This is a genomic window from Proteus sp. fly-1013, from assembly GCF_040140245.1.
GTDB lineage: Bacteria > Pseudomonadota > Gammaproteobacteria > Enterobacterales > Enterobacteriaceae > Proteus > Proteus mirabilis_B.
Genome location: NZ_JBEEWD010000011.1, coordinates 1 through 57,671 on the forward strand (window position 1 = coordinate 1; position 57,671 = coordinate 57,671).

Sequence of the window (57,671 nt, forward strand, 5' to 3'; positions counted from 1 at the left end):
GTTCGTTTAGTGATTGGTTTCATTACACTCTCCAATTTCAGATTGGAAAAGTGTCAACCTTATTCAGGACGGGTCATGGCAAAGAAAAAGGGCGCTAATATTGCGCCCTTTTTTAATCACTAGATTTTATCAACTACAGATTAATGACGAGTATAGATGATTTTCTTACTGTCATTTTCGCAAGTTCCGACAACTTTACCATCGGCTTGTGCAACTTGGTCGTTTTCAACGACAGTTAAAGTAAAGTTAGCGGCTGGCACACCATTATTAACGATTTTTTGTTGAATAGATTCAACGACTTCATCACATCCCGCATTCGCGGCTAAAGGTGCAAACGCAACCAGAGTGGCGATTACTGCAAATACATATTTTTTCATATCATTCTCTCCTTGTTTTATGGAGTAAAACATCACTGTTTTACACGACTTTCTTACGGATTAACAGGGCGGCCAGTATTACTGTCTAAACAACGACGCGTTTCAGGCTCCCAATATGCGTAGACATTCGCACTTTTCAGACAAGCATCTCGCTCATCAATGGCTTTATCTACTTTATTAAATTCAATTTTTTCTCGCTGATTAACTTGGGTACGAAGCTCGCGCTTTTGATCCCAGTCTTCTTTCATTTGTCGAGCTTGTTCTTTATCTAAGACATTGTCATAGCCATCGCCATTAATGGTTACATTAGTTGAAGCGGCAACAGAAGAAAAAGAAGACACTGATAAACCAAGAAATAAGGAGAACACCATGGTTCTGATGACTTGTTTCTTAGTTAGTGTGTTTATCATGGTTGCTATCCTCTAAAGTTATGTAGCTATTGCTCTCAATGACTATTATATCTTAATAATTATAACTGATGCCTTAATAAAAAATGAGTTTTCAGTGCGTTTAGTTTTGACGATGAACACTTAATCCTGCAAATGACTGACTCACCGGCATCATTTCTAATGTATTGATATTCACATGAGCAGGTAAGGTTGCTGTCCAATATACCGCCTCTGCTACATCTTCAGGCGTTAATGCATTTGCATTGGCATAGGTTTGTTCAACTTTATCACTATCACCTTTAAAACGAACTAATGAGAATTCTGTACCCCCAACAAGACCCGGTTCAATATCGGTTACACGGACTTTTTTACCTTGGAGATCAGCGCGTAATCCTAAACTAAATTGTTTAACAAACGCTTTAGTGGCACCATAAACATTACCGCCCATATAAGGCCAAGAAGCGGCTGTTGAGCTGATATTAATAACATGACCTTTATTTCTTTCAACCATAAAAGGAAGAATAGCGCGGGTAACATGAACCAGACCTTTATTATTTGTCTCGATCATCGTATCCCAGTCATCAAGGTTAGCTTTATCGGCGGTATTTAAACCTAAGGCTAAGCCTGCATTATTGACTAACACATCAATTTCACGCCATTTTTCAGGTAGTTGAGTGTAAATTTCACTGACTGCTTTTTTATCTGTAACATCTAACTGTAACGGATAAAATTGTTCACCCAGCTCTTTATGTAAGTTATTAAGTTTATCCAAACGACGAGCTGTACCAATAACTTTGTGTCCATGGCTGATAAAATGACGAGCAATGGCTTCACCAAAGCCAGCGGAAGCACCCGTGATAAAAATAATCATTTAATTACCCTCGATAGTTATAATAATTGAAAGTAAAAGGCTATCACTAAAAAGAGTCAAGTTTAAAAATTGGCTTTGTGATAAATCAGGCTAAAAACCAGATGCTTTTCCTATATGAAAGATTTTTATCTTTAATAGTAACCTGTATTTTTGTTTTTAACTGATAGAACAAGAGGTAGTTATTTCGTTGTTTTCTATTAAAAACAAGGAAGGTAAAAATCAAGCTTAGTATCACGGTAAAAGAAATAAACTCAGTAAGACCATAGTGATAATAACAATGATGCTACTAATTACAGCAATCGCCAGTGTGGGTGATAAAAGAAAACAGAAGTAACACAAAATAAAAGTCACAACGATATGAATTAAATCGCTAAATGACTTATATAAAATCACGATGGTTTTTTTTAATTGAGAGAGAAACGATTTGTTCATGTCACACCAAAATAAATGCAGATTATCTTATTGCGACTCGTTGCTAGACTGAGTCAAAAAAATATAAACTCAGTCTAGCAGAATAAGAAAAGAACGGTTATTTTTTACCAACTTGGTGACCAATAACGCCACCTAAGACACCGCCACCAATGGTGCCTAATGCGCTACCATCAGTTAAAATAGCGCCACCGATAGCACCTGCACCGGCTCCAATTGCTGTATTACGGTCGCGTTTTGTCATGCTAGAACAGCCCGCAAGTGAAAAAAGCAGAACAGAAGCGACACACATTGTTCCAATCTTTTTAAACGTGATATTCATTTTTATAAACTCCAATATAAAGGACAATGTAAAAATAAACCTATCGAATTTATACTAGGATCGGAATATTCGGGAACAACGGGGAGAAAACTCTTAAAATGAGTGATTACTCATAACATACATTTTAAATGCATTTAATCAAAATAAATTTTATTATCTATATTATTATTTGATGCTCAGAAGAAAAGCATCAATGTATTATGTCATTTATATGAGTTAACGTAACAATATGATATTGATAAATAAACTAAAAACACTCTCTTCACAATTTGCATCGGGTTATTTTGGTGTTGTATTAGGGATGATTGGTACGGGAATGGCATGGCGCTATGCAGCAAAAGAGCATAACTATCCGCCTTATATCGGTGAAATATTTATTGGTGTAGGTTGCTTGGTTTGGTTAACACTTACGCTATTTTTACTGAGTAAATGGCTATTTCATCGACAAGCCATTCTTGATGAAATTAAACATCCGGTTGCCAGTGGATTTACTAGTTTATTTCCGGCAACGACAGTCTTAGTCTCGATAGGGCTAAGCCCATATTTACCATTATTTTCTCTGATACTGTTTAGTATTGGAGCAATTGCTCAACTTGGGTATTCCAGTTGGTTGATTGGTTATCAATGGAAGGGCGAATACCCAAAAATGGCGACGACACCGGTCTTATATTTACCCACAGTTGCGAACAATTTTATTTGTACCATGGCATGTGGTGCATTGGGTTTTAATGATCTGGGGGTTTTATTTTTTGGCGCTGGCGTATTTTCTTGGTTAAGTCTAGAACCCGCTATTTTAAAAAGAATACGTAGTGAGGGATTAATGGATGAGAAATCACGGCTATCATTTGGTATTCAATTAGCACCCGCTTTAGTTGCTTGTAGTGCTTATTTGGCAATCAATGACAATCACATCGATTTCTTCGCTAAAATGTTATTAGGTTATGGGCTTTTACAACTTCTATTTATGGTGAGATTAATTCCTTGGTTTGTTAAACAGCCGTTTTCATTACCTTTTTGGAGTTTCTCTTTTGGTGTATCTGCGTTAGCAAAAGCCTCATTAAATATGAGTATGACATCCAATAGTCATTTTATGCAGTTACTCTCAACAGCACTATTTATCTTCGCTAATTTAATTATCTTATTACTGATTTGGCATTCATTATTATGGGTTTTTAAAGGACTAAAACAATTATGTTGTCCATCTAAAGCACTCTAATGAACATAGAAAAAAAGAGAGCCTAAACAAAATTATTTAGGCTCTCTTTACTTTAAGTCGAAAGATAATTTAATAAAATATCAAAATACTGCAATAGGTGAGAATTAAATTCTAATCGGCTTTCTGCTTAAAATAGCCACCGTATTACCAATAAACATGGCTGAGTAATATAAAGGAACATAAATCAAACCAAGTGCAATCATCATAATACCAATAGATAACATCAATGCCACAGTGGGATCTGGTGATGTTAATTCTAAAAACCCTTTATCTAATCCGGTTAAAAATACCTTTTCTTGTAATTTTGCATATAACCATGATCCACCAACAAGAACTGCACCAAACCAAAAACTTAGCCAACATAACGCCGAAGTAAAAGACATCATATTATTTTTCATTATTTGTTTTCCTTGTCAAATAAAGCACACAATGAGTTATGGTTTTTATAAAGATAAGCTTTTAAATTATAGCGATAAATTAAAATAGATAAATACACATATAGGTAAATGACGACATTAATATTTAAAGAATGCGATATTATTAATTATCTATTTATTTTTAAATTTCTTATTACATATATCCACACATAAAGAAATATCGTTAATAACAATCACTTTTGAAGATAATTCAGGATGGTTATTAAGAAAAGCATCTAAACGTTTATCATATTGCTTTGAAAAGCGAAGAAGTTCCCACGTATTCACTAACGTTTCTTTAGGTAATTGACGTTTAATTCTATTTATAAATAGGCGTTTTATTAAATAATTAACACGTTTCCAATAAGGAATGTCTATCCTAAAAATAATCGTACAGTCATTAAGAAAGGGTAATAAACGTTTGTCATAAGCACCTTCAACGATCCATTTATCTGTTTCTTTAATAGCATTAACTTGAGATGTTATAAAATCCTCACTATTTTTATGGAATTCATCCCCAGTCATATCCCAATAAATGGCATCAAACGGATATACAGGTAAAGACAACGTGGTTGCAAGTTGCTTAGATAATGTCGTTTTTCCTGCTCCAGAAGGGCCCATAATACAAATCTTCATTTCTTTTTCAATAAGTTGCTTTAAGATAAGAATAGTATAAAAGAAAATAGAGCTAATAACGATGAAAAGAAAGTTAATTAAAAGAAATAAACGTTGGCTGATGGAAAAATATCATCTTTCACAACAACTATTTGCACCACTATCGGTTATTTTAAAAGAGAATGAATTAGAGTCACAAGCAAATCGATATTACCGCTTATGGCGGCGTGGTTTAATCAAAGAAGATTGGAGCCATGCTACTTTTGATACTGGTGTTGCAACAGTACCTCAACTACGAGTTGATGGACGTGTTATTTATCACGAGAGAGTTTTTAACAAAGAATTAGTGCCATTAGAATACCAAGATCAATGGAAAGCATTTTGAAATTTAAAAAGCCAGCAGAGTCAGAATAAAGCTAATTTATTGTTCATTATTAATGGCTTAAAAAATAAAAGGGTGAAAAAATAGGTTTTGGTTAAATATGGATAAAATAAAACAGCAAGACCACCAGCAACAGCAAGCTTTCGCTGATGACATACAAAAGGGCATTGCTTTAAAGCGAGATTTACTAGTATTAAGGGAATTACTTTTATCCTATAAATACAATGGAATGACTCAAGATATAATGCGAGATTGTTTAAACCAATTACGAGCTATTGAGGATGAAGACACTATTTTAGACTTACTCGATTTTGTCGAAGGTTTTTGTTCCTTAGATTGGAAAATATATCCCTGAAAACTGAAAAAAATTACTGGTAGATGTTCAAAAAATTCCCGCTTCTATCCTCGAAAATGCATTAAATATTCTTAACTTTGATAAGGCTGAGTCATTTTTTTATTCTCTAACTTTATCGGAAGCCGCATTGAGAGCTTGCGCGAAACGTGTGATTTCATCTTCGCTAAATTGGCTAATAAAGTAGTCTTTAATGACACCTTGATAGATGATCCACATCTCTTTTCTTAATGCTTTACCTTTTTCTGTGATGGTTGCAAATGCTGCACGGCGATCATCATCAGAACGAGTGCGTATCACGAGTTGTTCTTTTTCCAATCTATCGATCATTCGCGTTAAATTATAACGCTCAATAACGACAACATCTGCAAGCTCATGCATACGTCGAGTTCCATTGACGCCGCTTTCTAAACCCCAAAGTATGTCATACCACGCATAAACAGGTAATTTGGCTTCAGCCAATTTTGCCTCAATCTTTCTAATAATAAGCTTATGAGCTTTAACAAAAGAAAACCAGAGATCAGGTTGTTTATTGTTCATCTTATTGTTTTTCCAATTAAGGGAGTTATTTGCAATTGCAATTATAAAAGGATGGCGTTATTTTTTCCATGGTTATGGTTGTCATAATTTTAGTAAATGTATGAGTTGCTATAATTAGATGTGATTTTTTGAATTATATTTTTTGATCTGATAAATAAAATAGCCTATTGCCAGTGGAATAATAAATGGAATAATTAGGATAATATAAAATATTACTCCACCTCTAGCACCTGGGCTATTAATATATTCATTAAAGGTATATTTTGAAAAATAGTGGAGCAGTATATTATCACTGCATCTTTTAGCAAATGGAAATAACGGAGCACAAAGGCAAGCGTAAACAATAATTAAAATAAATTTATCTCCATGATCACTTAATACATAAATTAAAGGGATAAAAATAAAGAGGCTAAGTAGTAGCTTTCCTAAAAAATCCCAACTTTTAACAAAAAGACGAATAGGGTGATTTTTTCTTTTTATCAATATGTTATGGCGTGTTATTTTTTCTTTGGTATAATTTTTACCACTTCTACTCATTGAATTTCCCTGTAAAAGAAAATAAAACAGTCGTTAATTTATCTCTTATTATAAACATAATGTACATATATTTTTATATATTAATGAGTTAAATATACAGGCTAGTAGAAACAGATAAAACATCATTAAAAAACCCGCCAGCAGAAAACATAGCTGACGGGTATTTTTCAGAAAATTAGAATGCTTGACGGAAAATTTCAATGATCTCTTTTTCATTACCTTTACGAGGATTAGAGAATGCATTACCGTCTTTAAGTGCCATTTCTGCCATATATGGGAAATCAGACTCTTTCACACCTAATTCACCCAAATGTTGCGGAATACCAATATCCGCAGATAGGCGAGCGATAGCAGCAATAGCGCGTTCTGCTGCATCCATCACTGATAACCCTGTGATATTTTCACCCATAAATTCAGCAATATCTGCAAATTTTTCTGGATTAGCAATCAGGTTATAACGCAGTACATGTGGTAATAGCACCGCATTAGCTACGCCATGAGGCATATCATATAAACCACCTAATTGGTGAGCCATTGCATGAACGTAACCAAGGTTAGCGTTATTAAATGCCATTCCTGCTAAAAGTGAAGCATAAGCCATATTTTCACGGGCTTTCAGATTTGTCCCCAAGGCTACGGCTTGACGCAAGTTACGAGAAATTAAACGGATTGCTTGAATAGCTGAAGCATCAGTGACAGGGTTAGCATCTTTAGAAATATAAGCTTCAACTGCGTGAGTTAATGCATCCATACCGGTTGCAGCAGTCAGTCCTGCTGGTTTGCCGATCATTAACAGTGGATCGTTAATAGAAACAGAAGGGAGATTACGCCAGCTTACAATAACAAATTTAACTTTAGTTTTGGTATTAGTCAGAACACAGTGGCGAGTGACTTCACTGGCTGTACCCGCAGTTGTATTCACTGCAATAATTGGTGGAAGTGGATTTGTTAGTGTTTCAATACCTGCATAATTATAAAGATCGCCTTCATGAGTTGCTGCAATACCGATACCTTTACCGCAGTCATGTGGGCTACCGCCACCTACTGTAATTATCATGTCGCACTGTTCTTTGCGGAACATTGCAAGACCTTCAAGCACATTAGTGTCTTTTGGATTAGGTTCAGTACCGTCAAATACGACAACATCAATACCCGCTTCTTTTAGATAACCTATAGTTTTATCTACAGCGCCATCTTTTATCGCTCGTAGACCTTTATCCGTTACCAGCAGGGCTTTTTTACCACCCAATAATTTGCAACGTTCGCCAACAACAGAGATAGCACCTGGACCAAAAAAGTTAACATTCGGTACCAAGTAATCAAACATACGATAGCTCATGATAAACCTTCCAATATCAGATTATTATTCAGATAAATTAAAGTATTAGAGCATTCTCACCCCATTGGTTATTAAGTCAAGGTAGTAACCAATCAATAAGGTGAATCGATTCATTTAACTTTGGTTCATTTGATATAAGTCAACGGGATATGCTTTCTTTAAAGGGCGAAAGGTTGAGCCAATCTTTATTGGAGATCTTCGATATATTAGCAAAAAAAGGAATATAGGACGCAATATTGGGAATTTTAAGCTATTACAAAGTGATTCGAGGTAGAAAGTAAAAGGAGGGGGAAACGATAAAATAAAACACCCGCAAGCAGGTGTTTTACCATGTAATGTCAGGTAGCTACGATTTATTCGTCGAAGTACCAATATCCTTGATTGATAAATTCTGTTAATTCTGCAACAAAGGCTGAGTTCATAAGAGCTTCACCAAGTTCATCAGCTCCAACTTCCGTAAATTGGCACAGTGCATTTGCTCCCTTCGTTTCTTTGGTAGCCCAAATCTCTGTATTCACAAAGAAATTATCCTCAATGCGTAGGACTCGCAGTCCGCTCAATCGGATCAGTTTTTCACCATAATTCAGTGCATTCAATACTTCTTCTGGCTGATATGGCGGTTCAGCGGGAGCGATATCCAACTCATGACGTGGCGTAGTTGCAAAACGACCTAACCATTGTTCAAAATCACCGGGCTTGTTGATCATTTCAATCATCATGGTACGCAGGCGTTCAACTTCATGAGCTTCCATTCTTCCTGCATTGTCGCGTACAGTCAGGTTAGGATCGCTATAATTTATCCCGCCCAGATCTTGCTCCAGTGCGTAGTCTGCAAAACTACTCAGCAAATCACGGCCATTAGGTCCGCGAAAGCCGACAGAATAGTTCATGGTATCTTCAAAGGTGAAACCATCATGAGGGAATCCCGGTGGAATATACAGAATATCTCCCGGCGCCATTTCCACATCAATAATTGGCTCAAACGGATCAACATGCAGTAATGCAGGATGCGGGCAGAATTGACGCATTGGCAGGGCATCACCTACACGCCAGCGACGACGTCCCATTCCTTGAATGATAAAAACATCATAGTTATCAATATGTGGCCCAACACCACCTCCAGGTACTGAATAGGAGATCATCAGATCATCAAGACGCCATTCAGGCAATACACGGAACGGTTTCACTAACTCAGCTGACGGCATATGCCAATGGTTAACAGCTTGTACCAGCAGTGACCATCCTTCTTCGCCTAATTCGCTGAAGTCTTCAAACGGACCGTGACTCGCCTGCCATTTATTGCCAGTTAAGCTGACAAGGCGGCTGTCGATTTCTGGCTCCATCGCCAAACCAGCCAGTTCATCTGGTGTGATAGGATCGACAAAATTAGGAAATGCATTTTTCAATACAACAGGTTTTTTTTGCCAGTATTTTTCTAAAAATTCAGGCCAGTTAAGATTCAGTTTGTTAACCATGTGACCACATCTGTGTAAATAAATAAGTGGGTAATTATAGAAGTAATACACGGCAATATTTTTGTTTGGCGTCAAATGCCAGTCAATAACATGGATAGGAATATGACAATATAAAGGGAGATTGGGTAGGGGATTTTACTTTTTCATGGAGACTTTAGTGCTTATCTATTTTGTTTTTTTAGGGGATATTTTTATATCAAAATAGCTATTTCTCATTTCATTTTCCTTATGGATTTTTATGCTATCAGATTTTCTTAAAACCTTTAGTAAAATAAGGTGTTCTCTGTTCCATGGTTCATTTTTTATAAAAATAGCCCCTTAATGTGGGGCTATTCATTGATAGTAATATGACCAGGATATGCGATTGTATCATTTTCATATACAAAATTTAATTATGTCAGTATCAGCATATCAACAGGGAAAGACTATTGTTATCAGGATAACAAACATGGCTTACATTTTATTTAAATGTAAATCATGTGATTACATGACTGTTACTACGATGAATTCAATCTGAGTAAATATATAAGGAAAAGTCAGTTATGAAATTAACCAGTTCATTAATAAATGGTCAGCAAAATGATTTTTCTTGTCTTCCGCCTGATAGAGGATCAAGAAGAAAAACAAATAACATTATGAAAAGTATTATTTCTATGCAAAATTCTTCGGATGTACTGCATAAGAGTAGTTGTTTAAAGAACAGAAGTGCAGATGTAATAAAATCATTTTTAAAAAAAACAATAGCAGCTCAGAGCTATAATGAAATGTTTTCTAAAGGCGATGATTTTAAAAAATTAGGCATCGCTCTACCAGATTCATTAGCACGGAAATCTTCATTTTCCTCACTACAGCACCTGAATGAAGTATCTAAAAACTATTTAACAAAAATAAAAGAAAAAACCACAAATTTAACCTCACAGGAAAAAGTTTTGCTAAGTAAGGTGGTAGATGCAAAAATACATTTCAGGCATCAAAGTAATTCATATTTAGTAAATTCCGCTGGAACACTTAATATTGTGTCGTTAAATAAGTTGCAATCTGATGGTATTAGCACTGCACAAAATACATATCTACAAGATATACAACATTTAAGCAATCAGGATTTTGTTTTTTTTGGTGTTGAATTTTCAGGTAATAAGGCTCAACTCCCTCTTAATACCCGTCATTCAACTGTAGATTTTGGAGGCAATGCTTATATAGTTGATAATCAGTTTCCTCATGGATATCTGACATTGACTGATCATATGGATAACACTATACCGCCTGCATATCTGTACGAACATAAGGAATTCATAGATCAATTTACTGAGGTAAGAAAGGAAGTTTACCGCAACGTTCATGGGGATAAAGGTATAAGAGATATTCCTATCTTTAATTCTACAGACATGAAGCTTGGACTGGGGTTACACCTCATAGATTTCCTTAGAAAGAGTAATGATACAGAGTTTAAAAGATTTGCTCTGAATGAAAATCTAGATGGTGAAAATTTAGACAGAATTCTAAATTTTGTATTTCAACCAGAGTTCCATGTCCCGAGAATGGTTAGCTCGAATAATTTTAAAGAAGTAAAATTACGAGAAATAAGTGCGAAGGATGCGGTTAAAGCATCTAATTTTGAAGCTCTTTCGTTACATATAAGAAACAAGGATGATGCATGTAAAGTCATGAGACTTGCTATAGAACACGCCAAAAAAGATATTGTCGATTTTTTATTCTCAAAATTCAGTTTTACTGAAGAGGATGTGGAAAATATGTCACCTTCTCAGGATATTGAGTTCTTACTAAGTGATTACTCTGCGGATGAAAAAATTCTGAAAGATTTTTTGGAACGGGGATTAGTGAAACCGAACAAAATATTCAGGAGAGTTAATTCTGGTAATACAATGTTAGATAATGCAATAAAATACAATAAAAGAGAAATGGTTGATATATTACTTGAACATGGAGCTATTAGTGGAAAAGAAATCAAGAACCGCAAATAAGTAAAAAACATCTACAAAGGCTGGTAATTGTTTATCAAATAAAATTACCAGTCTAAGTTCGTTTGTAACAAAAGCATTGGCGAATAAGCCTTAAGTTAGGAATGAACCAACATAATCAACCAGCCTAAAACAGAGATTCCAGTGCCTATCCATATTTAGATATCAAGGTTCGCATAATGTATATTATGTTAAATGAAGTGTATGACCAACAACTTGATAATACGGAGCCTTTTCCTAGTATGTAGCACTGATATCTTTAAGCCCTATTAATACTCATTAACTATTGTGAGTATTAACAAAGAATCAAACTACTTTTAATGATTAAGATACTCATTAAATATATGTGCGCCTAGGATACGGATCACTTCTGAACGTTCATCTAAAGAAGAATCCCCTTTTCTAACATAAATACTAATAAATACAGGCTCATGATTATTTGACCAGACCATCGATGTTATTCCTCTGATCCCATAATCACTTGCGCCTGATCTATCTGCAATTTCCCATCCTTTAGGTAGAGAGGCTCTAAGCATATTGTCCGCAACTTTATTATTTATCATCCATTTTTTTAATTGAGCTTTGGATGCATTACTGAGTACATCTCCAGTCAAAATATTCTTTATACTCAGGCTCATCGCATTCGGAGTCGTTGTATCACGTAAATCATCCACGGGATTAATAGTGAGTTCTGGCTCATAACGATCAGAACGAGTCACCGTATCACCTATCGACCTCATAAATGCTGTAAGCCCTTCTGGTCCTCCACCGGATAAAATAGCAAAATTTGCCCCAGTGTTATCACTGTATTCATTTGCGGCTTCGCAGGCTTTTTCTAAGGTAAATGGCTTGTTTATATAATTCTTAGCAACTGGTGAATATGTCACGATATTCTTTTCAGTGACTACCATAGAGTGATTTAACGAAATTTTTTTGGCATCAACTTTTGCTAGGACATTAGCGCAGGCAATTGATTTTACTGTGCTATCTAATGGGAAGCGCTGATCTCCATTTATAGAAACAGAGCTATTATCTGAATATAAAATTGATAAACCTACTTTCCAGCCTTCTTTTTCATATTGCTTAACTTGATCATGTAGATTTAGCGCAAAAGCAGAAGATACAATCGGCATACATAAAACTAATGTGGCGAGTGTTTTAAATCGTAATCTCATAAAAACCTTAACTCTTTAAATATACAGGGATTATTTTTATCGCGATTATATTTTCTTTTGCATAATTAACAAATGATCATAACTTTTAGTAGCATATAGAAAAACTTATGGCTCCAATTAAACGGTCGAGTTAGCTTATTAGCATTTATCGCGACATATGTGTTTTCAAATACACTATCAAAAACTAAATTGAGTGAGTCAAAATTATTTTGTTTAAAGTCTGTGATAGCAAAATTGTTTATTCTTTTTTATGGTCTGATTTCCATGCTCGATAATGAGCTATCATTAAAAGAATAAGTTTCAAATGTGTATTATAAGCACTGAAACAAAGAATGTTTATTTAAGTGTGATCGTGTTATCACCTTACTAGTCGGATTCGTTTAATTCTATTATAAATGCTCTAAAAACTGCAAAAACCACGCCAGTGTCAGTTCTTTCCTATATTCGCTCTAATTACCCTGCTTTACGCTAACATTATATTTAATGTGAAAATAAATATTTGTAAACGGAAATTAAGTATTTTTATTTATACTATGCGAGGATGAATATGAGAATTGTACTTTCTTTAATATTGAGTTCAACACTATTGCTCTCTGGTTGTTCTGCCTTCCTTTTTAGCCTAGGCAGCAATCCAGAAATGACACTGAGTAATATTAAATTGATGGAAAATACAACAAAACTGCGAGTGCCAGCTATACCACCAGGAACAAAAGATGGTGAATATTTACGTTATTATCCTGGGGGACAAATTAAATATAAATCATGGGTAACTAAAGGCTGTTATGATCGTTACGTTAATGCTTATTATGAAAATGGTAAGCTACAAATGATCATACCACTGAAGAATTGTGAAGTTAACGGTGTGGTAAAAAGTTACCAGACTAACGGCAATATATACAGTGAAATTGCTATGCGTAACGGCTTACCGCATGGCGCTTTCAAGTATTATCATAATACACCTAAAAATAATGTTAATTTGCAGGGATATATAGAGAATAAAGCTCTTATTGGTGTCATAACTCAATATGATGAAAACGGAAAAGTGATTAATAAAGGTCAAGTGTTAGATGGTAAGGTTAAAATCTTAAAATAACCTGATGTGAATTACCGGCTTTTGTTATTTATGAAAGCCGGGTTTTATTTTATTTTTCAAATACGTTTTATCTCTTTTCTATATTAAAGTATTGAGCCAACGCTTTATAACCTTTCTCGCTGATAGTCACTTCTCTATATCCTTGGTGTCGTGTTAACCACGCTTGCGCTTCTGCGTAATTAAGAAAAACTGCACCAATTTGCCCGCCTAAATGAAAACGACGCTCACTCCAATCTAAACATGGGCAGCAAATATTACGAGGATGCTTTGCTTGAAATTTAATTCCCATATTTTCAAATCGCTCAAGACCTAGCGCTGTAATCGCACGACCGTCCTCTGTTATCCATTTTTGCTGACAAAGTGAATGGTAAATATCGACAGCAACCTCACCTGCTAAATGATTATAACAAGTTCGTGCCTTCCTTAAGTTTTTGGGTGTTGTGATTTTAGCTTGCGAAATATGGTCGGTTGAAAAGCTCATTAAATTTTCAATCACGTTGGCAATTTCATCGTTAGCTAATCGGAAATAACGGTATTTACCTTGGGATATGACAGAAATAAGGCGACTACTGAGTAGTTTTGATAAATGACTACTTGCGGTAGAGGCAGAAATATCAGCCACAATACCCAGCTCAGTGGCTGTCCACGCCCTTCCATCCATTAATGCACAGAGTATTTTGACTCTGGAAATATCAGATATTGCTGCACCCACAGCGGCTATTGCTGACTCTACAGTATGTTGATATTCCGATTTCATCTCTGATTTAGCCATTTAAAAATTAAGCCCTTTGATAGCATGTCATTAATGGGGAAATAACGTTATTGTAGCAAGTTATCAAGCTTATTTAATTACAGACTTTCTGCATCAAATGAATATTCACGCGCCAAAGAAGCAATGCTAATTTTGTAAAAATCGAAAATAGACTCTCGACCTTCTTGTTGCGCACTTTTATGTGAAATATTTTTCTTCCATTGCAAAACAGCTTCTTCATTTTCCCACCAAGAAAGTGATAATAATTTTCCTTCGGTTGATAAACTTTGAAACCGCTCTATTGAAATAAATCCCTCAACATCTGTTAGTAATGGCTTTAAATCAGCCGCTAAAGATAAATAACGATCCTGTTTTCCTGATTTAATTTTGACTTCAAATATCACGGCAATCATTAGTGCTCTCCTTTAATTGGGTGATAATGAGTGTATTGATAAAAAAGGTAAAACACTTCGATAATCATTGAAATGAGCGCAATTATCTATTTTAAAAGCAAACTTAGTGTATTTATTCGCCCATTATTCCAATCAAAATGCATTAAACGCCCTGTTTTATCGAAAAAATACCATTGATTAAATTCACTTCGGTATTGAGGTGCTAAGTTTGTTGGCCATTTAAGTTCAAAGGTGCAGTGATTTTGATTGTTATATAAACGAAACACCGTTAGCTCATCTTCTTGCCAATAAATTAACGTGGCTGTTCTTTTTATTAAATGAAGTGAATGTTGTTCTTCAATAGATTGAGTATTAGGTAGTTGTAAACGTTGCGTATAGTGAGCGTTAGCGGAGGTTAATACGCACTTATCATGCTTTACGCCATAGTATGAGTTAGATATAAGATCATATTTTAATCCCTCATTTAAATGATGAGGTAGGCTTTCTCGTTGAGTTAACCGACGTTCAGGTAAAACATATGACCAGCGCTCTTTCGGTTCACTATTAATTAGCCAATGTTCATCGTCATTGTGGCGAAGGATCTCGATAACATCGCCATTCAAAGCATCTACATTCCAAACAATTTTAAAGTCACTTTTAGTATCAACAACCTGTACCGTATTATTAATGGCAATAGTCCAAAAAATACCATCAAAAATACGAGTAAAAACAGTGCATTTCAATGTACCAAGTTCTTGAATGGACTGCGTTGTGATTGCTAATGAATTAATTTGGAAATAATCGCCTCTTGGTGCTAATAATAAAGCGCTTTGGTGATTTTCTGCGATAACAATATGATACGTTGGCGTTAAATTATGCCAAAGTTTTTCCCCTGCTGTATCGGTTAATAACACCCCAGATTCACCCAGCGCGATAAGATATCGGTGATCATTTAAGGCAACCACATCATAAATAGCGTAAAGCCCTTGTTCTGGAATAGCCGCCGAAATAAAGTGATTTTGTGCATCTAAGGCATAACGCTTAGCCTCTGGAATATCACTATAAGGCATATCTGTTTTTAATAGTTTATTGGTACTTTTATGAATAAGTTGGCTAATTTCTTTTTTTTCTAGCACAGAATTCGCACTATATTGATCAACAATAATGGGTCGAATAAGTTGATTAATTAATTGTTCTGTTAATTTAGTCTGCTTAGGTAGTGCTAATAGTTCTCTGACTAAAATGGCGCGTTGAATAGTTGCAAGTGGATCGTTACATACTTTTTTAATATCATCTTGATATAAATGAAAAGTGTCAGGTAATAAAAATATTGATTTTACAAGACTACGCAGGCTTAATTCTCCACCAGCTTGATAGGCAATTTCTAACCAATGTTTGGCTTTATTACGACTTATTTCATTGTTTAATTGCCAGATAATATCGATAGCTTGTAAATAATCTTCACAGTCAACCAGATATTCAGCCCACTCTTCACGCATTTTATCTGCAATATCAGGATGTTTTTCTTGTAACTGTAATACGACGTAGGAAAAAGCATTGTGTAGGCGAGCATAAATAACAGCAGAATCAATATCGCCCGCTAAGCAATATAAACGAATAATACGATCAGGTCGCATTCCCCACATCCGTGCCAGTTCCGCCGCGTGTTGATAGCGTTGAAAGCTTTCTAAATAACTCAGTGCTTCTTCTTTTTCTTGTAACAATTCAGCGAGAACAAACAGTGCTTCTTCATTACAACCAGCTTTATCCAGTTTTATAAACTGTTGACGATAAAGTTGTTTTAAATAATTTTGCAGTTCATCTCCAAAATAAAGACTTTTATGCCCTTGTTGATTGGCTGATATTTCCAGTTTATTTCGCCCTTTTAATCTCCCTAAATAAGGTGAAGGCGTTGTTTCTTGATTTTCTTGATATTGACTAAGCGGAATACCATGACGCAACGCTTGATCGACATTACCATCTTCAAACATTTTCATCATTTTATTAATATAATCCGCTTGTTGCTTACTCATCATAGAGGCTAATCCGCTTTTAATTGAAAGCTTATTTAGCCAATGCTGCCACGGTGATAATTGAGATATCGTTTTAGATGAAGAGTGTATAGTTTCACGATTTTGGGGCGTCAGAAATTTATTAATGATTTTCTGAGTCAGTGATAATGACGCTTTTGCATGAGGTGCTTGTGTTTGAGATGACGACGAAGCGTTTTCAAATACAGTTTTTATAAATTGCTTTTGTTGATCTGCCGCCGGTGGAATATTGTCACCAATAATTGTTCTAATATTTTTCTCTTCTGACAATGCTTGAGGTTTTATCTCATATAGACTGGCGTAGTTATCAGTTTCTTCAAAATGAATCTCTTTAATATCAAGATAATCAGCAAGTGATAGAGGTTCAGCTTGTGAAAATAGAAGCGTTGTTACAACACCACTACGAACTAAAGCAAGATCTGCATAAGGCAGTTTTTTTATCTCATCATTATCTAGAGGTGCTGTGCTATAAAGGCGACCGTAACGAATTAAAGGCCATCCCTCAATGGATGAGCAATCCACCGTTTTATTTTCAGTAAAACAGAGAACATCCCCTTGTTCGAATCGATAAATACGACAATTAGCTTGCCAATATTTTATTAAATAAGTCAGCCGTTGAGTCTCGTTAAACCAGTCATTCGGTAGCCATAAACCTTCAATTTGACGATATCCCAATAACATTGGATGACGAATATAATCGTTATGCATTTTGGGTGTCACCTTCTTGTTCAATGGTATACAGATTTAGGCGTAATTGTTTTTGGTATACATCATAAACAACGACTTGAGCGTGATCCGTTAATGCAGCAAACAGGCCTTTAGATGGGCTAAATGAGTAACGCGTAAACGGATTATCTGCACGATATAAGATTTCTATCTCGCCTTTTGAATAACTGGCAATGTTTCGTTTGTTAGGGCTGATCATCAAAATATTTAAGGTGGTTAAATCTTTTTCTATAGAGCCATCGAGTGTTGGATAAAAAAGCCCTATTCCTTGCCATCCTTGTGGTAAATCTATTTGATAGCCATAAACCTCATCAATTTCCATATTATAAACATGCCAACTTTGTCGATTAGTGCTTAGTGAGATAGCACAAGATATTGATTTAGAGCCATTGGTATATTTATGGTGATAGGCAAATAATACAGCTCTTTGATAGGAAATAAATTGAGTAAAATAGAGTCGATGTTGGTATTTCTTTTGAGAAAAGTTTGCACCCGTGACCATTTGGACCAATTCACTACTGTCATTGAGATAAATATACACAAGTAAGTTGTCTGCTATTTTCTCTATGCCAAGGACTTTCTCTTCAACGATTTTAAAGCCGTTTTTTTCTTCAGCATAAACATTGGATGAGAAAGCGACTAGCCGTCTTGCTCTATCATGAACAAATAAGCTGGAATATTCCTTATTCGATAAATAAGCACTGGCAAGAGTATTACCCCGTCCAATACCTGCTGAAAACTCTTCATCCGAAGGTCGAGGTATATAAGAGAGTTTGGGTAATTGCCAAAAGTAGAGGCCATTGTTATTGGAAAGTAATGCGCCCATCTTTTTTCCGTGACACTGTAACGCTAAAATAGCATGACCATCAGGATATATTTGGTATACAAACGGCTTTTTAAGCGGGCTGTCTTGATTCGATCTATTGAGCGGTGGAATTTTAATAACCACTAACCCAGGTTTACCTAATAAAGTGACCCCCACCGCGCTACCATGAAATGAGATAACGGGTGAAAACATCAGTGATATTTTGTGTTCATGTTGATGCGTATTTTGCGCTGACGACGGTCTTAATTGCCCTTTTAATATTTGTGAACTTAGTGCTCTAGGCGGTGTTGGCAAGACGATATGGCGTTGAAAATGAGGCGTGCGAATTTTGACATCAATCGTTTTATTGAAACAATCATCTGCCGTTAATTCGATATGATGGCTTGATGCAATCTGTTTCAGTATAAGTTGTTTCAATATAGGTTGTTGATGAGCGCCCGTAACTAACCAAATCTCACCGTTTTGCACATCAAGATCTTCTGCAATAACGTTTTGCCAATGCGCTATATTTTCTTTTAAAACAGGCGAATAAGTTCGGCGTGTCAATAATTCGCGTAGATCATTTATGGTGTTTAACGGCATTAATGGAATGATTGATTGCAACGTTCCCCACATTAATGTGCAACCCGCTTTTTCTGCCCGTTGCGCCAATATAATAAGCATTGCAATATGCACTAAGCGACATTCACCCAGTTGCGAAATACCGGTATCAAAAAGCACAGTGATCTGATTTAAAGATTGTTGAGATTTATAGTTTGGTGCCAAAAAGAGATGTTCTGCATTAATGGCACGCCTCATAAATTCATCAGGTACTTCATCAGCCATTAACCATTCACTAAGTAACAGGTTTTGATAATTCCCTTTACGCTGTATTTGCCCTATACCATCTTGTTCAGGTAAACCACCGAGTTGTTTTCCCTGTACAGGACCTAATACACGACTCAGACGTTGTAATAGATCAGAAAAGGCAGGAATTAATTCGGGATCTAACCAGCTAAGCCAAGTTTGCCAAGGTTGTAGCGCTTCGGGTAACGATGTAGGTTGTGTTGTGGGTAATGACATGATGATAAACCGATCCTTGTATCACACTATATTTCACTCAAAACACAATTGGGTGAGTGTATCCCGTAGCGTTGGTGTTAACGTCCACTGATTATCTAAAGGGATCACCGTTTGAGGTGATGGTAAAAGTAATAGTGGTTGGCGCTTAAAATGCTGCACTAAGGCTTGCTCCACCAGCCCATTAGGTAATAAAAGCTGTTGATGTATAGGAAGCCATAATTTTGCTGTTTGAGTAGATGGTGCAATCAGCGTTATATTTTCAGCCCAAGGTAAATCAGCCTTTTTCCCTAACACAATAAGCCGATGTTGACTGGTGATCACCTTTAACCGTTGTTGCTGAACATCAGGCAAATGAATAATGCGCTCAATAAGCTGTTTAGCCGTTATACCTGTTGCAAATACCCCTTGTGGTTTAGGGGGCGTTGCATTAGGTTGCCAAGTCAGTGGGAATGTTAGGCTCATAATAAGTGACTAAACTGTATCGCTAACTGTGTGCGTAATATAGCAAGCTCTTCACTTAACATCTCTGTCGAGAAGTTAGCATCTATTTCTCGTAACGTCAGTTCAATATCCGCTTTAGATACAGGCTCTGCATTGAGAACATCTGTTGCTCTTTCAATTAAGCGATTCATACGAGATTGAGGTTGTAATGTCGCCTCTTCTACGGAACTGAATAGTCGAGAATTCATTGAAAGTGAGAGTTCTTGTCGTAAGATTTCGCGTCCTTGTTGCTGAGTATCTTCAGTAGGCAGTACGTACAGTAAAGGCCAGAGATCTTGCTCTGTCGCAATCTCTCGATTATTAAGAACAGTCGCAGCAGCAATAAGACGCTGAACACGAACAATACGTCTATCTGAAAGCGTGATCCCTGCATTTCTTAATGAGCGCACGGCATTAGCAAGTAACGGTCTAACTTGTGTTAAATCGACATTTTTAACCGCAAGGTGTAATTCATCCAATTGAGCAATATCGAGTTGAGCTGAAAGTTGAGTCAGGCTTGAAGCCCATCCGCCTTCGAGCATAGCTTCTAATTGGTGATCGGGTACAGGATCAATAAAAAGATGAATAAGAAAGCGATCAGAGAATGCAGCAAGGTTCGGATCATCAGGCAAGCTATTAGCAGCACCAATACACACTTTTAATGGGCTAATAATATCGGTATGTCCACGCTTAAATCGACGCTCATTTAAAATACCCAATAAGGTATTTAAAATTGCAGTCGAACCCAGAAAAACTTCATCAAGAAAAACAATATCTGCTTCAGGTAACATTCCTGTGATATCGGTTTCGACTTTACCTTCTTTTAGTTTTTTGAGATCAACGGCACCAAATAACTCTGAAGGTTCGGTAAAACGCCCCAAAAGGTATTCAAAATAACGCCCGCCCAATGTTTGAGAAACTCTGCGGACAACGGCACTTTTCGCTGTACCTGGAGCGCCGATAACAAGCAAATGTTCATGAGCAACTGCGGCTAAAACAACCAGTTCAGCAAGTTGCTCGCGTCCAATCATACCTTGTGTTGAGTGTTGTATTGCTTTGCGAATATTGTCGATAATTCCATTTATATTTGATGTCATATGTTTACGCACAAATTAAGAGTTTAACGGCGAGATACCTGCATTATGTAAGTTTTTATTTTCTGACTCAACTCCTCAATCAATGGAAAGTATTAATTTTATTAACGCTCTTTTCTTCTTTCGGTCGCAATATCAAATGCCAAACTTCTTAAATTAGGTGAATGATTTATTAATGCGCGATGTGTTGATGCTTGGCTAATAAAGGCAAAGCTTTCGCCCCAAGGATGTTGATAGCGATCACGTACAATAGGCGCACGCCAATATTGTAATAACCCCTCTAAAGGAAGGTGGTCGTCACCGACTGTTAATGTTTGAGCTGCTAATTGCGGAAACTCACGTTTAATATCTTTGGCTTGTAAATACCAGCGATCTCTACCATAAATGGCGGCTTTTAACGTGATATTGTTATCACTCAAATACCATACTTGTGGCACAGTTTGTTCATCTGCGTTAATTCCTGAAACCGCATCAGTAAAGCGTTTAGCACATTGTAGGTTCTGTGCCAATGCCTCTCTTACTCGTTGATTCTGTGCTGAACTGATAGATGTTTTATAAGGGCCTAAGCGATAATGCTCCCAACATGCTTCATCATAGATATCAAAATCACCTAACGTTCTGCCGTAGCTATCTATTACCACAGGATCAGGTGGCAATAATTGGTATACAAAAGGACAGCCACAAACATCATCAGAGGAAAACCCATGAAGATAGCGGCTTCCTGCGTAATAACCCGTTTCCATCATGGATAATGCTTGAAATGTACCGTGCCAAGGTGGACCAAAAGCGTACCATTTAGCCACTAATGCTCTATTTTCTGGCGTGGTATGGCGTAACCAATAGCGTATTGCGAGATTAGATGCAGATTGTGCAATAAAAATAAAAGGCTGGTTCTCACCAAAAATAGTTTTCAGTCGATTAACTTCTCTATCAATAGCATCCACCAGCAATCGATGATCAGCTCGCCAGTCATGGGCAAGGAAAAACAGATCTTGCCCTTCGCGATAACCTAATGCTGTTTCAAGCACATCTTTAAGCTCTTGAGTGACAAGTGTGCTCACTAAATAAGGAACAATCGAAAATGCGTGCAATTGCTCGGTGGCTAATACGCGAGGTGAATATTGAGCGTTGGGATGTTCATATTCATAATCACTTTTTGTAAAAACACTACGATGATCACCCCAAATAAAGGCCTGCTTTTGTCTATCAAAAAGCTTAGTCCCTAAAATTCCCGGTAAATAAATAATAGGAAGATTCGGGACTTTATCATCAAGTTTCGCTTTACGAATTTGAGCCGCAATAAGCTGAGCACGTATTAATGACCATCCTCTATTAAGTGGCATATTTTTAGCGTCCTTTTAATGGAATAAGCGTGATCGGCACATTTTCGCTACCAAGATGCGTTTTTTCGGCTTCAGTAACAGGAAAATGAGCGCGATCGTAAACCTCAAACAGCTGGCAAGGTTCATTTTGGTGATGATAAAGACGAATACCCTCTGCTTTAGGGCTACTTTTCGACAACATAAAACGATGACAACTATTGGTGCTTATTGGACCAACAGGCTCTCCCTGCCGAGTGATAAATTGATAATAAATCGGCGAGTCATTTTTTTGTTCAATATGACATGCCTGAACAGGACCACGGAAAGGATGTGTAATACAGATAAAATCATCAGGGATATGTTCTGATAATTTATCGGTGTTAGATCCAGCCCAAGGTAAAATAATGGAAGACTGGAAATGACAGCGAGGACACTGCCCATTTTCTAAGTGAGATTGTGCAATTAACCCACTACGTTTCACTAACAAGGTGTGACACTCTGGGCAATAAGAGTTTGCGCTGTCTGTATCAAACACATTCCCCACATAAACATAGCGCATACCTTCATTTAAGGCTTGCTGACGAGCTTGTTCAAGAAAAGGAATCGATGTGCGTTCAACGTGGCGATATTGGTAATCAGGATGGAAACGAACATAGTGCAACGGAATATCTGCATCGAGATACTTAAGCATCCAATCCGTGACTTTCTTCGCTTCTTCCAGTGAGTCATTACGTCCTGTCATACATAAGTTAGAGACTTCAAGGTGCGGGCTATTTGTCGATTTACGCGCATCATAAACTTGTTTAATACCATCAAGAACAGACTGTAATCGCCCTCCTGTATGTTTACGATAAAAACTATCTTGCATTGATTTTAATGAAATACTAAAGATATCCATTACACCTAGTAATTCATCAATCCCTTTCTCGCTGATATAAAACGCACTTTTATAGAGATTTTTTAAGCCATGTTCGCGGGCGAGTTTCGCCGTATCCATAACAAATTCATGCCAAACAATCGGATCGTTATAAGTCCACGATAAAACACGGATATTATGTTTTAACGCATAATTGACCACATCTTCAGGACTGTAATAAGCGACGTTACTATCTTGCACATAACGAGCTTGGCTTGTACTCCAGTTTTGGCAAAAATCACAACGTAACATACAGCCAATATTACCTAACGATAAAATACGTTCACCGGGTGCATAATGGTAAACCGCTTCGGTTTCTATCGATTCTTGTGTCATAGGCACCGATTTACCGTAGTTTAGCGTCACTAAACTGCCATTCTCATTGCGTCTTAACTTACAAGTACCTGTACGACCTAAGTTAATTTTACATGCTCGCGGGCAAAGCTCACACTGAATGCGATCGTTTGAAATAGGATGCCATAGGCGTGCAGGATGCCCTGTTTGTTGCCATTGCTTCATTCTTGCCATGTGTCATTCCTTTTTATCATTACAATGATGGTTATTTTCACAAAAAGGCAAAACGGTTTTTTGTCGGGTTCCTGTTTGCCAACATTCCAATACATGACGCAGTTTCCAGTAAAAAGGATTTCCCTTTGCTGGGGTGTTGATTAAATAGTGGCATTCGCCTTGCGGGGTTAAATGAGCGATCAATTTAAAACCGGGACCAAAGGTATAAGGCTTGGTTTTAATGGTGTCGCTATTACCTATCTGGGATTGCGTTAAGAAATCAGCATTCTGCCTTGTGGCATGAATGGTTTCTCGATTACCGCCTTGATAAGGATAACGACCCGTTAATAGACGATTAAGCCACAATGGTTTTTTGATACTATGCTGAAATTCAACGTAAGGACGTTCCATTTTCTGACTGGCAATTAATGCGCTGGCATAGGTTTCACGAATTAATGTAGAAATCGCATCTTGTTCAAACTGCCAATCTTGAAGATGGTGTTGCAGAATATTGAGAATACTCCAGCGACAACTTGGCCAGAAATCCGTATACAGTGCGCGTGATCCTCTTTTTAGCACCTTTCCTAAGACTCTATCTGTAAGATGCTGTATCCATACATCAAAAAGCCGTGATGCATTGAGTTGCTGAGTATCACAATCCCATTGAGAAAGCATTTTATCTTCAGGTATATAAGGTAATAAAAAAGCGAGCGCTTTTTGAGCAAACAGATCTTTTTTATCATCTTGCATCTGACGAAAAGTTTCAAAAGTATGCTTTTGAGTTTGCTGAATAAGTTGTTCAATACGTAAAGCCCTTGTTGGTGGATGCCAACGATTAGATAACGCCGGTTTCCCATCCAAGAGCGAGGTACTGTATTGATTAGCGTAAAGGACATACCCGCGCTCAGGATTGTATTCGGCGGGTAAATCATCGAAAGGAACATAACCTTGCCACTGATGTAATGGCTCCGTCAAACTGAGCACTAAGCTGCCTAATTCACTATGGCGCTTAGGAATATATCCCATACTTTGTAAGCCAATATCACCGTGAATATCGGCATATCCCACCATCATCGGGGAATTTTTCACATGTCTTAAGGCTTCTCTAAATGATGTCCAGTTATGGCATTTTGCGAGCTGATAAAAAGTAATATCGCCACTTGGATTATCTAATGCCGGCCAGCGTAAAAATAAACCATAGCCCGCTTTTTCAGACATTAATCGACCTTGTGAATAATCATAAGTCACAAAGATATGTTGACGTTTTGAGGTTAAGCCAATGGTGTGAGTCCTTTTTGTTAATGGCTCCCATCCCTGTGTGGTTTCAACCATCTCGTTTTCTAAATCAATGCGCCCCCAATATAAATCTTGGTTATCCGCCATAATGCCGACCATTCCCCAAGCTGCATGAGTATTGCGTCCCACAATAATGCCCGGTGAACCGGGAAAATGTGACCCCATCACACTTAAGCCTTCTTTACTCTCTAAACGGCATAACAGATTAAAACTTGGGTTAACATGCCCCATATGGGGATCGGCAGCTAACATCGGTTTGCCAGACTCAGTAAGCGAACCATTGATAGCAATTACGTTAGAGCCGGTATCTGGCGATGCTAAACCTAAATGTTGTAAGCCTTTTAATCCCTCTTTAAACGCCGCAATGATCTCAGGATAATATTCACCCTGTTCATCTAAAGGAAATGGTGGGATTTGCTCTCCTTCAAGGCTAAAGGTAGATAAAAGTTGCTGATGTTGAGATGGTGTCAGTCGATTAGCTAAACGAGTGTGAAATAATTCATATTGCCATGCTGAATTAATAAAATATTTCAGTTGCCCTAACAGATAGCTGTCTGTTGTGGTAAATAATTCGGGCTTGTAACGTAGTAATAAACACTCTATTGGGCGAATTTTTAGATCTTTTATAGCTTGGTTAATACCTGCAATATACGCGGTAATATGTTGAAATTGAGTCGCTTGCCAGCTATCTGGCGATGCATTTTTATCGTCAAGCTCTGCCATTTTTGCGAGTTCAACCAAGCCTAGCCGACGTTGGAAAATATCTGTTCTAAGCGCACCGTTTCCCATCACTTCACTTAAGCGACCGCTCGCGACTCGACGTGATAAATCAAGTTGCCACAAACGTAAATAGGCTGCGCCATAACCTTGCCCATAAAAAACCGCATTATCTGTATCACCTTTGATACTTAGCAGTTGCTCTGTTTCTAGTGACAATGTCACGTTACCCCATTGCGAAGTGAGCGTCCTTGGCTTCATTTGGACTCCTTATTCATCAATGTGTATTGGTTAGCAATACTTTGGGCATAATCCTTAAAGTCATTTAATGGTTCACCTGCTGTCCATCCTAATAGCTGTTCTGCTTTAGAAGATGAATAGGTATAAGTGCTTCCATCCATAATACGTAGTGCTTCACAAGAAAGTGGCATGGAGAAACCGAGCAAGGCGAGCTTATCCATCAACCATGCTAAAGGTCGTAAACTACTGCGATTTTTTATCGGTAATGGTGCAGTTTTTTGTATTTCGCTGAGTAGTGTGAAAATTTCAGGCATAGAGAAAACATCACCAGTAAACAGCACTGTTTCTTGAGGTTTATCTAAGGCAAGTAAGCGCAATAAGCCATCACATAATTTCTCTACATGGCAGAGTTGAAAAGTACTGTTTGTACTGACTTGAAACGGAATTTTTTTATTGAAAAAAGCAGATAACGTTTGTGCTAAAACGCTATTGTCACCTTGACCAAATACACCGCCACAAATTGCAATTTTAATCGGCATTCCTTGTTGCTGGTGGCGTTCGACTAATACGTGGGCAACTTGCTTTGTTTCTTCATAATAACTGCGAAAATAGCCATTATGGCGATGAGTTTCATCAAGCAATACCCCTTGCGTTTCGCCTAATGCAGCTGTGGTACTGGTATATAAAATCTGAGGAATTTGCGCTCTTTTGGCTTCATTTAGCAAATTCAATGTGCCAGTGACATTGGTTTGATACATCTTTTGATGTTCAGAACGACTAGGTGCAATTCCCACTCGATAATCAGCAGCTAAATGAATAATAATATCTTGTCCAATAAGTGCTTCACGGTATGTATCAGGTTGGAGTAAATCTCCTTTTATCACTTTTACATCCGCTGGCAATACAGGGCGATTAGGATGAATTTTATGGGGATCACGACACAATACCGTTAATTCATCGCCAAGCTCTGCAAGCTTAGGTAATAAATAAGAGCCTATAAATCCATTTGCACCAGTGATAAATATTTTCCGTTTATTCAATGTGATTACCCTTCCTGATTAATAAAAAACACCAGTGTGGCTAACATAAAAAAGCCATCATGCGTTGCAGTCATTGGGCGAGAATGCATCGAGCCAATTGGACAATAGCGAGTGAAGCTATATTGTTGTGGTGAAATTGACGAAAGTGAGCCGTGATAGCCCAATGTTTGTAAGCGTGCAAACCACTGCTTTTGAGCTAACTGCAAATGATGCGCTACAGAACCGACGATCAATTGAAAACCAAAATTAAGCCAATATTGAGGTGTAAATTGAGTGTGGTAAGTGATCCCCCAACCTGAATTTGCATCATAAAGTGTGGGTTTTTCATTATTGAGTAAGTCACGAGACAATGAATATTCGTGTACTTGTGCCATTTGTTGAAGCTTTACTGTTTCTGGCAATGGGGATAATGAAGGTAATGCAATAGAAAGTTGCTGATAAAGCTGTTGAGCGCAGTTTTCATTCTCTAATAAGATAAAACGCGGTGAGCTACAAACTTGCTGTCTAAATAAACAAACATCTTTTAAAACAAGGGAAATATCAGGCAATGAATGACCTAAAATAGCCATTGCACTTATTTTTGGTCCTAACTCAATTAATTTGATTTGTGCTGGCACTACCTTGCGATAATGCTGAATAAGCGCATCACTCCCCGCCAATAAAATAGCTTCAACTCCGTTAAGAACAAGCTCATCATTTTGATTTTCACTCGACCAATCAAGAATTTCACACTCATTTTCATTTAGACCTAAATAAGCACGTAAAAGATAAAGCCATTGAGTGGATAATCGCGCTTTTATTCGGATAGGACTACCAATTAAATAGCCCGCAAGTAGTGCTTCTAATGTACCTAGGGGATCTTTTTCTGATACCACAATTAATAGTTTATTCGGTGCTCGCCAGCATTTGCCCCCCAATTCATTAGCCACTTTTTGCGCTAATATGTCGCTATAAGCCCACTGTGTTAAACGGTTAAGGCAGAATGCTTGCGTCAAGGGATCATCAGAGAATAGCCAATTCTCATTAAGGCAGTGTATTAAACACTGTTTAATGTTTGCTAAACGAACGTGTATTGCTTCTGTCATTTTACCTGCGCCGCACAAGTGCCCTCTGGTGAAGTCGCTCTGCCGATATAGTGAATATAGGGTAATGGATGACCACAAGCGCATTGTGTGCCCCATAAACCTAAGTCTTGGGTTAATAGGCGCTGAGAAGCTAATGAATCAAAAAAAGGATTTTCAAGTTGGATAAAGCCTACTTTCCTTTCTGGTGCTCGATCACCTGTTTCATCAATAATGGCAAAACGAGAGTAAGCAGGAATGTGGAAATGACCTTCACTGCAACTAATGTAGTGTAAAGGATGCTCTGTCATGCCATAAATATCACGAATATCGACATTGGGAGCATGTAAGGTTTCTTTTAATCCTTGAATAATATCTGGGCGTTCAAGTTGTTTTGTCATCCCTTTCCATCCACCACCGGTTAGCCCTTTAATCGGTGATAACAGAGTGAATGCATCAGGACGACTTAAGCATAAATGTTCAAAGAAAAGGGTTAGCCCAAGAATGTAGATAGGCGCAGGATCATTCGCCCAACGTTGCAATGTAGACCATGCTAATTTTGTATCAAACTGACCGTGTTCTGACACAGTAAAAACCAGCTCTTTAATGGGAGCACATTGGGTAAATTTTAAGAAAGCTGTCGCAAAACCAGCATGATCGCCAGATTGAGGATCAGGAGACAACATTAGAAAACGAGCGGGAGTGGTTGATATTAAGCCGTTGTGATAGAAAATCTGCGTCATTGCAGTTTCAATGCGCTTTAGGCTGACATCATCAAAGAAAACTTGTGTCTTTCCTTGTTGCCCTGTTCCTGAACTGTTTAGCCAAATACCGTTACGATGTGTGGGGGTGGCTAAATCCATAGTTTTAAATAAATTAACTGGAATAACTGGTTGAGGCATTTTTTGCCATAATGATTGATAGTTAGCATTATTTTGGCGATGCCAGTTATCAGCTTCATTCATAGATGCAGTAAAAAGTGCATCATCAAAACTATCAACAGCATAAGGTTGGGCAAGATTAACTAAATTATCCATCTCATAACGCTGTTCTTCAGACATGTTGTATCCTTACATTGATAAGGGCTATACCAACATAGTCATCAATTATTCTTACTTATTGAATGTAATTATTCTTAAAACAGGAAGGATGTGATTAGATTTCACCATTCTTATGTTTTATATCACATTGTTTTATCTAGATTGAATAATCGCAATCTGACAAATGGGTGTTTCTGCTTAAAAGTAAAGAAAACACCTTAAAAATAAAGGTGTTCTCTTTGATGATTATTATGTGTAGTTCACTATTTTGCGTGAACGTAGCAGAGCTTATCCATTAACTTTTTACGAACGTCATTTGCAATAAAACTGGCATTAAGAGCATCGATATTGCATTGCTGAAAGTCTTTTTCGCTCCAACCAAAAGTATCATGTAATAACTGATATTCTTTATTTAACGAAGTATTGGCAACTGTTCGTGCATCAGTATTAATATTTAATTTAATACCCTGCTTTTTTAGCTGATTAACGGGGTGTTGGTCTATTTGATCATAGATATTGCAGATAATATTACAACTTGGGCAAACCTCTAATAATATATTTTGAGATTTAAGCCTGTTAATGACTTTATTATCTTCAATACTTCTAACACCATGACCAATTCGAGTAACATGCAGTTTATCCAATGTTTCAGTAACGCTTTCAGCGCCTTTCGCTTCCCCTGCATGAGCAATTAAATTCCCTCCTGATTTTTTAACATAATCAAAAGCAGCAATATGATTATCTAAAGAAAAACGCGCTTCATCAGCCGCTAAATCAAGTGCAACAACACCTTTATTCAGATATTCGACAACTAATTTGGCGGTTTGTAGACTCTCTAACGCACTAAAATGACGCAATGTGCATAAGATCAATCCTGCTTTAATATCATATTTTTGAGATGCTTCATTCATTGCTGAAATAACAACTTCAACAACGTCTTTATCTGTTAAGCCCTGTTTTGTGTGTAATAACGGGGCAAATCGGATTTCAGCATAAATAACATTGTCTGCTTTCAACTGATAAAAGAGATCGTCAACGGCTAATGTAATTGCTGATTTAGTCTGCAAAATATCAATTTGTGGCGTGACTTTACTTAAAAAATCGCCCAAATCAAAACAGGGTTTATGAGCAACAAATTGCTGATTAAACTTATCAAAGCTTATTGTTGGATCTAGCTGTTTAATATAAAAATAGCTTAAACAAGTATCTAAATGCACATGAAGCTCGACTTTAGGTAATAAGCTGGGATTGAATGTCATTAATATAGTCTCTAAATATTAGGAATATCATGATAGTAATCACCTCCACCAGCCTAAAAAAGGACATATGTCCTTTTTTGAAAAGTATGCTATTTTCGATAATAAATTGAAGCTTTATCGCAAAAGGAAAATAAAAGTGAAAATAGTTAATGATGAAAAAAAACGTAACGCTTTTATTTTAATGCATCAACTTGATACTTATTTATCTGATGTATTGTTGTCTTCTATGCGATTAATGGAAGTGAAAACGGGAGAATATTTAATAACGCAAAATAGCCAAGCAACACATTTATACTGTCTAGTGGAAGGAAAATTACAGATTGAACGCTATGAAATAAACGGTGAGCATGTGGTTTTTTCTTTTGAACAAGCTTTCTGTGTTATTGGTGATTTAGAACTGTTTTCAGCTAAAGATGAAATGGTGTTTAGCACCGTACAAGCCTTAGTTCCTTGCTATTTATTAGCGTTACCTCTTTCCATTGTCAGACAAAAAGCATTGCAAGATGCTAATTTTCTCACCTTTATTTGCCAGCAATTAAGCCAAAAACTTTATCAAACGTCATTAAAACACGCTCAATCACCCTATTCTTCAGAATTTAAATTACGCCGATATATATTTTTTAAAGCACAACAAGAAGGACTCTCTTTTCAATTAGAAAAAAGAGACTCATTAGCGGCAATGCTTGGGATCTCAACCAGACAATTAAACCGCGCTTTAGCGCATTTAGTCAGTATTAAGGCGATTAAACTAAAGAGTAAATCGATAACGGTGTTGGACTGTGAATGTTTGTCTCAACTTAATGGCTTGGCTTCATAAACGTTTTATTGATAAACAATTTCAAGATCTAATGTGGCATTTGCTGTTCCGGGAAAAACGTCCTTCTCCATTTGCTTATAATAACCTCTAAAATTCAAAGTCACTTCACCCTCATTTTTTGCAGCACTAACAACAGTATTACGTTTATTTAATTCTAATGTCGTCCAATTACTGCCATTAACGCTGTACTGTGTTTCAACACCGACACCTTTGGCTGTATCAGATGATGTATTTAATGCAAGTACGGTGCTATTCCCTGAAAATACAGTGCCTTTAGGCGTTAAAATAACGGGCAAACCTTCAGGACAATCTAAGGTTATATTCCAATCTATTTTTTCGCTCGTTGAATGAATTTGTCCGCCAAAGCCATTTTCACTAAGGGAGATATGCCCAAGGTTAACGTCTTTAATTTTAGATGACTCTAATATGCAGGTGCTCGCTTGCACTTTCCCTTTAATATCAAATAAGGTGTCATAACTTATGGTTTGCGCCGAAAATAATAAAAAGAAAGAAATGATTGTTAATTGCGCTAATTTCATTGAGATCCCTTAATTACTTTGTACAACAAAGGTAATAGAAGCATTGGCTTTACCGGGTGTTGCTCTGTTTTCTAGTTGTTTATAGCGAGCTCTTAATTTCAATTTATTAATACCATTGGCAACTTCTTTTGAACTTAATAACACACTTATTTCATTGGCATTTTTTGCTTCCCAACGATTACGCTCTGGTGAATAAGATTCAATTTGAATTGCCATACCCGATGCTTGATTGGCAATATCATCAAGCTTAAATAAGTTCTTATCAGATGCGGGTGTGCCCTGTAATGAACCGACAACTTGGCTACTTTGCATTTTACAATTAAAGGTTAATTCAAATTCCACCCAATCTGTTGTGCTGCCAGCGGGAAAATTACTGCCGTTGCCACTTAATAACCAAGTTCCTAATTCAATATTTAGGTCATTCGTTTGAATACTACAAGCGGCGGCTTTAATTGAGCCTGTATAATTCACTCTGACGCTATCATTAGCAAAAATAGAATAAGATAAAAATGACAGTGCACATAAAATAAAGCGAGCAATAAACTTCTTTGCGAACGTATATTTCATAATCATTCCCTCTAGATTAACGGTAAACCAATGTGACAGTAACCTTGGCATTGCCATCTGAGGCTTTTACATTGTCAGATAATTTTACGTATTTAAAATCAAAATCTTTATTTATCACTTCTTTCTTATTGGTTGTTTTCGCAAAAGAATATTGATAATTACCCGGTGTTTTTCTATCGCCACCGAGTTTTAAAGCTTCAGAGCTTCCTGATTCAAACATCTGCACACCAAAACCGGGGTTATCGCTCTGATTTTCTAAATAGATAATATCTGAGCCAATATTATTTGGGTTGTTATTATCAGCAATCGTGTAATCAACAATCATATTTTCAGGGCATTCAACAGTCATTGATTGTTGTGCATAACCAAAGTTATCGCCAATACCTAACTTACGAACAGCAACAAGCTCATGGGTGCCTAAATCAACAGTTTCACGTTTGGTTTTTACTTCACAACTGGTTGCTTTCCAAGTAACGAATACAGAACTTCTCATAATAAGACCAAAGCCTGAAGTTAAAGACGTATTTACTCTATTACATCGTAGTGATAGCGACTCTAAAGTAATTCTATTAGAACTCGTTTTCTTTATTTCACCTGAGACAGTTTTCACAAAAGCTATTTTGGCATCAAGAAAGAGTTTATCTGTATTGTCATGTGTATTACGTAACTCTTCTGTAGAAGTAATGGGATACCACTGTGATGTACCACTCTGCCGATAACCCATGATATAACCAATACCATCGATATTTGTTTTAAAAACAGGATAGGATTGTGAATCTGCACGTATAGATGAAATACCCGCAGAGCTCTCTGAGATACTCGTTGTGTAATTAAATTTACCTGGCATATAGGCTTCACATAAATCTTCATTAGATTCAGCGCTAAATGTTTGCCATCCCTTACCTAACAACGATCCAGAAGATAACTTTTGTGCTGCTTCATCAATAATAAAATCATTAATTAAAAGGAAAAAACTATTGGAACTTAATGCTTGAGATGAAAACAGCATTACACTTGTGGCTAAAATAAATTGTTTAATATTCATGGCAAAGTCCTAATTAATTAACGACAGTCAACAGTGATGATTGGCAAATGCTGTTTTAAGTGCTCTGCCGTTAAATGATAATCTGCAATACATTGCTCTTGAGCGCCTTTACCCCACGACACGGAAATACTTCCTTTTTCAGGCATTCCGCTGAGATAAACATCGCCATTTTCATCTGCAATTCCAGAGCTTGCTTCAATTTCATTCGCTTGTGCTTGTTGTGCAAATGCACCAAATGGGACTGGTTTACCCTTATTAATCACAGTGAATAAAACGCGATATCCTACATGCGTTTGATAATCAGCAAGCATTGCGGCCCCCTTTGTTGGGATAAGCGTGACAGTATTATTTTTTAGCTCTACATTGTCAGGTAATGTACTGATATCTAGCGTAATTTCATTTTTATCATAGGCATTCAGATAAGGTACAATCGCATAACCTCGCCAATCAGTTGAAACACCTGCACGGTTTTGAACATTGACATTTTTAGCATCAGGCGCTCTTACAATCGCAAATGAATCATAAATAGGTTGTGACAATGTCACGCCATAAGGGTGTGCAACCACTGCACCTGTTAAGCCATAATTGGTGCGTTGTGAATGTTTGTCATAACCATACCCCACATTAGCCACACCATAGCTACCACGATAAGAGCCTGAAACATTACCGCTGGCATTGTTTTCTTTATTGCCATAAGACTGTTGAACGGAATAATTTAAATTATTGTTCTCAAGTAAGCTGCCACTAATACCTGCCATCATATCGGCGTTACCGTTGTTATCTGTTGTTACACTGCTGTTTAATGACGTGTAATTTCCGGTCATATTATCCAGAGGTATAGAAACAGAGAACGCAAAGCGATTATCTGATTTACGCTGATCAGGTGTACTTGAATAGCTATAATTTAAATTATAAGAAACGCCACCCATATTATTGCTATAACCAGAGCTGATTGAGCGCTCTTTTCCTGAACGACTCCAATAATCTTGCTGATAGGTAGAAAAATAAATATTGCCGTAATCATTTAAAGATTGGCTCAGTGTTATCTGAAAGCGATTCTTTTTATTATCGTGATAGATATCATCACTAGAATAATTATTTGCTTCAGTAAAGCTGTAATAACCTTCAGTGGAATAACGATAATTAGCCAACGTAACAGAGGTTCCCGTTGTCATCATATTTTTAGAATATTGGAAGCGATAAGACTGTCCACTATTGCTATTATTTTTACCTGCTAAATTTTGAGTATTCGCATGGGTAATATCCGTTGAGAATGCACCTAAATTACCTAAGTTAACACCAACACCCGCCACATAAGATTGATAATCTTTTGAAAGTAATGCACCGGTATAACCTGTCACGCCTTTAGGTAAGCCGTAAATAGCTGTACCTTGCACAAATTCTGGCTCATTTGCATCAGAGTTAGATTTAAATTGGCCGCCCGTTAGTGAATATTTTAACTGCCCTTCACGTTGCATAATGGCAATAGATGAAAAAGGCACAATAAAAGAGCGCTCTGTACCATCAGCTTCTTTAATTAACACAGTTAAATCACCGCTAGTCCCCGTTGAATAGAGATCATCAATCTCAAAAGCACCCGGAGCAACATAAGCTTGGTAAATCACATAGTTATTTTGTTTGATGGTGACTTCTGCATTACTTTGTGCAATACCACGGATCACAGGGGCAAAACCTCGCATGGAACTTGGTAACATTGCCTCATCACTTTGTAATTGCACACCACGAAACTGAAAGCTATCAAATACATCACTTGGTGTAGATGTATCACCAATAATCAATTGTGATTTTAGGCTGTTAATTCCTCGCTCTAAACTGGTTTCGATGCTTTTCCATTCTCTACCTGCTGAATTTTCGCTAAAAGTTGAATAATTCTTTAAACGCCAAGGCCCTAAATTTGCACTGCTACGAAAGTTAACATAATGATTATTGGTATCTTCTCCTCCAGTACGGCTCCAGTTATTTGAACCGCTATAGTAGTAATTTAAAACTAATGCAGGTAATCCATTTTCCCATTTACTACTTGGAATAGTTCCCGGAGCTATTTTTTCCATTGCAATTTGTGGAATAGAAATATTTAATTTTTGCTGATTAAGTTCTAATACAACTTTGGCATCATTAATATAATCACTAATATCCGTAATTTCTTGTGTTAGTGGTAATGATGTTAATGCAGAAATAGAATCTACTTTCACCCCCAAATCACTTAAATCTTTTTTTGTTAGGACGGGCATTAATTGCCCTGTTGTTTCATCGGTGATAAATGAAATATTTTTTGAATCAACAATAATGTTATTAATCACAACATCAACATGATATTTCCCAGCTAATTGTCCGCCGGGTTTAGCAAATTGTTGAAGGCTTTCTATATCTGCAATATTTTGCCCATCAATAACGCTTAATGAATTTGGGCTAAAGTAATCATTCGCAATTGAATAACTTGCTGTTGCACCAACAATAATAATAGTCGCAATGGCTTGAGAGATTTTCTTTAATTGAAATGTAAGTAATCCATTATGCGATGAGATAATGTATTTATTACAATTATTTTGTGATTTTTTATGATTTGTAATAAGGCGCATAATGAATAATCTTCCAATTATTATTTCAATGTTTGTGTTTTCTTATCAGTGATTGAGCCGTGATCGTTAACTGCGCTCCAAGTCACTTGATTAGCCTGAATTCCTGAAATATTCCAAGATGTCTCGCCCATCGGTGGCACCATTCCTGGGTTATCTAACTCTTTATTACCTACAACTAACTGACCAAATGAAACATAGTAAGGTGTTGGATTTTTTGCTTTTAAATGATCACCTTGTTTTTCAAAAGTTAGCGTTTCATAAGCTGAAGCCGCATCTAACTTTGATAAGTTTTCAGGTCGGTAAATTAATTTAATTTTATTATTAATAGAGATGGTCAGGTTATTAACTGCGTTAGGATCTGTTGGTGGAATAGATTTTACATTTAACCAATAAACAGATTCTTTATTTGTTGGCAGTCTAGGATCGGTTAATACAATACGTACTGCATTTGCTGATTCTGCTTCAATTCTAAATAAAGGTGGTGTAACTGAAAATGGTGGTTTAGCTGAATCATTATTATCAAAATTCTCAATCCATGATTGAACTAAATAAGGCGTTTTTTCATTATTTCTAACGGAGATTGTTGCCTCTTTTTTGTCACCTTCATAAATAACACGAGTCCCACCTAATACAACACTCGCATTTGCGTTAATGGCAACCACACTTAAAAGTGATAAGGCAATAATTGATTTTTTCATAATATTTCCTTTGAGAAAAAAGAGGGAACCTACGTTCCCCTTTGACGTAAATACGGGGTAATTAATTACTGGTTATATTGAATAGTCACAGTAACATCAGCATTTGCTGTTCCTGGTGTAACTTCTTCTGCTGTTGTTACATAACGCGCATAATAAGTTCTTTCACCTTTATTGCCATTTAACTTAATACCCGTTGCTTCTGTATTTGGTGTAAAGTAATTTTCGCTGTTCTCATCATCAAAAAGACCAATACCTACACCTTTTGCATCGCTTACTTTATATAAGTCAGGATTCTCACCATTTGCAGTACCTTCGAATTTAACGCGTGCAGTACCTAATGTTGCAGGACAACCACTTAAACCGATGGTGAAAGGCATTGCTGTTGTTTTTTCACCTACTGCATCAAAGGTGTTTGTTAACCAAGTACCTAATTGAACAGTACCTTCATTTTGATTTTGGTTATTCGTTTCAACAGTACAAGTTGAATCAATAAATTGACCTTTAAAGTGAATGATACCTGTTGTATTACCATCAGCAGGTGCTGCATTTGCAATACCAGAGAATGAAGCCGCAATAATAGATGTGATTAAAAGTGTTTTAGAAAAAGTCATAAGTTTTCTCGCTAAATTAAATAATGTTTATTTGTTCAGTTGGCAATATTTAGAAAGGTTAGATATTAAATATGTGCCTGTATGTTCAACTCGGAAAAATTATATTTACTTTTTCTTATGGGATCTACATTGCAAGACCTTCTAGATAATTTGATTTAATACGGATTATTAAATTTAAACAAGTCCTTTATGTATGCATCTTTAGGTTTTATTATCTTAATTATTGTATCTTTTCAAAATAAAAAACCAAGAAATGGCTCATTGTAAGTAATTGGTATAATGTTCGAAATTGTAACGGAAAATTTCAGAAGACATAGAAATTAACGCTTTCTTAGGAATTATCTTTATGTTTGATAAATAAGATAAATGTTTGATCGAGATTAGGGTGAAAATTATTGGCTACGTATAAATCACTATATTTTATAAAAAAGTAATTAATAACCCGTATTACAGATTAATTTTCTTTAAATAAAGTAATAGTAAATAGAAATGGTATTATTCATTATGGCTAAAGAGTTAATGAAGCTGTTGCAATCAAGCTTTAAACACGATGGTTATAATGGAATGATAAAACTTAAAAATGAGGATGGAGTATCATGAAAATACAATATAAAAAGATGGCCACTTATTTTTCATTTCTATTTATTGTTTTAGTATTGGGTACGTACTATTGGTTTAAACTACCCTATTCTTTTTCTTATCAGCGTCAACTTGCTACTGATTTTATTAATAATATCAATAACGAAGAATATGAGCAGGCATTTAGTCTGACACAAAAAAATATGTATACAGGGAAAACATTAGAAGAGTTTAAAGCTAAAGTGATGAGAGAAATCCCTGCTTCTGGATATCAATTTGCTTATAGTTTTCCAAAACAAACAAATGGGAATCGTCTACGTCGCTGGTTTAATGGCACGGAAGTGGAAATGCAGGATGTGAACATCGAATTTAAAGGTCCTACTGATCTTCGGATCACGCTAAGGCATACTGACGATGACAAATGGGAAATCTTTTATATTACGAGCCATGCGGGATAACAACGCATCATCTCTATTTTATTCAGCCCATTTTATTGCCACTCTCACGGCTTTCTTGTACTCTGCATCGCTTCTTCTATTTCATTGTAGGTAAAAATAGTAATGACCGGACACGTTTCTAAAGATCCTTTGCATGGCGTTACTCTCGAAATGCAAATAAATGCGCTGGTGGCTAAATATGGTTGGGCTAAATTAGGTCAACTTATCAAGATTAACTGCTTTAGAAGCGATCCTAGCGTGAAATCAAGTTTAAAATTTTTGCGCAGAACTCCTTGGGCACGCGCTGAAGTGGAAGCGCTCTATCTTGATTCTCTTGAAGCTGATATTGATGATGTGATTGAAGTTATCGACCACCCAGATTGTGATCCTTGGGCGAATAGCCGTAGAAAGTAATATAAATATGATGTGGAATATATTGGTAATCACTCATCCCTAAACTCTTTTGGCGTCATACCAAATTCTTTTTTAAAGATAGAGTAAAAATATTGCAATGACGGATAGCCACACATCACTGATATTTCTTGGATTGCAAGGGTTGTCGTGGCTAATAAGTTTTGAGCGCGTTTGAGTTTCTCTTCATAAATAACGGTATGAATTGTCTTACCGATCTCCTTTTTAAACCGTTGCTCTAAATTAGAACGCGACATATTAACCGCATCTAAAACTTGCTCTGTTTTTATCCCTTTACAGGCATTGTAATAAATATAATGCATAGCCTGCACAACGGTAGGATCGTTAAATGAGTGAAAATCCGTTGAGCGACGTTCGACTATTTTAACGGGAGGAACTAATATTCTTTGCTGTTTATCTGTTACATGCCCTTCTAGGGTTTGATGTAATAACTTTGCGGCTAAATATCCCATTTGTCGTGAACCTTGCACAACAGAAGATAATGCAATACGAGATAAATAACGTGTCATATCTTCATCATCAATACCAATAATGCTTATTTCTTCAGGCACATTAATATTTAAATTATCGCAAACTTGCAGTAAATGCCGTGCCCTTGCATCGGTGACCGCAATAATCCCAGTTTGAGGTGGTAAAGTTTGTATCCAATCAGATAAACGATTTTGTGCGTGCTGCCAATTCTCTTGCGTAATATCCATACCGTTATAAACAATACCCGGATATTTTTCGCTGGTAACTAATTGTCGAAATGCATGTTCTCGTTCATTAGACCAATGAGGATGATCTTTTGCTGGTAAGCCATAAAAAGCAAAGTGTTTAAGCCCTTTTTGTTTTAAATGCAAAAAGGCTTGTTGAACTAATTCATAATTATCAGTAGCGATATAAGGAACGGGGGGATAATTTTCTTCTCGATGATAAGAGCCACCGACACCAATAACGGTTAATGGTGATTGGCTTAAATGCTTAGCAATAGTAGGATCATCAAAATCAGCAATAATACCATCACAAACCCAATGATTTATATTATCAAGCCGAGTACGGAAATCTTCTTCAATAAATACATCCCAATGGCACTGTGATGCCTGAAGATATTCTCCAACACCCTCAACCACTTGTCGGTCATAGACTTTATTAGCGTTGAATAACAGCACAATACGAAAGTATTTATCTTTTTTCATTTTACTCTACCTAATTACCCAGCTAGGCATTAAACCACAGCTTTAATTTTGCTAGAACTTGCTTTCATCGCTATGTGATTACTATCACACAAGCCAAATTTCGTAATAGCAAAGTAAAAAATAGGAATAACCAATGTTAATAACAACGAGTATTTTGTTTTTAAACACGGTTGCCGAGGAGATTTTTCATGTATCAGAATAACTTTAATAAATTAATTTCTAGGCAAAATACCTATAGCGCAAAATGGTGTAATAGTAACGCCAATGTTATTCCGTTATCTGTTGCAGATATGGATATTCCTGCGCCTGATTTTATTATTAATGCATTGACTCAATTTAATCTCAAAGGAATTTATGGCTATACCGACCTTAGCCATGATTGGAATAACGTTGCTGTAAATTGGTTTAAAACGCAATATCAGTGGGTTGTTGAGCCAGAATCTATTGTTTTTTGCCCTCGTATTATTCAAGCAGTCTCGCTTTATATTCAAAACTTCACACGTGTTGGTGATAAAGTTACAACCTTATCACCGGCTTATCATCCTATTAGTAATGCAGTTTGTGTCAATCAACGTGAACTATTAGAAAGCCCGCTGATTTATCGTGACGGCTATTATGAAATTGATTTTGATGACTTAGAAAGTAAGTTTAAACAGTCTGTCTGCTTTATTTTACTATCGCCACATAACCCAACAGGTACGGTATGGCAAAAAAGTGATCTATTAAAAATAGCGGAACTTGCACAGAAATATCAGGTTTTTATTATTTCTGATGATGTACATGCAGATTTTGTTTTTGATGGCGCAACGTATCACCCTATTTCATCAGTAAATAGTTATGTAAAACAACACTCTTTTATTTGTACTTCTCCCGCTAAAACATTCAATTTAGCCGGACTCGAAGTCGCCAATATCGTTATTGCCAATCTTGAATATCGTGAAAAATTCAAACAATGCTTAATTGCTGCGGGTATTCATAATCCTGGTTATTTCTCAGTTCCCGCTTTTTTACAAGCTTACACCTTACAAGGTCAACAATGGGTTGGTGAATTAAAAACGTACCTTGCTGATAACCGACGTTGGGTAAAAGAACAATGTGAACGTTACTTTCCTGATTGGGTTATCACTCAAAGTCATGGCACCTACATGCTATGGGTTAACTACCAAAAAATGCAGTTATCTGAAGAACAACTAAAACATTGGTTTGTTTCATTAGCTGAAGTGGAAATGAGTTGGGGGCGTGGTTTTGGTGCGGTTGGGGATGGTTTTTTCCGCATTAATATCGCGACACCTCGTTCAATATTAGAAACCGTTTTCACTCGGCTTATTCGTACCTTACCTCACGCCAGTTTGGAATAAATTACAATGAAAACGCAAACGATAAACAGCCCGAGAACACCGACATTACTCGAATCACTCTTTCCAATATTCACCATGGTGGTGCTATTAGGAGGAGGCTACGCCGCTTTCGATTTACCACCAGAGCCTTTAATGGTGCTGTCTACGGTTGTAGCTGCGCTATTAGTAAAACGATTAGGGTATCGCTATGACGAGATCTTAACGGCAATCTCACAAAAAATTGCTAAAACCATGCCAGCATTGCTGATTTTAATCAGTGTAGGCTTGTTAATCGGCACATGGATGATTGGTGGCACCATTCCATTGATGATCTATTACGGCTTAAAAATGATCAGCCCAGAAATGCTCTATGTTACGGCATTATTGGTGACATCATTAGTGTCGGTCTGTACAGGAACTTCATGGGGTTCAGCAGGAACCATCGGTGTTGCCTTTATGGGTGTTGCGGTTGGTATGGATGCAAACCTTGCTGCAACAGCCGGTGCCGTAGTTGCAGGTGCCTATTTTGGTGACAAACTTTCACCGCTATCAGGTGATACTAACCTTGCTGCAATGGCTGCAAGGATAGACCTCTATCAACATATCTGGCACTTACTTTACACCACACTGCCTTCGCTGATTTTAACCGCGATTGTGATGACGGTTTATGGCATGAACGGCGATTTAGCAGGACAAGGTGTGCCAGAAAAAGTGACATTAATTACCAATGGTCTTGAGAGTGTTTATAACTTCAATCTAATCCTTCTCATTCCTGTATTAGTGATTTTATATGGTTCAGTCACGAAAAAACCAACTATCCCTGTGATGTTAGCCTCTGCCGCCATTGCGATGTTTAATGCTTATCTTATTCAAGGTTTTGGATTACATGACATCGTAAAAAGTGCTGTTGATGGATTTAATGTCTCAATGATCCAAGGGAAAGAAGTTCCTGAATTATTAGGTAACTTATTAAATCGTGGTGGCATGAACTCAATGATGAGCACCCTGCTTATCTGTTTCTGCGCCCTCTCTTTTGCCGGTACTTTATCATTAAGTGGCGCATTAGAAGTGATTGTCCACGCATTGTTAAAAATGGTTCACTCAACCGGTTCAATGATCTTAGCCACAATTGCTTGCGGGCTAACTATGATTGGCGTGACCTGTAATGGACAAATCTCAATCCTTATTCCTATCGAAATGTTACGCGGTGCCTATATCGAACGAGGCTTACACCCTAAAAATCTAGCCCGTACCGTAGAAGACTCCGCCACTATCTTTGAACCCATTTTACCGTGGACAGCTGCAGGCGCTTATATGGCAGGTACGTTAGGTGTTGCAACCTTAAGTTACTTACCTTGGGCTGTATTGTGCTGGAGTGGCATCTTTTTTGCCATGCTGTGGGGTTTCACGGGCTTTGGCATTGCCAAATTAACACCAGAAGAGCAGGAAGAGATGACTGCTGAGCTTGAATCACATTCAGAATTACAACTTGATACTAAATAAGGACGGTTCCATGTCTTACTTTGATAAAATTGAACAAATTCAATATGAAGGCACAACAAGCGATAACCCACTAGCGTTTCGTTACTATAATCCTGATGAGATAATCTTGGGTAAACGAATGGAAGATCACCTAAGATTTGCCGCTTGCTACTGGCATAACTTCTGCTGGAATGGTTCTGATATGTTCGGTATCGGTACTTTTGATAGACCGTGGCAAACACCAGGCGAAGCATTAGAGCAAGCAAAACGCAAAGCAGATGTTGCCTTTGAATTCTTTCATAAGCTTAATGTTCCTTTTTACTGTTTTCATGATGTCGATGTTATTTCTGAAGGCAATAACATTAATGAATATATCTCTAATATGGCGGCGATCACCGATGTATTAGCGAAAAAACAAGAAGAAACCAACGTTAAGCTATTATGGGGAACCGCAAACTGTTTTACCAATCCTCGTTATGGTGCAGGTGCAGCAACTAACCCTGATCCTGATGTTTTTGCATGGGCAGCGACACAAGTTTGTGAAGCGATGAAAGCGACAAAAGCGCTGGGTGGTGAAAACTATGTATTATGGGGTGGGCGCGAAGGCTATGAAACGCTGCTAAATACAGACTTACGCCAAGAAAGAGAGCAAATTGGTCGCTTTATGCAGATGGTTGTTGAACACAAACATAAAATTGGTTTCCAAGGCACATTACTGATTGAACCAAAACCACAAGAGCCGACAAAACATCAATACGATTACGATACCGCGACTGTTTATGGTTTCTTAAAACAGTTTGGTCTTGAAAAAGAAGTCAAAGTAAACATTGAAGCCAACCACGCAACGTTAGCGGGACATAGTTTCCATCATGAAATCGCGACAGCCATTGCGTTAGGTATTTTAGGCTCTGTTGATGCTAACCGTGGCGATCCACAATTAGGTTGGGATACAGACCAATTCCCAAATAGCGTAGAAGAAAATGCGCTAGTAATGTATGAAATTCTTAAATCAGGTGGATTTACAACAGGCGGTTTAAACTTTGATGCTAAAGTTCGTCGTCAAAGTAATGATAAATATGACCTTTTCTACGGGCATATTTCAGGAATGGATACAATGGCAATGGCATTACGCATTGCAGCGAGAATGATCCAAGATGGTGGTCTTGATAAATTTACGGCGCAACGTTATTCAGGCTGGAGTGCAGAGTTAGGTCAGAATATCTTACAAGGTAAATTAAGCCTTGAAGAGGTAGCAAAATATGCCCAAAGCAATGCCTTAGCGCCACAATTACAAAGTGGACGCCAAGAAATGCTAGAAAGTTTAGTGAATCGCTATATTTTTGGCTAATTGCATAAACGTAATAACACAGCGGGTTTTCCGCTGTGTTTATTAATTAGATAAAGGTCATGGGGTAACTTTATGTATTTAGGGCTAGATTTAGGCACTTCAAGCGTTAAAGCGATCATCATGAATGAGCAAGGCGACGTCATCGCCAGTCATTCCGTTTCTTTAGCAATATCACGCCCTCACCCTCAATGGTCAGAACAAGATCCCCTGCAATGGTGGCAAGCAACGGAAGAAGCCATTCTTCAACTTGGATGCAGTTATCCAATGGATCAAATTGAGGCGATTGGGTTAAGCGGACAAATGCATGGTGCCGTTTTACTTGATGCTCAACAAGCTGTGCTACGTCCTGCAATCTTATGGAATGATGGTCGTAGTTTTAAACAGTGTCAGGCACTTGAGGCGCAATATCCCCAATTTAAAAAAATTACAGGTAACTTAGTAATGCCCGGCTTTACTGCGCCAAAACTACAATGGGTTGCTGAAAATGAGCCTGAAATTTTTCAACGTATTGCGCATGTTTTATTACCTAAAGATTTTTTACGTTGGAAGATGAGCGGTAATTTCGCCAGTGATATGTCAGATTCAGCGGGTACGCTTTGGTTAGATATGCAAAAGCGAGATTGGAGTGATGAGCTTTTAAATGCCACAGGGTTAACGCGTCGTCAAATGCCTACGTTGTTTGAAGGCAATCAAATAACGGGCTATCTATTGGCAGATATCGCTAAAAAATGGCAGATGAAACAAGTGCCTATTATTGCGGGTGGTGGCGATAATGCAGCGGGTGCAATTGGTGTCGGCGTTTATCAGCCGGGTCAAGCGATGCTCTCTTTAGGTACTTCAGGTGTTTATTTTGTTGTTAGCGAAAAATTTCTCCAAAATAGTGACAATGCAGTCCACAGTTTTTGTCATGTATTACCTAATACTTGGCATTTAATGTCTGTGATGCTAAGTGCAGCATCGTGCCTTGATTGGGTGTGTCAATTGACAGGAATTGAGAGTGTGAGTGCGATGTTTGAAGAGATTGAGCACGCCACTTTTGCTGATAGCCCCCTCCTATTTTTACCTTATCTATCAGGCGAACGGACGCCTTATAACAACCCTAATGCGAAAGGTGTCTTTTGGGGGTTAACCCATGAACATCAACGTGCTGATTTATGCCTAGCTGTTCTTGAAGGCGTGAGTTTTGCGTTACGACAAGGGATTGAAGTTGCTGAAAATGCAGGTCAATTAGCTAATAACATTACGTTAATTGGTGGTGGTGCAAGAAGTGAATATTGGCGACAACTGCTTGCAGATATTACAGGAAAGACTCTCGATTATCGCCAAGGTGGTGATGTTGGCCCTGCACTTGGCGCAGCAAGGCTGGCACAATTAGCAGTAAACCCTGCTCATTCATCACAAGTTGTTCTTTCTCAGCCTAAGCTTGAAAAACGCCATACACCAAATTTAGAAAAACATAAAACATACGAAAAAAAATATCATGCCTTTAAAAAGTTATATTCATTGATTGATACGATGGAAATATAACTATATTGCGTCAATATCAGGGTATTATTTAAAACCACTCAATTAAGAGTGGTTTTATTTTTTACTTACGGTTGTAAGATAAGATGCACTATGAGATCTCTCTATATTGAAAACATAATAGATAAGAAGGCAAAATGAAAAAATTAGGTTTAGTTATCATCGGAGTATCATTGCTAACGGGTTGTATGACTAAATCTCTATGGAACAATAACCCTGTTTCAGATTTTACTTATCATTATGAAGAAGAATATAAAGATGTAATTACTGAAGTCGTTAAATTGGAATTAAAAGAAGATAAAGAGCCATTAGTTATACGAGATGGTAGCGCTATTTCACTTAGAGGGATGTCACTAGCGAGTAAAACCCGAATTTATAATATCTCTTATGGTGATTACCCATTAAAAGTTATCTATAAATATATGCCAAAAATGAAATTTAGCGCCAGAATAGCACCTCAAGGTGCCGTTCCTTTTGAAATTCAAAATAGACACGTTAATAAAGGCGACGGTGTTTTAGCTTCTGATATTCAAGGTGTTTTCTTATTTTCAATCAATCCTGAAGTAAAGCTACTGGAAAGTGAAATAAAAGAGCTCGAACAGGCTCATTTTAAAAAAGAGTGCAAAGCACAAGATGGTAGCTTGCAGTGGTGTATTGATTTTTGGATCAATGCCAATGTTTTTGAACGTAATCAAACGAGATATGTGGTTATCGTAGAAAAAGTGTTACCTAAACCTATTAATATTGCTCTTTATGATTTAAAAGACACACCAAAAACGAATGTCGGAAATTTAGTAGGTAATACAATAGGTACACCAGTATTTATTATTGGTGATGTATTACTGGCTCCATTAGGCGCTTTATTGGGTGTTGTTGTTCAGAGTGCAGGGAATTAATTTTCTGGAAGGGTTATGATCCGGCTAAATATTTGTCCATATGTTATCCTTGATAATACTTTGCTAGAATTTTTTCTAAACTTATTGATTCATCAGGAATTTTTATATCTAACCCCTCTAATCTTGAACTATCACAAAATTTCTCTAATTTATATTTTTCATAATACTCGTAGGGATCAAAACTATTTAAAACAGGTAATTTCTTTAATTTGTCTATTTTTAATTCTAACGCCTTCCAACTCTTTGCTTTAATTGTAAATCCCAGTTTTTCTGATAGTTGTTTTTTAGTATCTAAAAAAGATCCCATTTTATAATTTAATGAATCACCTGAATTTAACCAAAGAATAAAGTCATTAATTGACATTATAGTTTTGTATAATGAAATCCAATCTGTAACTATAATTTTTGTATCAAGTTCATTTTCGATAATTTTGACGAGCTCATTAAAAGGACCTAATAATTTTAAATCCTCTATATTATTAGTTCTTAAAATATTTTTAATATACATGTTCAAAGCTCTCATTCTCTAAAATTTACTGATAAATTCATCATACTATATCGTGTTTTTTTATTTAACAATAGTAATTGAAAATACGACTTTCAAGGTAACTCCTTGCTAGTAATAGGGGGCTTACTAGCAAGGAAAAAAATTAACGATATCCGCTACGATGGTTTTTAGCTGACCAACTATAGGTTTCATCACTAGGAGCTAGTTTTTGTTTTTTCTTGAGGGCTTGTGCTTTTTTGGTGGCTTTTTCAACTTCGAGGGAGATTTCGGTAATAATGGAGTCTTTGACTTTATTCATTTCGGCATTGGTTAATTCACGCCCTAATTTCTTTCTCTCTTGACCTATCCTGGTTTTTACTCGCATTTGTTGGGCATCTGTCATCTCTTGGAGTGTCAATTTCTTCATTCTTTTACCCTACCTATGTTGAGAGAGGAGTAATCAATATAACATTATTAATGCGCCTCTCCAGCATTATATTTAGATTTAAGGTAATTAAATTCTGATTATATCGAAAATGCATTACACACGTAATAAGCGTGTAATGCATAGCAATAAGAGATAAGTTTAAACAGAAAATTTAAACTAATTGAAGAAATGCTGTTTTAAACCCATCGATATCTTGCTGTGTTGTTGCCCAAGAAGTACAAAGACGTAAGCAACTCAAATTAGGATCTTCAAGTAATACACGATGAAAAACAAACTGTTGTGTTAATTTTTCCGCAATCGTGTTTGGTAAAATAACAAAAACTTGGTTAGATTCAGGTGGTGCTAAAAATTCAAAACCTTGTTCAGTAAAGAATTCGGTTAATTGTGATGCCATTTCATTAAGGTGTTTGCCTAATTTAAAATAGAGATCATCTTTAAATAAAGCTTCAAACTGCGCACCTAATAACCAACCTTTCGCTTGTAATCCACCCTTTTGTTTTAAGCTAAAACGAAAATCAGATTTTAGTGCAGGATGGCAAATCACGAGCGTTTCAGCTGACATTGCACCGATTTTAGTGCCACCAATATAAAATGCATCAGTTAAGCTGGCGATATCTTCAATAGTCAGATCACTTTGTGCAGACATTAATCCTGCCGCTAAACGAGCACCATCAAGGTATAACCATAAATTATGTTCGTTACAGAAGTGACGTAGCGCTTGCAATTCTGCTTTGCGATAAACCGTACCAATTTCTGTGGCATTTGTTATATAAACAAGTTTTGGTTGAACCCAATGTTCATCATTATGCTCAGCAAGAATAGGTTTTAATAACTCGGGTGTTAATTTGCCATCAGCGGAAAATGTTGTGATGACTTTATGCCCTGTTGCTTCAATTGCGCCTGTTTCATGTGTAGCAATATGCCCAGTACTGACAGAAATAACAGCTTGGTGTGGACGTAAAAAATGAGAAATAGCGGTTAAATTAGTAATGGTACCACCATTAAAAAAGTGAATATCCGCATCTGGTTGTTGAATTCGCTGTTTTATTAATTGAGCAGCTTGATGACAAAGCTTATCCATGCCATATCCATCATAGCGTTGCCCCACTGTATCAGTGATTGCCTTCATGACCGCAGGATGTGCAATTTCATTATAATCATTTTGGAAGCGGTACATGTGTTCTCCTGTCGAATGTTGTGTTTTTATCGTGTTTTATAAAGCAAAACGCTCTACATCTAATCAATACAAAGATTGAATGTAAAGCGCTTTAATATATTGAAAAAGTCAGTTATTTAAAACCGATTATTTAATACTTATTATTTAAAGCAGACCTCGCCCCAACGCGCCAAACCAGCAGTAACCGATCCAAAGTCATTACCTTTAACAATTGGAATATTAGGCAATTGTTGTTCAATGGCTTGGCATAGGAGAGGTGAACGCGCAGAGCCACCTGTCATAAAGACAGCATCGGGTTTTATTCCCCCTTGCTGAACCGCATCATTAACTAATTCAATCATTTTACTTTTTGGTGATTCAATAGATTCAACCATCTGATCACGTTCGATAGTTAATTCTAAGGTTTCACTTAATAAAGCGATATTAGCAATATATTCAGGAGAATCTGATAAAGCGATTTTAGCTTCTTCAGCACGCCTAACAATGCTATAGCCCAATGTTTCATTATAGACTTCAATAAGACGGGTTATTTTTTCAGGCTCTTTTGCGTCTCGTCTTAGCTGATTTAATACAGCAAGATTTTGACGAGAATAAAAATCTTTTTGTGCTTCAACATTATTAATCGCAATAGGGTCCCAGAACTGTTTCAGAGGTAATTTAATACCTGAAGACGTTAATCCGGTCATGCCAAATAAGGGCATAAGCTGTTTAAAAGCAAGGTAAATATCAAGATCGTTACCACCAACACGTTGTCCACTATGGGCAAGTAATGTATTTGAACGATCAGTTTTGCCTTTATAACTTGGACCCATTTGAATTAATGAGCAGTCAGTAGTACCACCACCAATATCAACGACTAATACGGTTTGGTCTTTAGTTAACGTTGACTCATATTCAAGCCCAGCAGCAACAGGTTCAAATTCAAACATAATATTCTTAAAGCCCGCTCTTTTAGCGGCACGAATAAGAATACTTTCAGCTTGTCTATTTGAAGCATCGCCACCTAACCCATTAAAGTTAATCGGTTTGCCAATAACGGTATCAGTAATCGCTTCTCGTGTACTTTTTTCTGCTTGGTGCTTAATATTTGCCATCATGGCGCAAACTAAATCTTCAAAGAAGCTAATTTGTATATCATGTAGACCAGAAGCACCTAAAAAGGATTTCGGTGATTTAACGTAATAGACATCGCGAGGATCACGTAGATATAAACTTAGTGCGGATTGTCCGAAAAGAATATCTTCAGGAACTAATTCAATATCTTCTTCTCGATTAAACGCAATCGACTTTCTTAGTAATTGCTCGCCAACTTCACTGGATGGTTTAATATTTAAATGGCGAAATAAGTGCTCAGAAACAGATTCACGGGTTGGCGCACAAAGGGTTGATGGAATATACACATCATTACCTTCTAAAGGCAAAAGAGTGGGTTTCCCCTCTTTCATAATTGCAACAGAACAGTTCGATGTTCCATAGTCAAAGCCAATAAACATTCAGCCTCCCCAATAGACTTCATTAAAAAAAGACTGAGCACTCTACATCAAGCTTTTTGCAATTACCACCAGATTATGAGGTTTAAAAGAGAGAACAATCTCTTCAAGCCGTAATAAAAACTGTTGGATTAATCGCTGTTTTTTAGCACATTTGTTCCCTATTAAATTCAATATGCAAAGGGAAAATAGGTAAGATAACTAAGCCAATTTATTAGATATTTTTTATGGAGAAATAAATGAACACAATTCACTTATGCATAGTAGGAATTTCAGGTTATGAAGGGCCAGATTTTATTTTAGGTGCTTTTGATAATGAAGATATTGCTGAAAAAGCAAAAACGACATTTATTAGAGAGAATCAAAGCGAAGACAACCAAGTTAAAGTACTCGCTGAACAAGACCGATGGATAGAAGTCGAAGATGTGAAATTAGACAGTTTTAGCTGTGATATTCCCCTTTCAGATTTTTATTACCTAGTTTCACGTTTTAGTGAGGGTTTTGGTCAGATCTATCGTGATATTGAAGCGATTTTTGATAACTATGAAGATGCGCTCGTTAAATTAGAACAACTTGAAAAAGAGTATGAAGAATCTGATGCCTCATTCCCTGAATATTTTGCGATTGAGAAGCTACAAGCCAATCAAATTAATACTAAAACCGTAACACAGTGGTTAGCAGATGACTTTTTCGGCGATGATAAGCGTTTATTGTAATTATTTTCTTTCGATATTGCGTTGATAGTCGCTATTGGCACCGAATTGCTCTTTTAAGAAATCAACAAATAGCGTTATTTTGCGCGGAAGATTTTTTTTGTCAGGATAAACTGCATAAATAAAGTGCTCAGGCAAATCGAAGTGCGTCAATATAGGGATAAGTTTTTTATCTGTATTTGATAAGGCTGTTTGAGTAATAAAATGAGGGAGTAAAGCAATACCTATTCCCTGTAAAACCGCTTGTAATAATGCTTCACTATTATTGGCACGATAACTACCTTTAGGAATATGGCTATATTTTTTACCTCTTTGATAAAAAATCCACTCCATACCAGCTTGATATAATGAATACGATAAGCAATTGTGATCTTTTAGCTCAGAAACTTGCATGGGTTCACCATATTTATCAAGATATTCTGAAGAAGCGTAAAGCTGGCTATAACAAGGTGATATTTGACGCGCTATTAATGAGGAATCGGGTAATTCACCAATTCTAATTGCAAGATCGTACCCTTCTGCTACTAAATCTGTGACTTTGTCATCAAATAAAAGTTGTACATCAAGCTCTGGATACTTCTGCATAAATAAAGGCATTACTTTAGCAAGATGTAACGTACCAAATGACATGGGCGCTGAAATTTTAATCCTACCTTTGGCTTTATCGCTAAATTGTGAAACCGCCTCTTCTGCCATTACCGCTAACTTATAAGACTCTCGAATATAGTTAATATAAACAATGCCTTCTTCAGTTAAACTGACACTTCTTGTTGTTCTATGAAATAGGCGTATACCTAGCTTCTCTTCAACACCTTGAATAGCTTTGCTGACTGCTGATTTTGTTATATTCAATGTTTTGGCAGCTTTGGTAATACTCAAATACTCAGCCACTGCAATTAGAATGGGAAAAACGTTCATATCATTCATATTGTCAACCTAAAGTAAACAGTGTGTTTTCTTGCCTGTATTGTTGAAAAGGAATATTTTAAGTCCACACAAAAAATGATTTATATAGACTTAATATTATGAATAACAAGTATATTCTCTCTCTTGTTGCGGTTTTTTCTGGCGTTTTACTTTCATTAATGATTATGAGTAATAGTTACTTAGCCAGTTTTACAACGCCATTAACCGCATCATGGATAACACACGGTATAGGGACTTTTTTCTCTTTAATTATATACATTTTATATTTAAGAAAGAATCAACTTACTAAGAAAAACAATAACAAAATAAAAATCCTATGGTATTTGGGGGCATCCCCGGGGCATTTACAGTGTTATTAGCTGCAATTACAGTAAATAGTCCATTATCGCTCTCTGGTAGTATTATTTTAATGATAACAGGGCAAATTCTTTTTAGCGTTATTGTTGATGCTATGGGATGGTTTGGGATTGAAAAAAGAAAAATCACCCTACGCGATTTATTTATGTGCTTTTTACTTATTTCTGGTAGCGCATTATTAATTATAGGTAGATAACTAATGAGTATTTTTATTTTAATTGCATTATTTAATGGGGTTTGTATTGTAACAAGCCGTACTTTAAATGGTAAGTTAGCACAAAATAGTAATGCTTTTTATAGCTCTTTAATCAATCACTTAATCGGTTTCATATTTTTAACTATCTTTGTTTTATGGATAAAAGATTACCACTCTATTGAACTATCAACGATCCCTTTAATTGCCTTTGCTGGTGGTATTATTGGCGCATTATTCGTTGTCATTAATAGTTATGTTTTACCGCTATTGGGTGTTATGTTAACGTCTGTTTTAGCTATTTGCGGACAAATGATTTCAAGTCTAGTTATTGATATACTCGGTGGTATTGAAAGTAATAACCTACTATTTCAAATAATAGGTGTTTTGCTGATTATTGGTGGTGTGTTAATAAAATTCACTAAGCAATCTAAATAAAAAATAAAGATAGATTTAAAACCCCTTTCTATTTTTTGGCAATAAATTCATTATTGAGAGCAGACATAAAGTAATTTTTATCACAACTCATCGTTATTGTTAGATCGGGTTTTAATCCACCTAAATAACAGTCAACTGAATCGGTAAATAAATGAAATAAACACCCTACTGCAATGGCTTTTAATTTCCATGAGGGTAAAAACCATATACCTAAGTAAACCAAAGCAGCCCAAACAGTATGTAATGGATGAAAACCTACGCTACAACGGTTGGGATCAAAAATAGGTGTTGCTAACAAATGGTCAATATCAATGGCCATTGTGCCTATCATAAGAAGTGAGGCTATCTTCCAATTCTTACCCCAGAAAAGATAGCCTAATAAAATAGGTGCTAAAAAGTGTAAACTGTAATGTAAAAGCGTTCTAAAAATCTCGAATATCACTTAAGCCTCTCAATAATAGCTACTTTTAATGTTATATTTTTAAAAATAGTATCCTGCTTTTTTGAGTTTTATTCACGAATTTCTTCGCCATTGGCTTTTAGAATAAGCTTCATCATCCAATGTTTTTCAGACCATCCATAAAAAATAAGATGTGATGCTTTATCATCATAATTATAGTCATTTGGTGTATTTATTACGGTCATTAGCCCATTCCAAATTAGCATAAATAGCGTTTTGAAATATTGAGATTGGGTATCAATATAATTCTCTGCCCATAAGATAAATTGTTGTAGTTCTTCTTGTGATAAATAAGAAAGGTAAAAAACACATTGTCGCCATGCGTAAGCCGCATTTTTTATTGTGATTAGTGATGCGTGATAACCACGATAAGGAGCTTGTAAATAGCGTTTGATAACTTGCAGGCATTGTTTGCACATATCAAGCAAGAAAGGCTTTAATTTGTCAGCAAGACCAATACTATTAAAAATAGTACTAAGATTATGGGTTGTTAATATGTAGGACTGCTCAAGTATTCCCCCATTTATTGCTGGAGAATAAGAGCCAAATTTTTCATTTGTTCTATCTTCGCACCATTTTAAGATCACACGGGATGTTGCATAAGGGTCTCCCCCTTGTGTATTTGCAGACGATAAAGCCGTGAGCAACTCGTGTTTTAATAGTAAATAATCAATTCTATAATATTGTGAATACAGACTGTAAGGTAAAACGGAATCAGCATTTTTTACCAATATATTAGCGATTTTCTTACTAAACATTCCCATAAAAATGTCTGCAGCAAGTTCTTCACTCCATTTAATACTTGGATCTACTTGAGAAGTCAGTGAGTTTAATTCTTGTAATAAAGGATTAGGTAGCTGCGTATGTGGAAAATAACGAAAGTTTAATAACAGAAACTCATTTAATACTTCCGTAAAGATAGTTTTGTTGGAAATCTGTTTTGTACGAAACTTATCAATAATGGCAACCCACGGAAGCTCTTCTAATTGTACTTGATGTTGTAAATCTAATAGTAATAAAGAGCGGCGTTGTTTAAATGCTCGATAGTTTTTTTCGTAAAGATGGCGTAATGGGATATCTAACAAACTATTAGCACGTAAACCCGCTGTAATTTGAGGAATAATATTGCTTAGAGCTTCTGAAGATGTGATTAATTTCTGCTCAATAAGTTGGCTTGCAGTGGTATTAAAACTACGCATTGTTTTATACGTAATTATACTTGGTATGGGATAATCTTCCGTTAAGCTAAATTGTTTTGCTTCACTTTCAGAAATAGCTTCTGTGGCAATCTCTTTATCATCAAAACCATTATTAATATCTAAGTTATCAAATCGGTTCAAAATGACTCGACTTAATGTGTAATGTAATGGTGCTTGCACATCATCTTGTTTTATTTTTTGTTTTTTGTCGCTTTTTTCTGAGTTTGGCTCGCCATATTTCTCGATATGGCGTTGTAATAAAACACGAATATGTTGTGCTTGATGAAGTTCTAATTCATTTTTCTCAAGCGATAATTGCTCAATAGCAATACGCAATTTTGCAAAGTCACCTTTATTTTTTATAGGTTTATTGCAAAGGAAATATTGTTTACGTAGTTGGAAATACTCAGCAAGAAGATCTTTTGCCGATTGTCTCCATAAAGGTGTAATTATATAACTTGATGACTTATCAACAATCTCTGAAAGTAACGCTACCATTTTCACTTTAAAAGGATGCCAAATAGTCACGGCTTCTTTTTGAGCTAATACTCGTTTATTGGGTTTTATTCTTTTAAGATCGTAAATTGTCATAGCAAGCTCTTGCACTCTTACTGTACTGCTAGAAATTACAGGCTGTTCGACAATATGAGGGTAAAATCTTAATACTGAAAACCAAGGTGAAATAATATCAAGCAAGTCTCTTGCATAAGCTTGAGCTTTATTTCTGATCAACCATGCAACAGTGAGCAAAACGCTCTCTTCAGGAACGCTAATAAGATAGTTTTCATTATCTAAACATTTATTAAGAACATTCATTCCTTCATCAGTTAAATAGTAGCTATTTAACGCTAATCGCTGATTTTCAGGCGAGGTTTTTATTTGCAGTTTATCTAATAGGTGTTGCTCTTCAGGTGTTATTTCTCCACCCGCTAACCAATTACCTGTCGCGAATCCACCTTTTATAACTTCAAGCGTGATCCATGCTGGTGTATTTTCGAATGGTGTTCGGCTGCCATAATTGGCTTGTCCTTGCAGTATTTGGTGTAAGACGGCTTCCCATTGTTGAACTTTGTTGTTATTTATCTCAGGTTGGCTTAGCGTTTTAGCCAATTGCGATTGTGCGTAAGAAAGTCCAACAGGTAATAGGTTTTGTTTATCAGCCATGATATTCACCAAATAAAGAGAGGTATTCGAGATGGTTTTTGATTGCTTTGAAAGAAGACAAGCAATAGAAATTATGATTAATGAGGGATCCAGAAGCAGGAGTTGAACCTGCGCCCTTTCGGTCCGAAGCCAAATGCTCTACCACTGAGCTATTCTGGAATACGTTGTGATTATAAGTGATAAACAAAAAATATCATCTAAATTATCTTCACAATGATTAAAAAAGTGAAAAATACGTACCTAAATAAAACAATATGATGATAGTATCTGTTGAATATATATCAAGAAAATCAACTTTCTCAGGTACAAGAAACGTTTATTTGTTCTGAGTTCATTCATTGTAGTGAAGAAGATTGGTTATATAAGTGCTATTAATCTTATATAAATATTGTTGTGTTCTTCGCTAGATTAAAGTCTTATTAAAATAAATATCCTATCTTAACCTGAATTTAAGGAATGGATATTACCTCAGCATTACATTGTTCCCTATTATTTTTAGGGAAATAAAGATTTATGAAAAAACTTCTATTGAAGATAACATTTGTTTTCTTCAGTTGTTTTCTGACATCGGTTATTTATGCCGAAGAAAATGAAAATATCATTAAACTAAGTGTAACAGAGCCTAAAATTGATCGTTATGTAGAGGTTCTTAATATACCGGGTATTTTTGTTGCCAAAAATGAAGTTTCTATTGGTTCACCATTACAACAACAGATGGTGACAGCGGTCTTTGTTGAAGAAGGACAATGGGTAGAAAAAAATCAGCTACTAGCAACATTAGAATCACCTCTTCAAACAGCCGCAGTGATGCAGTTAAAAGCAGAAACCGAAAAAGCCACGGCTTATATACAACAGCAAAAAGTGTTAGCAGAACAGGCACAAAAAGAATTAACTCGTTTAAGCGCTTTGGCTAATAAAGGGGTTATTTCAGCCAATGATTTTGAAAAAGCCAAATCAGAAACATTGGCTAAAAAAGCAGAATTAGAAGCCACTCGTGCAGAATTACGCCAATTAAATGCGCAACTAGCAAGGGAACAAAGCCAAGAAGATAAATCTAAAATTATTGCCCCAGTCGCTGGTGTTATTAGCGAACGTCATGCAATGAATGGCACACTTTCTGACAATGCTTTGTTATTTAAAATTATTGAAAATAATGAAATAGAGTTTGAAGCTAATGCGCATTTATCTGAGCTATCACAAATTAATCATTCATCAGATGTAAAAGTCAAAGATTACACAAATAAAGAACTATCTGGTGTGATCCGCTTTATTTCTTCAAAAATAGATACCTATTCTCAGCTAGGAAAAATTAGAGTTTCATTAACAGATAAACATAATCATCGTATTGGTGAAATGGGGGTCATGGTTTATACCCAACAGCCACAACAAAGAATGACACTTCCGTATAGTGCAATCAGAACCGAAGCTAATGGCATTCGGAATATCTTTATTGTTAATCATGATAGAAGAATTGAAATTCAACCTGTGGATATTGGTGGTGTTCATAATGGGCGAGTAGAAATATTAAGTCCATTATCTACTGATATTAAGGTTGTGGCTTATGCTCAAGCTTTTTTATCTCAAGGTGATCTTGTAGTTCCAATGAAGGATATTCAATGAAATTACAATTATCTTCATGGGCGATAACCAAACCAATTCCAACCATTGTTATCTTTTTGGTACTGACTATTGCCGGTATTTTTTCATTTATTCAATTACCGGTTACGGCAAATCCGGTTATTACATTCCCTATTGTGACCGTCACAATTACACAGGATGGTTCATCGCCTACTGAATTGGAAAATGCAGTAACAAAGCGTGTTGAACGAGCTGTTTCCGGTATTCCGGGGATCCGTCATATCACCTCTTCAATTAGTGAAGGTGCTTCTTCAACGGTTATTGAGTTTGACTTAAATATTGATGCTTATATAGCAACGAACGATGTCCGTGAGCAAATTGTGCAAATTAGAGGTGAGCTACCTCAAACTATTGATGAGCCTTTAATTAGTCGTGTAGATGTCGAAGGTGGTGCCATTTTACGTTATATGGTCTCTTCCTCAACGATGTCATTAACCGATTTATCATGGTATGTCGATGATACTATTAGTAAACAACTCGTAATGGTTTCGGGAGTACAAAAAATAAGGCGCTTAGGTGATGTTGAGCGCGTTATTCGTGTCGAACCTGATGCACAAAAATTAGCAGCATTACAGCTCCCTATTACGACGATTAATGAACTTT

General features: G+C 36.5%; 57 protein-coding genes and 1 tRNA gene (1 of these 58 running past the window's edge). 19 read left to right on the forward strand and 39 right to left on the reverse strand.

Annotated elements, in window-relative coordinates:
- Positions 1-140: 140 nt before the first annotated feature.
- From ABN236_RS17505 to osmB, 4 genes are all read right to left on the reverse strand, one after another.
- Complete coding sequence (locus ABN236_RS17505; protein ID WP_349474507.1) at positions 141-377, reverse strand: DUF1161 domain-containing protein; 237 nt, start codon at positions 375-377, stop codon at positions 141-143.
- A 53-nt stretch (positions 378-430) separates the two neighbouring features.
- Positions 431-787, reverse strand: coding sequence for a DUF1283 family protein (locus ABN236_RS17510; protein WP_088495660.1), 357 nt, complete (start codon positions 785-787; stop codon positions 431-433).
- A 100-nt stretch (positions 788-887) separates the two neighbouring features.
- Positions 888-1,637, reverse strand: a complete 750-nt coding sequence (gene ydfG / locus ABN236_RS17515; RefSeq protein ID WP_088495659.1) for a bifunctional NADP-dependent 3-hydroxy acid dehydrogenase/3-hydroxypropionate dehydrogenase YdfG — start codon at positions 1,635-1,637, stop codon at positions 888-890.
- A gap of 529 nt (positions 1,638-2,166) precedes the next feature.
- Positions 2,167-2,388, reverse strand: a complete 222-nt coding sequence (gene osmB, locus ABN236_RS17520) for an osmotically-inducible lipoprotein OsmB (RefSeq protein WP_349474508.1) — start codon at positions 2,386-2,388, stop codon at positions 2,167-2,169.
- A 229-nt stretch (positions 2,389-2,617) separates the two neighbouring features.
- Here osmB and tehA point away from each other — a divergent pair, with 229 nt between their 5' ends.
- Complete coding sequence (gene tehA, locus ABN236_RS17525) at positions 2,618-3,604, forward strand: dicarboxylate transporter/tellurite-resistance protein TehA (RefSeq protein WP_088495656.1); 987 nt, start codon at positions 2,618-2,620, stop codon at positions 3,602-3,604.
- Positions 3,605-3,708: 104 nt separating this feature from the next.
- Here the strand turns inward: tehA and ABN236_RS17530 are convergent, their stop codons facing one another.
- Both ABN236_RS17530 and ABN236_RS17535 read right to left on the reverse strand, forming a co-directional pair.
- Positions 3,709-4,002 carry a hypothetical protein gene (locus ABN236_RS17530; protein WP_349474509.1) on the reverse strand — a complete coding sequence of 98 codons (294 nt, stop codon included), beginning with the start codon at positions 4,000-4,002 and terminating at the stop codon, positions 3,709-3,711.
- A gap of 150 nt (positions 4,003-4,152) precedes the next feature.
- Positions 4,153-4,641, reverse strand: a complete 489-nt coding sequence (locus ABN236_RS17535) for a P-loop NTPase family protein (RefSeq protein ID WP_349474510.1) — start codon at positions 4,639-4,641, stop codon at positions 4,153-4,155.
- Between the two features lie 76 nt (positions 4,642-4,717).
- On the opposite strand from ABN236_RS17535, the gene ABN236_RS17540 reads away from it, so the two are divergent.
- Together ABN236_RS17540 and ABN236_RS17545 are read left to right on the forward strand one after the other, a co-directional pair.
- Complete coding sequence (locus tag ABN236_RS17540) at positions 4,718-5,020, forward strand: hypothetical protein (RefSeq protein ID WP_088495653.1); 303 nt, start codon at positions 4,718-4,720, stop codon at positions 5,018-5,020.
- Positions 5,021-5,117: 97 nt separating this feature from the next.
- A complete protein-coding gene (locus ABN236_RS17545) occupies positions 5,118-5,372 on the forward strand; it encodes a hypothetical protein (protein ID WP_349474511.1) in 255 nt (84 codons plus the stop codon).
- A 99-nt stretch (positions 5,373-5,471) separates the two neighbouring features.
- Here the strand turns inward: ABN236_RS17545 and ABN236_RS17550 are convergent, their stop codons facing one another.
- From ABN236_RS17550 to ABN236_RS17565, 4 genes are all read right to left on the reverse strand, one after another.
- Positions 5,472-5,909: a MarR family winged helix-turn-helix transcriptional regulator gene (locus ABN236_RS17550; protein ID WP_349474512.1), complete on the reverse strand. Its 438-nt coding sequence runs from the start codon at positions 5,907-5,909 to the stop codon at positions 5,472-5,474.
- Positions 5,910-6,023: 114 nt separating this feature from the next.
- Entirely contained in the window at positions 6,024-6,446 is a 423-nt protein-coding gene (locus ABN236_RS17555; RefSeq protein WP_349474513.1) for a hypothetical protein, read from the reverse strand.
- Between the two features lie 175 nt (positions 6,447-6,621).
- The gene (dhaT, locus tag ABN236_RS17560) at positions 6,622-7,785 is read right to left on the reverse strand and encodes a 1,3-propanediol dehydrogenase (RefSeq protein WP_088495650.1); all 1,164 of its coding nucleotides are present in this window, start codon (positions 7,783-7,785) and stop codon (positions 6,622-6,624) included.
- 353 nt (positions 7,786-8,138) lie between these two features.
- Positions 8,139-9,260: a ribosomal protein uL16 3-hydroxylase gene (locus tag ABN236_RS17565; RefSeq protein WP_349474514.1), complete on the reverse strand. Its 1,122-nt coding sequence runs from the start codon at positions 9,258-9,260 to the stop codon at positions 8,139-8,141.
- 542 nt (positions 9,261-9,802) lie between these two features.
- Between ABN236_RS17565 and ABN236_RS17570 the strand changes: the two genes are divergently transcribed.
- Positions 9,803-11,242 (forward strand): T3SS effector OspC family protein, encoded by a 1,440-nt coding sequence (locus ABN236_RS17570; protein ID WP_349474515.1) that lies wholly within the window; start codon positions 9,803-9,805, stop codon positions 11,240-11,242.
- Between the two features lie 314 nt (positions 11,243-11,556).
- Here the strand turns inward: ABN236_RS17570 and bla are convergent, their stop codons facing one another.
- Positions 11,557-12,414: a class A beta-lactamase gene (gene bla / locus ABN236_RS17575; protein WP_349474516.1), complete on the reverse strand. Its 858-nt coding sequence runs from the start codon at positions 12,412-12,414 to the stop codon at positions 11,557-11,559.
- A 547-nt stretch (positions 12,415-12,961) separates the two neighbouring features.
- Between bla and ABN236_RS17580 the strand changes: the two genes are divergently transcribed.
- Positions 12,962-13,507: a toxin-antitoxin system YwqK family antitoxin gene (locus ABN236_RS17580; RefSeq protein WP_349474517.1), complete on the forward strand. Its 546-nt coding sequence runs from the start codon at positions 12,962-12,964 to the stop codon at positions 13,505-13,507.
- A 67-nt stretch (positions 13,508-13,574) separates the two neighbouring features.
- On the opposite strand, the gene ABN236_RS17585 is transcribed toward ABN236_RS17580, so the two are convergent.
- The 13 genes from ABN236_RS17585 to add form a co-directional block, all read right to left on the reverse strand.
- On the reverse strand, positions 13,575-14,279 hold the full coding sequence (locus tag ABN236_RS17585) for an ArsR/SmtB family transcription factor (protein ID WP_349474518.1): 705 nt from the start codon (positions 14,277-14,279) through the stop codon (positions 13,575-13,577).
- A gap of 77 nt (positions 14,280-14,356) precedes the next feature.
- Positions 14,357-14,671 (reverse strand): antibiotic biosynthesis monooxygenase family protein, encoded by a 315-nt coding sequence (locus ABN236_RS17590; RefSeq protein ID WP_311754783.1) that lies wholly within the window; start codon positions 14,669-14,671, stop codon positions 14,357-14,359.
- An 86-nt stretch (positions 14,672-14,757) separates the two neighbouring features.
- On the reverse strand, positions 14,758-17,409 hold the full coding sequence (locus ABN236_RS17595) for a bpX6 domain-containing protein (protein WP_349474519.1): 2,652 nt from the start codon (positions 17,407-17,409) through the stop codon (positions 14,758-14,760).
- Positions 17,402-19,315, reverse strand: coding sequence for a hypothetical protein (locus ABN236_RS17600; RefSeq protein WP_349474520.1), 1,914 nt, complete (start codon positions 19,313-19,315; stop codon positions 17,402-17,404). Before ABN236_RS17600 ends, ABN236_RS17595 begins: the two co-directional genes overlap by 8 nt.
- 33 nt (positions 19,316-19,348) lie before the next feature.
- A complete protein-coding gene (locus ABN236_RS17605) occupies positions 19,349-19,777 on the reverse strand; it encodes a bpX5 domain-containing protein (protein WP_349474521.1) in 429 nt (142 codons plus the stop codon).
- The gene (locus ABN236_RS17610; RefSeq protein WP_349474522.1) at positions 19,774-20,892 is read right to left on the reverse strand and encodes an AAA family ATPase; all 1,119 of its coding nucleotides are present in this window, start codon (positions 20,890-20,892) and stop codon (positions 19,774-19,776) included. Before ABN236_RS17610 ends, ABN236_RS17605 begins: the two co-directional genes overlap by 4 nt.
- Before the next feature lie 101 nt (positions 20,893-20,993).
- Complete coding sequence (locus ABN236_RS17615) at positions 20,994-22,232, reverse strand: lipase/acyltransferase domain-containing protein (protein ID WP_349474523.1); 1,239 nt, start codon at positions 22,230-22,232, stop codon at positions 20,994-20,996.
- Positions 22,233-22,236: 4 nt separating this feature from the next.
- Entirely contained in the window at positions 22,237-23,655 is a 1,419-nt protein-coding gene (gene amrS / locus ABN236_RS17620; RefSeq protein ID WP_349474524.1) for an AmmeMemoRadiSam system radical SAM enzyme, read from the reverse strand.
- A 3-nt stretch (positions 23,656-23,658) separates the two neighbouring features.
- A complete protein-coding gene (locus tag ABN236_RS17625) occupies positions 23,659-25,908 on the reverse strand; it encodes a penicillin acylase family protein (RefSeq protein WP_349474525.1) in 2,250 nt (749 codons plus the stop codon).
- A complete protein-coding gene (locus tag ABN236_RS17630) occupies positions 25,905-26,927 on the reverse strand; it encodes an NAD-dependent epimerase/dehydratase family protein (RefSeq protein WP_349474526.1) in 1,023 nt (340 codons plus the stop codon). Before ABN236_RS17630 ends, ABN236_RS17625 begins: the two co-directional genes overlap by 4 nt.
- Before the next feature lie 5 nt (positions 26,928-26,932).
- Positions 26,933-28,012, reverse strand: coding sequence for an acyl-CoA reductase (locus ABN236_RS17635; protein ID WP_349474527.1), 1,080 nt, complete (start codon positions 28,010-28,012; stop codon positions 26,933-26,935).
- Positions 28,009-29,049 carry a LuxE/PaaK family acyltransferase gene (locus ABN236_RS17640; protein WP_349474528.1) on the reverse strand — a complete coding sequence of 347 codons (1,041 nt, stop codon included), beginning with the start codon at positions 29,047-29,049 and terminating at the stop codon, positions 28,009-28,011. The genes ABN236_RS17635 and ABN236_RS17640 overlap by 4 nt, the downstream gene beginning before the upstream one ends.
- 242 nt (positions 29,050-29,291) lie before the next feature.
- Entirely contained in the window at positions 29,292-30,287 is a 996-nt protein-coding gene (gene add, locus ABN236_RS17645; RefSeq protein ID WP_349474529.1) for an adenosine deaminase, read from the reverse strand.
- 136 nt (positions 30,288-30,423) lie between these two features.
- On the opposite strand from add, the gene ABN236_RS17650 reads away from it, so the two are divergent.
- On the forward strand, positions 30,424-31,104 hold the full coding sequence (locus ABN236_RS17650; protein WP_349474530.1) for a Crp/Fnr family transcriptional regulator: 681 nt from the start codon (positions 30,424-30,426) through the stop codon (positions 31,102-31,104).
- Positions 31,105-31,109: 5 nt separating this feature from the next.
- Here the strand turns inward: ABN236_RS17650 and ABN236_RS17655 are convergent, their stop codons facing one another.
- From ABN236_RS17655 to ABN236_RS17680, 6 genes are all read right to left on the reverse strand, one after another.
- Positions 31,110-31,643, reverse strand: a complete 534-nt coding sequence (locus ABN236_RS17655) for a fimbrial protein (protein ID WP_349474531.1) — start codon at positions 31,641-31,643, stop codon at positions 31,110-31,112.
- 9 nt (positions 31,644-31,652) lie between these two features.
- The gene (locus tag ABN236_RS17660) at positions 31,653-32,210 is read right to left on the reverse strand and encodes a fimbrial protein (protein WP_349474532.1); all 558 of its coding nucleotides are present in this window, start codon (positions 32,208-32,210) and stop codon (positions 31,653-31,655) included.
- Positions 32,211-32,226: 16 nt separating this feature from the next.
- A complete protein-coding gene (locus tag ABN236_RS17665; protein ID WP_349474533.1) occupies positions 32,227-33,255 on the reverse strand; it encodes a fimbrial protein in 1,029 nt (342 codons plus the stop codon).
- A gap of 17 nt (positions 33,256-33,272) precedes the next feature.
- Positions 33,273-35,855: a fimbria/pilus outer membrane usher protein gene (locus ABN236_RS17670; protein WP_349474534.1), complete on the reverse strand. Its 2,583-nt coding sequence runs from the start codon at positions 35,853-35,855 to the stop codon at positions 33,273-33,275.
- 20 nt (positions 35,856-35,875) lie between these two features.
- Complete coding sequence (locus tag ABN236_RS17675) at positions 35,876-36,553, reverse strand: fimbrial biogenesis chaperone (RefSeq protein WP_349474535.1); 678 nt, start codon at positions 36,551-36,553, stop codon at positions 35,876-35,878.
- 65 nt (positions 36,554-36,618) lie between these two features.
- Complete coding sequence (locus ABN236_RS17680; protein WP_349474536.1) at positions 36,619-37,164, reverse strand: fimbrial protein; 546 nt, start codon at positions 37,162-37,164, stop codon at positions 36,619-36,621.
- Between the two features lie 596 nt (positions 37,165-37,760).
- Here ABN236_RS17680 and ABN236_RS17685 point away from each other — a divergent pair.
- Positions 37,761-38,201, forward strand: coding sequence for a hypothetical protein (locus ABN236_RS17685; RefSeq protein WP_088495628.1), 441 nt, complete (start codon positions 37,761-37,763; stop codon positions 38,199-38,201).
- Positions 38,202-38,303: 102 nt separating this feature from the next.
- Positions 38,304-38,594, forward strand: a complete 291-nt coding sequence (locus tag ABN236_RS17690) for a VF530 family protein (protein WP_088495627.1) — start codon at positions 38,304-38,306, stop codon at positions 38,592-38,594.
- Positions 38,595-38,623: 29 nt separating this feature from the next.
- Here the strand turns inward: ABN236_RS17690 and ABN236_RS17695 are convergent, their stop codons facing one another.
- Positions 38,624-39,790, reverse strand: a complete 1,167-nt coding sequence (locus tag ABN236_RS17695; RefSeq protein ID WP_349474537.1) for a XylR family transcriptional regulator — start codon at positions 39,788-39,790, stop codon at positions 38,624-38,626.
- 188 nt (positions 39,791-39,978) lie between these two features.
- On the opposite strand from ABN236_RS17695, the gene ABN236_RS17700 reads away from it, so the two are divergent.
- The 5 genes from ABN236_RS17700 (at position 39,979) to ABN236_RS17720 (ending at position 46,377) form a co-directional block, all read left to right on the forward strand.
- Entirely contained in the window at positions 39,979-41,148 is a 1,170-nt protein-coding gene (locus ABN236_RS17700) for a MalY/PatB family protein (RefSeq protein WP_349474538.1), read from the forward strand.
- 6 nt (positions 41,149-41,154) lie between these two features.
- Entirely contained in the window at positions 41,155-42,630 is a 1,476-nt protein-coding gene (gene nhaC, locus ABN236_RS17705) for a Na+/H+ antiporter NhaC (protein WP_088495624.1), read from the forward strand.
- A gap of 10 nt (positions 42,631-42,640) precedes the next feature.
- Positions 42,641-43,957 carry a xylose isomerase gene (gene xylA, locus ABN236_RS17710; protein ID WP_349474539.1) on the forward strand — a complete coding sequence of 439 codons (1,317 nt, stop codon included), beginning with the start codon at positions 42,641-42,643 and terminating at the stop codon, positions 43,955-43,957.
- A 72-nt stretch (positions 43,958-44,029) separates the two neighbouring features.
- On the forward strand, positions 44,030-45,484 hold the full coding sequence (gene xylB, locus ABN236_RS17715; protein ID WP_349474540.1) for a xylulokinase: 1,455 nt from the start codon (positions 44,030-44,032) through the stop codon (positions 45,482-45,484).
- A 134-nt stretch (positions 45,485-45,618) separates the two neighbouring features.
- Positions 45,619-46,377, forward strand: coding sequence for a hypothetical protein (locus ABN236_RS17720; RefSeq protein WP_349474541.1), 759 nt, complete (start codon positions 45,619-45,621; stop codon positions 46,375-46,377).
- 43 nt (positions 46,378-46,420) lie between these two features.
- Here the strand turns inward: ABN236_RS17720 and ABN236_RS17725 are convergent, their stop codons facing one another.
- From ABN236_RS17725 to yegD, 4 genes are all read right to left on the reverse strand, one after another.
- The gene (locus tag ABN236_RS17725; protein WP_349474542.1) at positions 46,421-46,885 is read right to left on the reverse strand and encodes a YhfG family protein; all 465 of its coding nucleotides are present in this window, start codon (positions 46,883-46,885) and stop codon (positions 46,421-46,423) included.
- Positions 46,886-47,027: 142 nt separating this feature from the next.
- Positions 47,028-47,291: a YjbD family protein gene (locus ABN236_RS17730; protein ID WP_194952467.1), complete on the reverse strand. Its 264-nt coding sequence runs from the start codon at positions 47,289-47,291 to the stop codon at positions 47,028-47,030.
- A gap of 172 nt (positions 47,292-47,463) precedes the next feature.
- Complete coding sequence (locus ABN236_RS17735) at positions 47,464-48,489, reverse strand: threonine aldolase family protein (RefSeq protein WP_349474543.1); 1,026 nt, start codon at positions 48,487-48,489, stop codon at positions 47,464-47,466.
- A 140-nt stretch (positions 48,490-48,629) separates the two neighbouring features.
- On the reverse strand, positions 48,630-49,982 hold the full coding sequence (gene yegD / locus ABN236_RS17740) for a molecular chaperone (protein WP_349474544.1): 1,353 nt from the start codon (positions 49,980-49,982) through the stop codon (positions 48,630-48,632).
- Between the two features lie 236 nt (positions 49,983-50,218).
- Here yegD and ABN236_RS17745 point away from each other — a divergent pair, with 236 nt between their 5' ends.
- Positions 50,219-50,695, forward strand: a complete 477-nt coding sequence (locus tag ABN236_RS17745) for a hypothetical protein (protein ID WP_349474545.1) — start codon at positions 50,219-50,221, stop codon at positions 50,693-50,695.
- Here ABN236_RS17745 and ABN236_RS17750 read toward each other — a convergent pair whose 3' ends face one another.
- Positions 50,696-51,619 (reverse strand): LysR family transcriptional regulator, encoded by a 924-nt coding sequence (locus ABN236_RS17750; protein WP_349474546.1) that lies wholly within the window; start codon positions 51,617-51,619, stop codon positions 50,696-50,698.
- 164 nt (positions 51,620-51,783) lie between these two features.
- Here ABN236_RS17750 and ABN236_RS17755 point away from each other — a divergent pair, with 164 nt between their 5' ends.
- The 3 genes from ABN236_RS17755 to ABN236_RS17765 are packed head-to-tail and all read left to right on the forward strand — an operon-like array spanning position 51,784 to position 52,607.
- Positions 51,784-51,978 carry a DMT family transporter gene (locus tag ABN236_RS17755; RefSeq protein WP_349474587.1) on the forward strand — a complete coding sequence of 65 codons (195 nt, stop codon included), beginning with the start codon at positions 51,784-51,786 and terminating at the stop codon, positions 51,976-51,978.
- Complete coding sequence (locus ABN236_RS17760) at positions 51,936-52,172, forward strand: DMT family transporter (RefSeq protein ID WP_349474547.1); 237 nt, start codon at positions 51,936-51,938, stop codon at positions 52,170-52,172. Before ABN236_RS17755 ends, ABN236_RS17760 begins: the two co-directional genes overlap by 43 nt.
- Before the next feature lie 3 nt (positions 52,173-52,175).
- The gene (locus tag ABN236_RS17765) at positions 52,176-52,607 is read left to right on the forward strand and encodes a DMT family transporter (protein ID WP_349474549.1); all 432 of its coding nucleotides are present in this window, start codon (positions 52,176-52,178) and stop codon (positions 52,605-52,607) included.
- Positions 52,608-52,635: 28 nt separating this feature from the next.
- On the opposite strand, the gene ABN236_RS17770 is transcribed toward ABN236_RS17765, so the two are convergent.
- The 3 genes from ABN236_RS17770 to ABN236_RS17780 form a co-directional block, all read right to left on the reverse strand.
- Positions 52,636-53,049 (reverse strand): DUF6122 family protein, encoded by a 414-nt coding sequence (locus ABN236_RS17770; protein WP_311754804.1) that lies wholly within the window; start codon positions 53,047-53,049, stop codon positions 52,636-52,638.
- 68 nt (positions 53,050-53,117) lie between these two features.
- Positions 53,118-55,430 (reverse strand): hypothetical protein, encoded by a 2,313-nt coding sequence (locus ABN236_RS17775; RefSeq protein WP_349474550.1) that lies wholly within the window; start codon positions 55,428-55,430, stop codon positions 53,118-53,120.
- An 87-nt stretch (positions 55,431-55,517) separates the two neighbouring features.
- Positions 55,518-55,589, reverse strand: a tRNA-Arg gene (locus ABN236_RS17780).
- A 354-nt stretch (positions 55,590-55,943) separates the two neighbouring features.
- Between ABN236_RS17780 and ABN236_RS17785 the strand changes: the two genes are divergently transcribed.
- Complete coding sequence (locus tag ABN236_RS17785; RefSeq protein ID WP_349474551.1) at positions 55,944-57,050, forward strand: efflux RND transporter periplasmic adaptor subunit; 1,107 nt, start codon at positions 55,944-55,946, stop codon at positions 57,048-57,050.
- Positions 57,047-57,671, forward strand: partial view of an efflux RND transporter permease subunit gene (locus ABN236_RS17790; RefSeq protein ID WP_349474552.1) — the 5' portion only. Its footprint extends 2,459 nt past the window's final position; the window shows 625 of its 3,084 coding nt (coding positions 1-625); its start codon is at positions 57,047-57,049; the stop codon falls past the right edge of the window. Before ABN236_RS17785 ends, ABN236_RS17790 begins: the two co-directional genes overlap by 4 nt.

Excerpts from the sequence above, each read along its gene's own strand:
- ABN236_RS17505 (WP_349474507.1), bottom strand. The coding sequence starts at position 377 with ATGAAAAAATATGTATTTGCAGTAATCGCCACTCTGGTTGCGTTTGCA.
- ABN236_RS17510 (WP_088495660.1), bottom strand. The coding sequence starts at position 787 with ATGATAAACACACTAACTAAGAAACAAGTCATCAGAACCATGGTGTTC.
- ydfG (WP_088495659.1), bottom strand. The coding sequence starts at position 1,637 with ATGATTATTTTTATCACGGGTGCTTCCGCTGGCTTTGGTGAAGCCATT.
- osmB (WP_349474508.1), bottom strand. The coding sequence starts at position 2,388 with ATGAATATCACGTTTAAAAAGATTGGAACAATGTGTGTCGCTTCTGTT.
- tehA (WP_088495656.1), top strand. The coding sequence starts at position 2,618 with ATGATATTGATAAATAAACTAAAAACACTCTCTTCACAATTTGCATCG.
- ABN236_RS17530 (WP_349474509.1), bottom strand. The coding sequence starts at position 4,002 with ATGAAAAATAATATGATGTCTTTTACTTCGGCGTTATGTTGGCTAAGT.
- ABN236_RS17535 (WP_349474510.1), bottom strand. The coding sequence starts at position 4,641 with ATGGGCCCTTCTGGAGCAGGAAAAACGACATTATCTAAGCAACTTGCA.
- ABN236_RS17540 (WP_088495653.1), top strand. The coding sequence starts at position 4,718 with ATGAAAAGAAAGTTAATTAAAAGAAATAAACGTTGGCTGATGGAAAAA.
- ABN236_RS17545 (WP_349474511.1), top strand. The coding sequence starts at position 5,118 with ATGGATAAAATAAAACAGCAAGACCACCAGCAACAGCAAGCTTTCGCT.
- ABN236_RS17550 (WP_349474512.1), bottom strand. The coding sequence starts at position 5,909 with ATGAACAATAAACAACCTGATCTCTGGTTTTCTTTTGTTAAAGCTCAT.
- ABN236_RS17555 (WP_349474513.1), bottom strand. The coding sequence starts at position 6,446 with ATGAGTAGAAGTGGTAAAAATTATACCAAAGAAAAAATAACACGCCAT.
- dhaT (WP_088495650.1), bottom strand. The coding sequence starts at position 7,785 with ATGAGCTATCGTATGTTTGATTACTTGGTACCGAATGTTAACTTTTTT.
- ABN236_RS17565 (WP_349474514.1), bottom strand. The coding sequence starts at position 9,260 with ATGGTTAACAAACTGAATCTTAACTGGCCTGAATTTTTAGAAAAATAC.
- ABN236_RS17570 (WP_349474515.1), top strand. The coding sequence starts at position 9,803 with ATGAAATTAACCAGTTCATTAATAAATGGTCAGCAAAATGATTTTTCT.
- bla (WP_349474516.1), bottom strand. The coding sequence starts at position 12,414 with ATGAGATTACGATTTAAAACACTCGCCACATTAGTTTTATGTATGCCG.
- ABN236_RS17580 (WP_349474517.1), top strand. The coding sequence starts at position 12,962 with ATGAGAATTGTACTTTCTTTAATATTGAGTTCAACACTATTGCTCTCT.
- ABN236_RS17585 (WP_349474518.1), bottom strand. The coding sequence starts at position 14,279 with ATGGCTAAATCAGAGATGAAATCGGAATATCAACATACTGTAGAGTCA.
- ABN236_RS17590 (WP_311754783.1), bottom strand. The coding sequence starts at position 14,671 with ATGATTGCCGTGATATTTGAAGTCAAAATTAAATCAGGAAAACAGGAT.
- ABN236_RS17595 (WP_349474519.1), bottom strand. The coding sequence starts at position 17,409 with ATGCATAACGATTATATTCGTCATCCAATGTTATTGGGATATCGTCAA.
- ABN236_RS17600 (WP_349474520.1), bottom strand. The coding sequence starts at position 19,315 with ATGTCATTACCCACAACACAACCTACATCGTTACCCGAAGCGCTACAA.
- ABN236_RS17605 (WP_349474521.1), bottom strand. The coding sequence starts at position 19,777 with ATGAGCCTAACATTCCCACTGACTTGGCAACCTAATGCAACGCCCCCT.
- ABN236_RS17610 (WP_349474522.1), bottom strand. The coding sequence starts at position 20,892 with ATGACATCAAATATAAATGGAATTATCGACAATATTCGCAAAGCAATA.
- ABN236_RS17615 (WP_349474523.1), bottom strand. The coding sequence starts at position 22,232 with ATGCCACTTAATAGAGGATGGTCATTAATACGTGCTCAGCTTATTGCG.
- amrS (WP_349474524.1), bottom strand. The coding sequence starts at position 23,655 with ATGGCAAGAATGAAGCAATGGCAACAAACAGGGCATCCTGCACGCCTA.
- ABN236_RS17625 (WP_349474525.1), bottom strand. The coding sequence starts at position 25,908 with ATGAAGCCAAGGACGCTCACTTCGCAATGGGGTAACGTGACATTGTCA.
- ABN236_RS17635 (WP_349474527.1), bottom strand. The coding sequence starts at position 28,012 with ATGACAGAAGCAATACACGTTCGTTTAGCAAACATTAAACAGTGTTTA.
- ABN236_RS17640 (WP_349474528.1), bottom strand. The coding sequence starts at position 29,049 with ATGTCTGAAGAACAGCGTTATGAGATGGATAATTTAGTTAATCTTGCC.
- add (WP_349474529.1), bottom strand. The coding sequence starts at position 30,287 with ATGACATTCAATCCCAGCTTATTACCTAAAGTCGAGCTTCATGTGCAT.
- ABN236_RS17655 (WP_349474531.1), bottom strand. The coding sequence starts at position 31,643 with ATGAAATTAGCGCAATTAACAATCATTTCTTTCTTTTTATTATTTTCG.
- ABN236_RS17660 (WP_349474532.1), bottom strand. The coding sequence starts at position 32,210 with ATGAAATATACGTTCGCAAAGAAGTTTATTGCTCGCTTTATTTTATGT.
- ABN236_RS17665 (WP_349474533.1), bottom strand. The coding sequence starts at position 33,255 with ATGAATATTAAACAATTTATTTTAGCCACAAGTGTAATGCTGTTTTCA.
- ABN236_RS17670 (WP_349474534.1), bottom strand. The coding sequence starts at position 35,855 with ATGCGCCTTATTACAAATCATAAAAAATCACAAAATAATTGTAATAAA.
- ABN236_RS17675 (WP_349474535.1), bottom strand. The coding sequence starts at position 36,553 with ATGAAAAAATCAATTATTGCCTTATCACTTTTAAGTGTGGTTGCCATT.
- ABN236_RS17680 (WP_349474536.1), bottom strand. The coding sequence starts at position 37,164 with ATGACTTTTTCTAAAACACTTTTAATCACATCTATTATTGCGGCTTCA.
- ABN236_RS17685 (WP_088495628.1), top strand. The coding sequence starts at position 37,761 with ATGAAAATACAATATAAAAAGATGGCCACTTATTTTTCATTTCTATTT.
- ABN236_RS17690 (WP_088495627.1), top strand. The coding sequence starts at position 38,304 with ATGACCGGACACGTTTCTAAAGATCCTTTGCATGGCGTTACTCTCGAA.
- ABN236_RS17695 (WP_349474537.1), bottom strand. The coding sequence starts at position 39,790 with ATGAAAAAAGATAAATACTTTCGTATTGTGCTGTTATTCAACGCTAAT.
- ABN236_RS17700 (WP_349474538.1), top strand. The coding sequence starts at position 39,979 with ATGTATCAGAATAACTTTAATAAATTAATTTCTAGGCAAAATACCTAT.
- nhaC (WP_088495624.1), top strand. The coding sequence starts at position 41,155 with ATGAAAACGCAAACGATAAACAGCCCGAGAACACCGACATTACTCGAA.
- xylA (WP_349474539.1), top strand. The coding sequence starts at position 42,641 with ATGTCTTACTTTGATAAAATTGAACAAATTCAATATGAAGGCACAACA.
- xylB (WP_349474540.1), top strand. The coding sequence starts at position 44,030 with ATGTATTTAGGGCTAGATTTAGGCACTTCAAGCGTTAAAGCGATCATC.
- ABN236_RS17720 (WP_349474541.1), top strand. The coding sequence starts at position 45,619 with ATGAAAAAATTAGGTTTAGTTATCATCGGAGTATCATTGCTAACGGGT.
- ABN236_RS17725 (WP_349474542.1), bottom strand. The coding sequence starts at position 46,885 with ATGTATATTAAAAATATTTTAAGAACTAATAATATAGAGGATTTAAAA.
- ABN236_RS17730 (WP_194952467.1), bottom strand. The coding sequence starts at position 47,291 with ATGAAGAAATTGACACTCCAAGAGATGACAGATGCCCAACAAATGCGA.
- ABN236_RS17735 (WP_349474543.1), bottom strand. The coding sequence starts at position 48,489 with ATGTACCGCTTCCAAAATGATTATAATGAAATTGCACATCCTGCGGTC.
- yegD (WP_349474544.1), bottom strand. The coding sequence starts at position 49,982 with ATGTTTATTGGCTTTGACTATGGAACATCGAACTGTTCTGTTGCAATT.
- ABN236_RS17745 (WP_349474545.1), top strand. The coding sequence starts at position 50,219 with ATGAACACAATTCACTTATGCATAGTAGGAATTTCAGGTTATGAAGGG.
- ABN236_RS17750 (WP_349474546.1), bottom strand. The coding sequence starts at position 51,619 with ATGAATGATATGAACGTTTTTCCCATTCTAATTGCAGTGGCTGAGTAT.
- ABN236_RS17755 (WP_349474587.1), top strand. The coding sequence starts at position 51,784 with ATGAGTAATAGTTACTTAGCCAGTTTTACAACGCCATTAACCGCATCA.
- ABN236_RS17760 (WP_349474547.1), top strand. The coding sequence starts at position 51,936 with ATGGTATTTGGGGGCATCCCCGGGGCATTTACAGTGTTATTAGCTGCA.
- ABN236_RS17765 (WP_349474549.1), top strand. The coding sequence starts at position 52,176 with ATGAGTATTTTTATTTTAATTGCATTATTTAATGGGGTTTGTATTGTA.
- ABN236_RS17775 (WP_349474550.1), bottom strand. The coding sequence starts at position 55,430 with ATGGCTGATAAACAAAACCTATTACCTGTTGGACTTTCTTACGCACAA.
- ABN236_RS17785 (WP_349474551.1), top strand. The coding sequence starts at position 55,944 with ATGAAAAAACTTCTATTGAAGATAACATTTGTTTTCTTCAGTTGTTTT.